The sequence below is a fragment of the Marinomonas spartinae genome, from assembly GCF_900089775.1.
Lineage (GTDB): Bacteria > Pseudomonadota > Gammaproteobacteria > Pseudomonadales > Marinomonadaceae > Marinomonas > Marinomonas spartinae.
Genome location: NZ_FLOB01000003.1, coordinates 1 through 57,671, shown reverse-complemented (window position 1 = coordinate 57,671; position 57,671 = coordinate 1). Strand labels below are relative to the sequence as shown.

At 43.7% G+C, this 57,671-nt stretch carries 53 protein-coding genes and 1 pseudogene (1 of these 54 running past the window's edge); 44 read left to right on the top strand and 10 right to left on the bottom strand.

Annotated elements, in window-relative coordinates; genetic code table 11:
- Both MSP8886_RS08000 and MSP8886_RS07995 read left to right on the top strand, forming a co-directional pair.
- A protein-coding gene (locus MSP8886_RS08000) for an aldo/keto reductase (protein ID WP_067014738.1) crosses the window boundary here: on the top strand, positions 1–509 show its 3' portion. 391 nt of this gene lie to the left of the window's left edge; 509 of the gene's 900 nt are visible here — the last part of the coding sequence; the start codon falls outside the window, past its left edge; it ends in the stop codon at positions 507–509.
- A gap of 211 nt (positions 510–720) precedes the next feature.
- A complete protein-coding gene (locus MSP8886_RS07995; RefSeq protein WP_139063115.1) occupies positions 721–1,230 on the top strand; it encodes a putative pterin-binding protein in 510 nt (169 codons plus the stop codon).
- Positions 1,231–1,240: 10 nt separating this feature from the next.
- Here MSP8886_RS07995 and MSP8886_RS07990 read toward each other — a convergent pair whose 3' ends face one another.
- Positions 1,241–1,753 carry a YchJ family protein gene (locus MSP8886_RS07990; protein ID WP_067014733.1) on the bottom strand — a complete coding sequence of 171 codons (513 nt, stop codon included), beginning with the start codon at positions 1,751–1,753 and terminating at the stop codon, positions 1,241–1,243.
- A gap of 80 nt (positions 1,754–1,833) precedes the next feature.
- Here MSP8886_RS07990 and sbcB point away from each other — a divergent pair, with 80 nt between their 5' ends.
- Together sbcB and MSP8886_RS07980 are read left to right on the top strand one after the other, a co-directional pair.
- Entirely contained in the window at positions 1,834–3,285 is a 1,452-nt protein-coding gene (sbcB, locus tag MSP8886_RS07985; protein WP_067014730.1) for an exodeoxyribonuclease I, read from the top strand.
- A 13-nt stretch (positions 3,286–3,298) separates the two neighbouring features.
- The gene (locus MSP8886_RS07980) at positions 3,299–4,357 is read left to right on the top strand and encodes an AI-2E family transporter (protein ID WP_067014727.1); all 1,059 of its coding nucleotides are present in this window, start codon (positions 3,299–3,301) and stop codon (positions 4,355–4,357) included.
- A gap of 134 nt (positions 4,358–4,491) precedes the next feature.
- On the opposite strand, the gene MSP8886_RS22670 is transcribed toward MSP8886_RS07980, so the two are convergent.
- Positions 4,492–6,252 (bottom strand): methyl-accepting chemotaxis protein, encoded by a 1,761-nt coding sequence (locus tag MSP8886_RS22670; protein WP_067014724.1) that lies wholly within the window; start codon positions 6,250–6,252, stop codon positions 4,492–4,494.
- A 167-nt stretch (positions 6,253–6,419) separates the two neighbouring features.
- On the bottom strand, positions 6,420–7,034 hold the full coding sequence (locus tag MSP8886_RS07970) for a hypothetical protein (protein ID WP_175365289.1): 615 nt from the start codon (positions 7,032–7,034) through the stop codon (positions 6,420–6,422).
- A 370-nt stretch (positions 7,035–7,404) separates the two neighbouring features.
- Between MSP8886_RS07970 and MSP8886_RS07965 the strand changes: the two genes are divergently transcribed.
- Positions 7,405–8,142 carry a response regulator gene (locus MSP8886_RS07965; protein ID WP_067014718.1) on the top strand — a complete coding sequence of 246 codons (738 nt, stop codon included), beginning with the start codon at positions 7,405–7,407 and terminating at the stop codon, positions 8,140–8,142.
- A 179-nt stretch (positions 8,143–8,321) separates the two neighbouring features.
- Complete coding sequence (locus MSP8886_RS07960) at positions 8,322–9,023, top strand: dienelactone hydrolase family protein (RefSeq protein ID WP_067014715.1); 702 nt, start codon at positions 8,322–8,324, stop codon at positions 9,021–9,023.
- A gap of 106 nt (positions 9,024–9,129) precedes the next feature.
- On the opposite strand, the gene MSP8886_RS07955 is transcribed toward MSP8886_RS07960, so the two are convergent.
- Both MSP8886_RS07955 and MSP8886_RS07950 read right to left on the bottom strand, forming a co-directional pair.
- Positions 9,130–10,236 (bottom strand): ABC transporter ATP-binding protein, encoded by a 1,107-nt coding sequence (locus tag MSP8886_RS07955; protein WP_067014711.1) that lies wholly within the window; start codon positions 10,234–10,236, stop codon positions 9,130–9,132.
- Positions 10,237–10,245: 9 nt separating this feature from the next.
- On the bottom strand, positions 10,246–11,034 hold the full coding sequence (locus tag MSP8886_RS07950) for an IclR family transcriptional regulator (RefSeq protein WP_067014708.1): 789 nt from the start codon (positions 11,032–11,034) through the stop codon (positions 10,246–10,248).
- A 250-nt stretch (positions 11,035–11,284) separates the two neighbouring features.
- On the opposite strand from MSP8886_RS07950, the gene MSP8886_RS07945 reads away from it, so the two are divergent.
- From MSP8886_RS07945 to MSP8886_RS07880, 14 genes and pseudogenes are all read left to right on the top strand, one after another.
- Complete coding sequence (locus MSP8886_RS07945) at positions 11,285–12,160, top strand: carbohydrate ABC transporter permease (RefSeq protein ID WP_067014705.1); 876 nt, start codon at positions 11,285–11,287, stop codon at positions 12,158–12,160.
- Entirely contained in the window at positions 12,160–13,011 is an 852-nt protein-coding gene (locus MSP8886_RS07940) for a carbohydrate ABC transporter permease (RefSeq protein ID WP_067014702.1), read from the top strand. Before MSP8886_RS07945 ends, MSP8886_RS07940 begins: the two co-directional genes overlap by 1 nt.
- A gap of 5 nt (positions 13,012–13,016) precedes the next feature.
- Positions 13,017–15,158 carry an alpha-galactosidase gene (locus tag MSP8886_RS07935; RefSeq protein ID WP_067015794.1) on the top strand — a complete coding sequence of 714 codons (2,142 nt, stop codon included), beginning with the start codon at positions 13,017–13,019 and terminating at the stop codon, positions 15,156–15,158.
- Positions 15,159–15,398, top strand: a pseudogene (locus MSP8886_RS07930) (hypothetical protein); the annotation flags it as partial.
- 77 nt (positions 15,399–15,475) lie between these two features.
- Positions 15,476–16,282: an SDR family NAD(P)-dependent oxidoreductase gene (locus MSP8886_RS07925; RefSeq protein WP_067014695.1), complete on the top strand. Its 807-nt coding sequence runs from the start codon at positions 15,476–15,478 to the stop codon at positions 16,280–16,282.
- Entirely contained in the window at positions 16,282–17,268 is a 987-nt protein-coding gene (locus tag MSP8886_RS07920; protein WP_067014692.1) for a 2-dehydro-3-deoxygalactonokinase, read from the top strand. Before MSP8886_RS07925 ends, MSP8886_RS07920 begins: the two co-directional genes overlap by 1 nt.
- Positions 17,268–17,912 (top strand): 2-dehydro-3-deoxy-6-phosphogalactonate aldolase, encoded by a 645-nt coding sequence (locus tag MSP8886_RS07915; protein ID WP_067014689.1) that lies wholly within the window; start codon positions 17,268–17,270, stop codon positions 17,910–17,912. Before MSP8886_RS07920 ends, MSP8886_RS07915 begins: the two co-directional genes overlap by 1 nt.
- 39 nt (positions 17,913–17,951) lie before the next feature.
- Complete coding sequence (locus MSP8886_RS07910; RefSeq protein WP_067014685.1) at positions 17,952–18,812, top strand: SMP-30/gluconolactonase/LRE family protein; 861 nt, start codon at positions 17,952–17,954, stop codon at positions 18,810–18,812.
- Positions 18,813–18,814: 2 nt separating this feature from the next.
- On the top strand, positions 18,815–20,800 hold the full coding sequence (locus MSP8886_RS07905) for a beta-galactosidase (protein ID WP_067014683.1): 1,986 nt from the start codon (positions 18,815–18,817) through the stop codon (positions 20,798–20,800).
- A gap of 41 nt (positions 20,801–20,841) precedes the next feature.
- Positions 20,842–22,074 carry an ABC transporter substrate-binding protein gene (locus MSP8886_RS07900; RefSeq protein ID WP_067014680.1) on the top strand — a complete coding sequence of 411 codons (1,233 nt, stop codon included), beginning with the start codon at positions 20,842–20,844 and terminating at the stop codon, positions 22,072–22,074.
- 361 nt (positions 22,075–22,435) lie between these two features.
- Entirely contained in the window at positions 22,436–23,938 is a 1,503-nt protein-coding gene (locus tag MSP8886_RS07895; RefSeq protein ID WP_139063114.1) for an ABC transporter substrate-binding protein, read from the top strand.
- Positions 23,935–24,870, top strand: coding sequence for an ABC transporter permease (locus MSP8886_RS07890; RefSeq protein WP_067014673.1), 936 nt, complete (start codon positions 23,935–23,937; stop codon positions 24,868–24,870). Before MSP8886_RS07895 ends, MSP8886_RS07890 begins: the two co-directional genes overlap by 4 nt.
- The gene (locus tag MSP8886_RS07885; RefSeq protein WP_245659060.1) at positions 24,867–25,667 is read left to right on the top strand and encodes an ABC transporter permease; all 801 of its coding nucleotides are present in this window, start codon (positions 24,867–24,869) and stop codon (positions 25,665–25,667) included. The genes MSP8886_RS07890 and MSP8886_RS07885 overlap by 4 nt, the downstream gene beginning before the upstream one ends.
- A complete protein-coding gene (locus MSP8886_RS07880; protein WP_067014671.1) occupies positions 25,664–27,058 on the top strand; it encodes an ABC transporter ATP-binding protein in 1,395 nt (464 codons plus the stop codon). The genes MSP8886_RS07885 and MSP8886_RS07880 overlap by 4 nt, the downstream gene beginning before the upstream one ends.
- A 77-nt stretch (positions 27,059–27,135) precedes the next feature.
- Here the strand turns inward: MSP8886_RS07880 and MSP8886_RS07875 are convergent, their stop codons facing one another.
- A complete protein-coding gene (locus tag MSP8886_RS07875; protein WP_067014667.1) occupies positions 27,136–27,933 on the bottom strand; it encodes a nucleoside-specific channel-forming Tsx family protein in 798 nt (265 codons plus the stop codon).
- A gap of 413 nt (positions 27,934–28,346) precedes the next feature.
- On the opposite strand from MSP8886_RS07875, the gene MSP8886_RS07870 reads away from it, so the two are divergent.
- The 3 genes from MSP8886_RS07870 to MSP8886_RS07860 all read left to right on the top strand — a co-directional run bounded on the left by MSP8886_RS07870 (position 28,347) and on the right by MSP8886_RS07860 (position 33,612).
- The gene (locus tag MSP8886_RS07870; RefSeq protein ID WP_067014664.1) at positions 28,347–28,592 is read left to right on the top strand and encodes a hypothetical protein; all 246 of its coding nucleotides are present in this window, start codon (positions 28,347–28,349) and stop codon (positions 28,590–28,592) included.
- An 80-nt stretch (positions 28,593–28,672) separates the two neighbouring features.
- Positions 28,673–33,169 carry a response regulator gene (locus tag MSP8886_RS07865; protein WP_067014662.1) on the top strand — a complete coding sequence of 1,499 codons (4,497 nt, stop codon included), beginning with the start codon at positions 28,673–28,675 and terminating at the stop codon, positions 33,167–33,169.
- Positions 33,169–33,612, top strand: a complete 444-nt coding sequence (locus MSP8886_RS07860; protein ID WP_067014659.1) for a response regulator — start codon at positions 33,169–33,171, stop codon at positions 33,610–33,612. Before MSP8886_RS07865 ends, MSP8886_RS07860 begins: the two co-directional genes overlap by 1 nt.
- Before the next feature lie 91 nt (positions 33,613–33,703).
- Here the strand turns inward: MSP8886_RS07860 and leuA are convergent, their stop codons facing one another.
- Positions 33,704–35,392 (bottom strand): 2-isopropylmalate synthase, encoded by a 1,689-nt coding sequence (gene leuA / locus MSP8886_RS07855; RefSeq protein ID WP_067014656.1) that lies wholly within the window; start codon positions 35,390–35,392, stop codon positions 33,704–33,706.
- A gap of 217 nt (positions 35,393–35,609) precedes the next feature.
- Between leuA and MSP8886_RS07850 the strand changes: the two genes are divergently transcribed.
- Together MSP8886_RS07850 and ribA are read left to right on the top strand one after the other, a co-directional pair.
- Complete coding sequence (locus MSP8886_RS07850) at positions 35,610–36,083, top strand: Lrp/AsnC family transcriptional regulator (protein ID WP_067014653.1); 474 nt, start codon at positions 35,610–35,612, stop codon at positions 36,081–36,083.
- A 97-nt stretch (positions 36,084–36,180) separates the two neighbouring features.
- On the top strand, positions 36,181–36,786 hold the full coding sequence (ribA, locus tag MSP8886_RS07845; RefSeq protein ID WP_083200873.1) for a GTP cyclohydrolase II: 606 nt from the start codon (positions 36,181–36,183) through the stop codon (positions 36,784–36,786).
- A 135-nt stretch (positions 36,787–36,921) separates the two neighbouring features.
- Here ribA and MSP8886_RS07840 read toward each other — a convergent pair whose 3' ends face one another.
- Positions 36,922–38,124 (bottom strand): DEAD/DEAH box helicase, encoded by a 1,203-nt coding sequence (locus MSP8886_RS07840; RefSeq protein WP_067014651.1) that lies wholly within the window; start codon positions 38,122–38,124, stop codon positions 36,922–36,924.
- A gap of 172 nt (positions 38,125–38,296) precedes the next feature.
- Between MSP8886_RS07840 and MSP8886_RS07835 the strand changes: the two genes are divergently transcribed.
- Both MSP8886_RS07835 and MSP8886_RS07830 read left to right on the top strand, forming a co-directional pair.
- Positions 38,297–38,854, top strand: a complete 558-nt coding sequence (locus MSP8886_RS07835) for a DUF1415 domain-containing protein (RefSeq protein WP_067014648.1) — start codon at positions 38,297–38,299, stop codon at positions 38,852–38,854.
- Positions 38,855–38,914: 60 nt separating this feature from the next.
- On the top strand, positions 38,915–39,748 hold the full coding sequence (locus tag MSP8886_RS07830; RefSeq protein ID WP_067014646.1) for a CvfB family protein: 834 nt from the start codon (positions 38,915–38,917) through the stop codon (positions 39,746–39,748).
- Between the two features lie 36 nt (positions 39,749–39,784).
- On the opposite strand, the gene MSP8886_RS07825 is transcribed toward MSP8886_RS07830, so the two are convergent.
- Positions 39,785–40,729: a ketopantoate reductase family protein gene (locus MSP8886_RS07825; protein WP_067014643.1), complete on the bottom strand. Its 945-nt coding sequence runs from the start codon at positions 40,727–40,729 to the stop codon at positions 39,785–39,787.
- An 85-nt stretch (positions 40,730–40,814) separates the two neighbouring features.
- Between MSP8886_RS07825 and MSP8886_RS07820 the strand changes: the two genes are divergently transcribed.
- Positions 40,815–41,300, top strand: a complete 486-nt coding sequence (locus MSP8886_RS07820; protein ID WP_067014640.1) for a YajQ family cyclic di-GMP-binding protein — start codon at positions 40,815–40,817, stop codon at positions 41,298–41,300.
- Positions 41,301–41,376: 76 nt separating this feature from the next.
- Here MSP8886_RS07820 and MSP8886_RS07815 read toward each other — a convergent pair whose 3' ends face one another.
- A complete protein-coding gene (locus tag MSP8886_RS07815; protein ID WP_067014637.1) occupies positions 41,377–41,715 on the bottom strand; it encodes an MGMT family protein in 339 nt (112 codons plus the stop codon).
- Between the two features lie 49 nt (positions 41,716–41,764).
- Between MSP8886_RS07815 and MSP8886_RS07810 the strand changes: the two genes are divergently transcribed.
- The 16 genes from MSP8886_RS07810 (at position 41,765) to MSP8886_RS07745 (ending at position 57,536) form a co-directional block, all read left to right on the top strand.
- Positions 41,765–42,244, top strand: a complete 480-nt coding sequence (locus tag MSP8886_RS07810; protein WP_067014634.1) for an FxsA family protein — start codon at positions 41,765–41,767, stop codon at positions 42,242–42,244.
- 130 nt (positions 42,245–42,374) lie between these two features.
- Positions 42,375–42,665 (top strand): co-chaperone GroES, encoded by a 291-nt coding sequence (locus MSP8886_RS07805; protein WP_067014631.1) that lies wholly within the window; start codon positions 42,375–42,377, stop codon positions 42,663–42,665.
- Positions 42,666–42,722: 57 nt separating this feature from the next.
- Positions 42,723–44,369 (top strand): chaperonin GroEL, encoded by a 1,647-nt coding sequence (gene groL / locus MSP8886_RS07800; RefSeq protein WP_067014628.1) that lies wholly within the window; start codon positions 42,723–42,725, stop codon positions 44,367–44,369.
- Between the two features lie 180 nt (positions 44,370–44,549).
- Positions 44,550–44,648 (top strand): HNH endonuclease, encoded by a 99-nt coding sequence (locus tag MSP8886_RS22790; RefSeq protein WP_245659059.1) that lies wholly within the window; start codon positions 44,550–44,552, stop codon positions 44,646–44,648.
- 31 nt (positions 44,649–44,679) lie between these two features.
- Positions 44,680–44,856: a hypothetical protein gene (locus MSP8886_RS22325; RefSeq protein ID WP_175365287.1), complete on the top strand. Its 177-nt coding sequence runs from the start codon at positions 44,680–44,682 to the stop codon at positions 44,854–44,856.
- Positions 44,857–45,217: 361 nt separating this feature from the next.
- Entirely contained in the window at positions 45,218–47,545 is a 2,328-nt protein-coding gene (locus tag MSP8886_RS07795; RefSeq protein ID WP_067014625.1) for a FimV/HubP family polar landmark protein, read from the top strand.
- Entirely contained in the window at positions 47,538–48,443 is a 906-nt protein-coding gene (gene truA / locus MSP8886_RS07790; RefSeq protein WP_083200872.1) for a tRNA pseudouridine(38-40) synthase TruA, read from the top strand. Before MSP8886_RS07795 ends, truA begins: the two co-directional genes overlap by 8 nt.
- Positions 48,440–49,057 (top strand): phosphoribosylanthranilate isomerase, encoded by a 618-nt coding sequence (locus tag MSP8886_RS07785; RefSeq protein ID WP_067014622.1) that lies wholly within the window; start codon positions 48,440–48,442, stop codon positions 49,055–49,057. The genes truA and MSP8886_RS07785 overlap by 4 nt, the downstream gene beginning before the upstream one ends.
- A complete protein-coding gene (gene trpB / locus MSP8886_RS07780) occupies positions 49,050–50,261 on the top strand; it encodes a tryptophan synthase subunit beta (protein ID WP_067014620.1) in 1,212 nt (403 codons plus the stop codon). Before MSP8886_RS07785 ends, trpB begins: the two co-directional genes overlap by 8 nt.
- Entirely contained in the window at positions 50,258–51,079 is an 822-nt protein-coding gene (trpA, locus tag MSP8886_RS07775) for a tryptophan synthase subunit alpha (protein WP_067014617.1), read from the top strand. Before trpB ends, trpA begins: the two co-directional genes overlap by 4 nt.
- A 23-nt stretch (positions 51,080–51,102) precedes the next feature.
- On the top strand, positions 51,103–51,966 hold the full coding sequence (accD, locus tag MSP8886_RS07770; RefSeq protein WP_067014615.1) for an acetyl-CoA carboxylase, carboxyltransferase subunit beta: 864 nt from the start codon (positions 51,103–51,105) through the stop codon (positions 51,964–51,966).
- A 4-nt stretch (positions 51,967–51,970) separates the two neighbouring features.
- Positions 51,971–53,254, top strand: coding sequence for a bifunctional tetrahydrofolate synthase/dihydrofolate synthase (gene folC / locus MSP8886_RS07765; RefSeq protein WP_067014612.1), 1,284 nt, complete (start codon positions 51,971–51,973; stop codon positions 53,252–53,254).
- Positions 53,248–53,901, top strand: a complete 654-nt coding sequence (locus MSP8886_RS07760) for an SPOR domain-containing protein (RefSeq protein ID WP_067014609.1) — start codon at positions 53,248–53,250, stop codon at positions 53,899–53,901. The genes folC and MSP8886_RS07760 overlap by 7 nt, the downstream gene beginning before the upstream one ends.
- 44 nt (positions 53,902–53,945) lie before the next feature.
- A complete protein-coding gene (locus MSP8886_RS07755) occupies positions 53,946–54,479 on the top strand; it encodes a CvpA family protein (RefSeq protein WP_067014606.1) in 534 nt (177 codons plus the stop codon).
- A gap of 83 nt (positions 54,480–54,562) precedes the next feature.
- Positions 54,563–56,074, top strand: a complete 1,512-nt coding sequence (purF, locus tag MSP8886_RS07750; RefSeq protein WP_067014602.1) for an amidophosphoribosyltransferase — start codon at positions 54,563–54,565, stop codon at positions 56,072–56,074.
- A 289-nt stretch (positions 56,075–56,363) separates the two neighbouring features.
- Positions 56,364–57,536: an O-succinylhomoserine sulfhydrylase gene (locus MSP8886_RS07745; protein ID WP_067014590.1), complete on the top strand. Its 1,173-nt coding sequence runs from the start codon at positions 56,364–56,366 to the stop codon at positions 57,534–57,536.
- Positions 57,537–57,671: the final 135 nt, after the last annotated feature.

Here is a 57,671-nt window from a genome sequence, read left to right as displayed (position 1 = left end):
GTCCATTAATGGATGCGGACGAGGTCGCTCAGGCGTTTGATCTGTTGTTTACGCTTGGCAAGGTCAAGCATTTTGGTGTGTCTAATTTTACGCCTGCGCAATTTGATTTACTGCAATCACGCTTAGATGCTCCTTTGATTGTGAATCAAATTGAGCTGTCGCCTCTTTCTCTAGCACCTTTTGAAGACGGTACTTTGGATCATTTACAGCAGCACGCGGTTACGCCTATGGCTTGGTCTCCTTTAGCGGGAGGCGAATTGTTTCGTGGAAATGGGGATCGCATTGTTCGAGTGAAAGAAGTGGTGTCAGATATCGCAAAATCGATGAAGGTAAACTTTGATCAAGTAGTGATTGCTTGGTTGTTACGTCATCCATCGGGCATTTGCCCTGTAATGGGCTCAGGTAAGATTGAACGTTTGGCGTCGGTTTGCCAAGCCGCTAATATTGTCTTAAGTGATGATGATTGGTTTAAGATTTGGATTACGTCGCAAGGTCATCCTGTTCCATAGCAAAGCCTGATTGTGGAGAGCGGTTGGCTCTTCACTAGCTTGCAGTTCATTGTTGAGTTTACTCCTTTCTGATTTATGCAATAGACTTCTATTAGGTGTTCTATTACATATGCCTAATATAAATAATTAAAATAACCAAAAAAAAAGATTTAACTTGCACATTTTTTGCTACAATAGTCCGTCAGCTATTTTATTTCTGGGGTAAGAGATTGTGCGTAAGGTTTATAGAGCAGTACTCATTGGCTGTATGTTGTTATTTGTATCCGCAACACAAGCGATCACGCTACCCGATCCTCAGGGTAAGGTGATTTTAGTGATTGGCGGCAAGATTACCAATACTGGAAAGGATGGCAAGACCGTTCGGTTAGACCGTCAAATGTTATCGGATATTGGTATTGTGGAAAGCACTACCTCGACGCCATGGGCGAAAAAAGAAGAGAACTATACCGGTCCATTGCTTCGCCAAGTATTAGAATACGTTGGGGCAAAGGGCTCCACTATGCGAGTACAGTGGCGTAAGAAGCACAGTACTATTTTGCCGATTAGCGATGCTTACAATTACAGCTTATTATTGGCAATGGACATGAACGGTAAGCCCGTTGATAGTCGAGAAAAAGGTCCGTTGTTTCTCCTTTACCCAGTTGAGAAAATACCTGGGTTAGATACAACTGTTCTACAAAATCGGTCTCTGTCTCAAGTAGAAAGCATCATTGTTGAATGAACTTTGCTAGCTAGCCGCAGCATTTTTTGAATTTCTTCCCTGATCCGCAGGAACAAGGATCGTTCCGGCCAACATTTTGTTTAGGGATTGTGGTTTTGGTAAGTGGTGCTGTTTTGATGTCATGTTCCCCTCCAATATATAGCCACTGACCCTCTTCTTTTCTAAACCAAGACTTTTCATTTAGTTCACCTTGGTGCATGCCTTCTTTAAAGTAAGCACGAAAGGTTACTGTGCCAGTATTGTCGCTGGTTTGACCTTGTTCCGTTGCTAAAATCTCAAGCCGAGTCCAGTTGGTTAAGGCATTACTGTTATCTAAGGCTTCTACTTCATCCTCATTCACTTGGCCTTTCTCTAGCCGCTGAGTAGCAAGGATATAATCCATTTTATTCATAGCAAATGCAGAGTAACGGGAACGCATAAGAGCTTCTGCGGTGGGAACGCTAGCCGCCCCGCTGTGATAAAGACCACAGCATTCAGAGTAGGGGGTTGTACTGCCACAAGGGCAAAGAGTTGGGAGTGTCATTGATCGATCACCTTACATCGCCAAATAGTCAATAAGATGCGTATAATACCGCTTTATTTAATGGCTAACAGGAATTATTTGTGACCTCATCGGGACCCACTTCATTTTTCTGGTTTGATTTTGAAACCACAGGAACAGACCCCGCACGAGACAGGCCGATGCAATTTGCAGGCATTCGGACGGACTTAAACTTTCAACCCATTGGCGAGCCAATCATGTTGTATTGCCGCCTTTCAGAAGATGTCTTGCCACAGCCAGAAGCCTGTTTACTCACTGGGATTACCCCGCAGGATGCAAACCGTGAAGGTTTGTGCGAAGCCGAATTTATGCAGGCTATTGAAGCAGAGTTGTCTCAACCAGGTACCTGTGCCTTAGGCTATAACACCATTCGATTTGATGATGAAGTGGTGAGGTATGGTTTTTATCGTAACTTTATTGATCCTTATGCTCGTGAATGGCAAAACAACTGCTCACGTTGGGATATTATTGATTTGGTACGCATGGCATATGCAATGCGTCCAGATGGCATTGTTTGGCCTAAAGACGAAGAGGGTCAGGTGTCCATGAAACTGGAAGCTTTAACGAAAGCCAATAACATCGCCCATGACCAGGCCCACGATGCTTTGTCAGATGTATATGGCACGATAGAGATGGCAAAGTTGATACGAGACAAGCAACCGAAATTATTTCATTACTATTTGAAAATGCGCCAGAAACACGAACTGCAGCAGTTCATTGACCCGGTTCGGATGAAACCTTTTTTGCATATTTCTGGAATGTTTGGTCAGGCACGTAAATATGCAGCCTTTGTGGTGCCACTTGCCGCGCATCCAACTAATAAAAATGGTGTGATTGTTTATGATTTAATGTCCGATGCACAGCCGCTGGTGGATTTGTCAGTAGAAGAGATTCGTCACCGAGTGTTCACATCCAAAGAGGCGCTTGGTGAGGTAGAGCGCTTACCGCTTAAAGTGATTCATTACAATAAATCACCAGCGGTGGCACCAGCGACTTTTCTGAAAGACAAAGCAGTTGTTGAACGTTTAGAGTTGGATGGTGATATTTGTCGTCGTAATTTGGCGTTACTCAAACAGCATGCTTATGTGGCGGCAAAAATACGCGATGTATTTATGCAAGAAGAGCGAGCGATACCCAATGACCCAGATTTAATGTTGTATTCAGGGGGCTTTTTCTCGAGGGATGATAAGGCACGAATGGAAACCATACGCTCAACACCGCCTGAGGCGTTGAATGAGTTGGAAATGTCGTTTGATGATCGTCGTTTACCTGAAATGTTAATGCGCTATATTGGTCGCAATTATCCTGAATATTTGAACGAGCAACAGCGTGAACAATGGGAAGAATATCGTATGATTCGTTTAACGGAAAGTGATGGAGGGGGCTCGATTACTATGATGTCCTTTTTTGAGCGTTTGAATAGCCTTGCACAAACTGGTGATCTCGCTCCGGCGAAACAGATTATGTTGCAGGACCTTGCGGACTACGCACAAGGTATCTATCCCATTGGGTAAGTAGGGTTAAATCATGAGTGAACAACGTAGAGGGACGCATTGGCTGGTTGGTTTAGCGGCTTTTGTGATTATTATCGCTGGATTAAAAAGTGCATCGCAGATAGTGGTGCCGTTTATGTTGTCAGTATTTATTGCCATCATTTGTGCGCCTTTTATGGCCACACTGCGACGATATGGTTTACCAACATGGTTGTCAATTTTGATTGTGGTGTTGATAGTATTAGTTGGTATTGGAAGTTTGGCTGCCTTGGTGGGCTCTTCAATGGATAATTTGTCCGATCAATTACCAACCTATAAGCAGAACTTTGCGAAGCAAATGGAGGCGCTTTTTTCTAGCCTCAATGGTATTGGTATTCATATTTCTGATAGTCGTGTGCAAGAGTATCTTGACCCTTCTTCTCTTATGAAGCTCTTCACTAAGGCGTTAACTGGCCTAGGTAGTGCTTTAACCAATATTATTTTGGTGATTATGACCGTTGTTTTTATCCTATTTGAAGTGGTTGAATTACCCAAAAAATTAACTTTAGCCGTGTCCGATGCAGAAAAATCCTTAAGTGGCGTTCGTTCTTTTGTTGAGTCGGTCAATCGTTATTTGGTTATTAAAACTCTTGTTAGTATTCTTACGGGAGTAATGATTGCTATTTGGCTGTGGGTGATAGGGGTGGATTTTCCAATTCTATGGGGTGTGTGTGCCTTTTTGCTGAACTTTGTCCCGAATATTGGTTCTATCATTGCGGCGGTGCCTGCTGTGATGTTGGCTTTTGTTCAGCTAGGAGCATTTTCAGCAGGCTTAACAGCGGCGGGCTTTGCTGTTGTGAATTTAGTGATTGGTAATGTAATTGAGCCTCGTTATATGGGAAAAGGGCTGGGCTTATCCACGCTAGTTGTGTTTCTGTCATTATTACTTTGGGGATGGGTATTTGGTCCTGTTGGTATGTTGTTGTCGATCCCGCTGACCATTATTGTGAAATTAGCTTTTGAGGCGAATCCTCGCATGCACTGGCTAGCGGTGATGATCGACTCAAATACGTCGGCAGCGGATACCAATAAAGATAAAGGTGAAAAAAAATAAGGCAATCGGTCGGCTTATTGTCACAACGACAAGCCCTTTACAAATTATTCCATAGACGAAAAAACCAACTTGAAAGAAAACAAGTTGGTTTTTTTAGTCAAGCAAGCTGATAAACGAACCGAGTTCAGGTTCAATTACAAGTTAGCAATTTTCTTTAAATGACTGTGAGAGTCATTCTCGTTATCATTTAGTTGGTATTCATTCACATCAGAAGCTAATTGATCCGCCTGAGCGAGCAAACTTTCAGAGGCCGCCGCAGCTTCCTCTACCAACGCAGCATTTTGCTGTGTCATTTCATCCATATTGCTAACGGTCTTACTCACTTCATTCAGTGCGATGGATTGTTCCGATGAGGCATCAGCGATTTCGGTCATGATGTCGTTCACTTGTTTGATAGCATTGACAATGTTTTTCATCGTCTCACCTGATTCACTCACTAGCTCATTGCCGCTATCAATGTTATGGGCTGACTCAGAGATTAAATCTTTAATTTCTTTGGCGGCATTGGCAGAACGTTGCGCTAAAGATCTGACTTCTGAGGCAACCACCGCAAATCCACGCCCTTGTTCTCCAGCTCGAGCAGCCTCAACGGCAGCGTTTAACGCCAAAATATTTGTCTGAAATGCTATCCCATCGATCATGCCAATGATATCCGATATTTTTTGTGATGAGTTATTAATTGAAGACATGGTATTCACCACTTGCTCTATTAATTCTCCTCCTTTTGTTGCGATAGAAACCGCGTTTGAAGTTAATTCATTGGCTCGTTTTGCGTTCTTAGCATTCTGTGAAACTGTACTGGTCATTTCTTCCATGGTGGAGGAGGTTTCTTCTAAACTGGCAGCCTGTTGTTCGGTACGAACAGACAAGTCGCTATTACCTGTGGAAATTTCACGAGCACTCACATGAACAGTTTCAGAAGCTTGGCGTATTTGCACAATAATCTGTGTCATGGTATCGAAAAGTGAGTTAACCCCTTGAGATATCGCTAATGTTCCTTCAAATTTACCCTCAGTGGGAATTCTCTTTCTTAAATCCTTGCCTGAAGCGGCTTCAATTGCAGAGTTAACTTCTTTGATGGTTTCTTGCAATTGTTGTTCAGCAAGTACTTCATTTGTGATATCAGTGGCAAACTTAACGACTTTGTATGGTTTGCCGGAAGAGTCACGAATAGGGCTGTAGTTTGCTTGAATCCAAACGACACTGCCATTTTTATGCATCCGAGGAAAACGTCCAACAAAATGCTTGCCTTGAGAGAGATCCTGCCAAAACTTTTTGTATTCGTCGCTTTTTCTGTAGTGAGAGTCCACAAATAAACTGTGATGCTGGCCTCGGATTTCGTTGATCGAGTAGCCTAATGTGTCTAGGAAATTTTTATTTGCATCCAGAATAGTGCCATCCAATTTGAATGCTATGACGGCTTGCGAAGCAGAAATTGCCGCTAACTGACTTTCATAATCGGCATTTTGATTCTTTTTATCAGTGATGTCTGTGGCATACTTAACGACTTTATACGGTTTTCCATTATCGTCAAAAATAGGATTGTAACTTGCTTCAATCCAAATAGGCTTGCCTTCTTTCGTGTAACGACAAAATTCACCTGTTTTGAACTCGCCTTTTCCTATAGTGTCCCAAAAGTGTTTATAGTCTTCACTGGTACGATATTGGGGATCAACAAAAATACCGTGATGCTTACCCTGTATCTCTTCTAATCTATAACCAAGGGTGTTTAAAAAGTTTTCATTAGCAAAGAGGATGTTTCCTTTTAAATCAAACTCTATGATTGCCTGTGAGAGAGATATAGCAGCTAATTGACCTCGTATATTAACTAGCTCCTCCTTATCAACAACGACTTTGTTATCATCTATAGGTGTTGAAAACCAGTTTTTAAACATGATATAAGCATCCTATCCTAATAATGGTTCAGTTGTATTTTTGCAGTCTTTCAAAACAGTGTAAGTTTTTCTTGGTTTTGTCTACGATAAAAAATTGATGCTAAATGCTTTATCCTAAGACTAGTAAAAAAAAATCAAAAAGCCAAAAATCTTGGTAGAAATACGTTTCAATATGTAAACTCTTTTCCAATCAGTGAATTAAGTTCCTTTTTGGCACTTTCAAAATCAATGGATTGCATAGCACTCCTAAGTGCGTCCACTTCGGGAAAATCAAACATTCCTAATTTCTTTTCAAGGTATTGATAGTGGTCTAAAGAGCGTAAGTTGCAGCTCTCAACCAAGTTTAGTAGAAACACCAACTCTTCATCTAAATCCATTTCTTCTGTCTGGGCCAGCTGAGAGAGTGGTGAAGAGGTGTTATCTGACGGCACTTGCGTGGTAAGAGAAATTTTGTTTGCATGGGGGGCTGTTTGAAAAGAAGTGGGCGCTGTTGGGTCATTACTTTCTCCTTCGTTTTGTTCAAAATAGCAAGAAATAGTGTGGTTAAAGGCATAACATATTCGTTTTATTTCAGTAATTTCCTCAATCAAATCAGAAGGTATTGGAGAGGGAAGGCTTTTTAAGCGTGTTTCTAAGTTATTTGCGCGTGTCGACAGCGACATGAAGGCAAATGTGGCGAACCCACCTTTTAAAATATGCAATCCTTTTACTGTCTGATCATTTATTTCTTCAAGATAGGTTACTGCGGTCATGACTTCCTTTTGAAAAGCGAATAAGGCCATTTTATAGGTGTCAAATGAGTCTAAGAACCGAGATAGGGCAAGATCGAATGTTGCGTTGCTAATATCAAATCCATTGTTTTTGAAGTAATTGAGAAAATTCAGTTTTTGTCTGTATTCGGTATCCATTTTATTGCCCCTTTAACTATTTGATAAATCAAGCTTTTCAATGAGTTGTTTGCTAAGTGTAAACAAGAGACATGGTACGATCAGAGGAGTACTATAAACACCTAGAGGCTTATAGCAAAAGAGCTTGTTTAGGGTTCTGATATTTTCATTCATCTTTCTATCCATTATTAATGGCAGCATAGGGATTCTTCACTATACTCATGGTAAAAATAGGTGCTATTTAAGGATTGGACAAGGCCATAGGATGAAATTGATTACTCAAGAATTTGATCATACCCCTACCGTTCTTCTAGTTGATGACCAGCCTTCGGTTGCTTTTATTGTAAAAAAGATTTTAGAAGGCTATTGTGAGTTGCTTTATGCTTCTCATCTTAGTAAGGCTCATGAGCTTTTGATAAAGACTGAAGTCGATCTGGTGTTGTTAGATATTGAGCTACAAGGAGAAACGGGCTGGAATTTCATCGAACAACTTAAGGCTATCTACGAGTTGTCCGATCTACCTCCTATTATGTTTATTACCGGTCATACTGGTAGTGAGATAGAAGAAAAGGCTTTGGAGCTTGGGGCTGCAGACTTTATTATTAAGCCCATCGTCCCTGCTATTTTAAAAATGAGGGTCATGAACTTATTACGAATCAAGTCACTTGATAGGCAAGCCGTATTTTATAAAAATCAATTGGAAGATATGGTAAAGCACTCTGCAATGGTAATTTCCTTTTGGTCATCTGATTGGCAATGTTTGTACTTTCGTGATAGCGATCAGGAAGAGTCTGCACCAAATACAGTGCAATTGGTTGATATTATTCCGGCATCTTTAGCAAGCAAAGTGATGCAAATCGGCACTGAAGAAGGATCTCATCAGGTTCAGGCGAGCAGTGAGATTGATGATGGTATCAGTGGCCTAACGATGACAATGCGGCACTCTAATATCTTTGGTGATTATATCTTTCTGTCATTTACACGTGTGTCAGAGACAGCTTGATGGTTCAGGTCGTTGGCTCAGTTTATCTATTCGTGTCATGTATCAGAAAACGAGTTGGTGAAATGCGTAAATACATCGACATTTATCGAAGTAAGTTTGTGAATTAAAATCGACTAGGTAAACTCTCTAAAACATAATGTAATTAGCATTTAAGCTAAGTCATTGCTTTGGAGGAATTTATGAACGGTTCATTTCAATCCCTTTTTGTTGATAATGTGTCTCGTCAGCATTATCAAGCGGATCCAGCTACAACGGAAAAGTCACATATACAGGTCGTTATATGGCCAACTTTTTCTGGCCTGACACAGTTTGAAAAAGGCATTGCAGACCAAATCGCAGCCTTCGGGTACTCTGCAACGGCTTTGGATCTCTATGGTACGAATACTCCTGAAAGCATGGAAGATAAGCGCTCAATAATGGGGGTCTTACTTTCTGAAGAGTCGCCATTACATGATTTGCAACGTTCACTAGTAGAAGCGGCTTGCCCAAATGCATCCGGTAAAACCATTGTTCATGTTGGGTTTTGCTTAGGGGGGCGTTTGTCTCTGGAAGCTGGGCTTCATTTGACTGGTAGTAAAGGGGCAGTAAGTTTTCATGGGCTGATGAGTTTCTATCGCGCTGCCAAGGAAGATGTCAACCAGGATGTGAAAATTATGGTACTCAATGGTTATGATGATCACTTAGTTAGCGATGAAGATTCACAGTCAGCGAAGCACTACTGGACAGAGCTAGGCATTGATTTCCAATTTATGGATTTTGGTAATACGATGCATTCTTTTATGCTGCCAAGTGCGAACAATCCAGACCATGGTAGTATGTACAACCCAACGGTTGCTAAGCGTGGCTACCATTATCTAGAGTATTTTTTGAGTGAGTTTTAAGCCTAATTAAACGGCTTCTATTCTAAATAATACGATTAAATGCCCTCACTTGAGGGCATTTTTGTATGGTGTTGCTCTTTTATTGTTTTACTTTGCTTCTATTCTGTTAACCACGCACTGGCACTGGCCGATCAATTAGCGCCTCTCCTTTTTGGTTAAAAAGGTAGCAGTCTTGTTTATTGATACCGACCTCAACAGATTCACCATTCTTAGTTAAGTTTTGGCCACTGGCTTCGATAGTTAGTTTGTGGCCCTTATGTTCACCATATAGGAAAGTGGTGCCACCTAAATGCTCTGCAACATCGACTTTAACACTCAACGTAAAGTCCGCGTTTTGTGTGGTTTCACTGACATGTTCAGGTCTCAGACCAAGTTTTACATGGTCGTTTTTCGCGACCTTGATGCCATCCACATCTAATTGAATGATTTGTCCTGCAACATCAATGGTGGCAAGGTCGTTGCCATCGATTTCCAATACTTTTGCATCTAAAAAGTTCATTTTTGGCGAGCCAATAAAACCTGCGATAAAATCATTGGCTGGGTTATGGTAAAGTTCGAGTGGCGAACCAACCTGTTCGACTCTTCCGTCGCGTAGTACGACAATTTTGTCGGCTAAGGTCATGGCTTCGACTTGATCGTGGGTGACGTAAATCATCGATGACTTTAAGCGGTTATGTAGCTTAGCTATTTGAATGCGCATGTCGACGCGAAGCTCTGCATCCAAGTTAGATAAGGGTTCGTCAAAAAGAAACACATCCGGTTGGCGCACAATGGCGCGACCAATGGCAACCCTTTGACGTTGGCCTCCGGACAGCTGCTTGGGTTTGCGTTTAAGAAGTGGCTCCAGTTGCAGTATGCTGGCGGCATTGGCCACTTGCTTTTTGATTTGCTCAGGGTCGCCTCCAGTCATGCGCAAGCCAAAACTCATGTTTTCCTCGACAGTCATATGCGGATACAAGGCATAGGACTGGAATACCATGGCTACACCTCGATCGGCCGGAGCAACATGGTTCATGTTTTGTTCATTGATCTCTAGAGAGCCTTCGGTGATGTCTTCTAAACCAGCAATTAAACGCAGTAGCGTTGATTTACCACAACCAGATGGACCAACAAAGACGACAAATTCGCCATCCTCTAGGTCTAGATTGACTCCATGAATGGTTTCGATGTCATTAAAGCGTTTGATGACGTTTTTTAAAGTTATTGTTGCCATGAAATTACCTTACTGCTTGTCGGAGGCGATGGCCCCCATACGAGAGGAGACCTTCAAACAAGCTTCTTTAACCAGTGTTTGAAAGTTTTGGAAACGCGCGTCATCGACTCGAAATTTCGGGGCGGTGATACTAAGCGCTGCGATGGGTTCGTTTAAATGGTTAAAGATGACCGATGCGGCACATTGAATGCCTTCTTCATGCTCTTCTAAATCCAGTGAAATCTTGCTCTTACGAATGTCGGCCAATCTGGCTTTTAGGTCGTCCGCATTGGTAATAGTGGTTGGTGTATGACGAATAAAGGATTGCGCTTTTATCGCTTCTTCTAGCTGTTCCTCCTTTAGAAATGCCATCATGGCTTTTCCTACGCCAGTACAATAACCGGGGCCTTTTTTACCAACAGCCGAGAATAAGCGTAAGCTTTTTTGGCTTTCCAGTTTGTCAATGTAAATGACATCTCCACGGTCTAACACGGCTAAGTGAATGGTTTCACCGGTTTCCTTCCATAGATGCTTCATTTGATCTGCAGCGATGTCTCTCACATCAATTTTCGACCAAGACTGATGAGCTAACTCTAATAAACCATACCCTGGATGGTAGGTTTGGGCGTCTTCATCGAAGCGTAATAAACCTTTATCGACAAGTGAGAGCAAAATGCGATGGGCTGTTGCTTTAGGTAAATCTGCGCTTTCAACAATCTCGGCGAATCTTAGAGGTATCTCAGACATGCACACCTTCTGGAGCAAGCTTAGCGCTTTATCCAGAGAGGAGCCTCCGCTTTTGGTCTCCGATTTTGTCATGGTAGTTCTCCAAAAAGTAAGCTTAATAATCTTTATATCTATATATGGAACTCGGTTCCATTATTTTTTATTAAGTGTTGCAAAAAATGGAACTTTATTCCATTATTTTTTTTAGGTGAGTTGTCTGTCAAGAATGATGACCCTTTATTTTAATAAAAATAGTTATAACTCTAACAAAAATAGTTATAACTCTAACAAAAATAGTTATAACTCTAACAAAAATAGTAATAAAAATAAGAGGTGGGTTAGCATGCAGAAATTGCATCGCAAACAACAACAATGGATGCCGATTGCCTTTCTTGCGCCGGCCGTCATTTTGTTTTCAGTGTACGTTATCTTCCCCATTGTTCAGAGTGTTTGGTTAAGCTTCTATCAATGGGATGGGCTTGGTGAAAAAACCTTTGTTGGCTTTGGTAATTATATTGAGTTGTTTCAGGATGGTCAGTTCTGGACCGCATTTGTCAATAATATTTACTGGTTGATTTTTTTCATGTTGGCGCCACCTATTGGGTTATTGCTAGCGTTGTTTTTAAACCAAAAAATGATGGGCATTCGCTTTGTTAAAGCCATGTTCTTCTTTCCTTTCGTTATCTCTCAAGTGGTGGTTGGCTTAGTCTTTTCCTGGTTTTACGATCCGAGCTTTGGTCTGTTCAATAAATTCATTGAACTGTTTGGCTTTCAGCCGATTGCGGTCTTGTCGGATCCAAATGTGGTTACCTTTGGCATTATTGCCGCTGGGTTATGGCCGCAAATTGCCTATTGCATGATTTTGTATCTCACAGGGTTAAACAATCTCAACCCGGATCAAATTGAAGCCGCCCGATTAGATGGCGCTTATGGCTGGAAAATGCTGCGTCATGTAATTCTTCCTCAGCTAAAGCCAGCGACGTTTATTGCTATTGTAGTTACTGTCATCGGTGCTTTACGAAGTTTCGATTTAGTGGCGACCATGACCTCTGGTGGACCATTTGGTAGCTCCAGTGTGCTGGCTTACTTCATGTACGAACAGTCGATTTTCAATTATCGCGTGGGCTATGGCGCTGCTATTGCCACGGTCTTGTTCCTGATGATGGATATCTACATTGCCTACTTTCTATGGCGCATGCTGAAGAGTGAGAAAGCCTAATGTTTCCTACCCCAATCGAAAAAAGATCATTACCTTTTAATATTAGTTACCGTGTCGCGGTTTGGATTGCCTTAATTTTATGGCTCTTACCTTTGATTGCGGTGTTATTAACCTCAGCGCGTTCTACGGCGGATTTAAATGCGGGAAATTACTGGGGGATTCCCTCCCAGTGGATGCTTGTTCAGAATTATGAGCAAGTCTTTACGCAAACCCCCATGCTGCGTTATTTATTAAACTCCATCATTATTACAGTGCCAGCTGTTATTGGCGCGGTGTCCTTGTCGACATTAGCTGGATATTCACTGGCAAAGTTTAAATTTCGTGGGCGTATGGGGTTATTTGCAGCTTTTATCGCCGGGAATTTTGTTCCCTTTCAAATTTTAATGATACCCGTACGAGATTTAACCATTCATATGGGCTTATATGATACCGCTAGTGGTTTGATTTTATTCCATATTGCCTTCCAAACAGGGTTTTGTACCTTGTTTATGCGCAACTTCATCGTGGGCTTGCCTGATGAATTGATCGAAGCGGCAAGGGTGGAAGGGGTGAGTGAGTGGAAGATTTTCCGCCATATCGTCTTACCCTTGGTCAGGCCTGCGCTAGCAGCTTTGGCTGTGCTTATTTTTACCTTTGTTTGGAATGATTATTTTTGGGCCTTGGTCTTGGTGCAAAGCGATGATGTACGCCCGATTACCGCCGGTATCGCAGCCTTGAAAGGTCAGTGGATGGCATCCTGGCAGTTAATTTCGGCTGGCTCCATTGTTGCTGCATTGCCTCCGGTGATGTTGTTTTTTGCCATGCAACGGCACTTTATTGCGGGTCTAACGCTCGGTGCAACGAAGGGGTAATGGTGATGAAAAATACACACGATATTGCTCTGTATCGTCAGGATAGACAGAATCAAACGTTGGTGATTGCTTGCCCACAAGATGGCGCGCCAGAATTGCTCTACTTTGGACGAGCTTTACCAAAAGATACTCACTTAAACAGTCTTTATTGGTCTCAGCAGCAAGCAACTCAGCAGGCATCATTGGACGTACCCGCTCCAATGAGTTTGATTCCTGAAGCAGGCCAGGGTTGGTTGCAATCTCCTGGAGTAGAAGCCAGCGCAGTAGATCGGCCTGCTTGGGCAATGTGTTGGTCACTGTCAAACGTTCATCAGCAAGCGGATGGCTTTTTGATTGAGCTGGAAGATACTCGGGCTCAGCTTGCTGTGGCATTGTCTATTGGCTTGCAGCCATCTGGGCTGTTACGGCAACAGCTGACACTGACGAATCAGGGACAAGGAGATATTACCGTTCATCGTCTTGCCTGCACCCTGCCAATGCCGCCACATTTCACTCAGATGCTGAGTTTTTATGGCCGTTGGTGCCAAGAATTTCAACAACAACGGAGTGAGTGGCAAAGTACCTGGTTGCAAGAGAACCGTCATGGTCGTAACTCTCATGCTAATTTTCCGAGTGTGATTCTTGGCGAGCAGGGTTTTAGTGAAGAGCAAGGGGAGCTGATTGGCTCACACTTAGCGTGGAGTGGCAACCATCGGCTTAAAGCAGATTACACCATGGAAGGCCATCGGTATTTGCAAGCGGAGGCTCTCTATTTACCTGATGAGATCGTGCTAAGTTCCAGTCAATCGATCAGTACCCCAGAGTTATTAGCCAGTTACAGTCGAGCGGGACTCAATATGGTGAGTCAAGTATTTCATCAGCATGCTAGAGAGCGACTCGTACTAAGCAAGCCCCGTCCGGTGCATATTAATACGTGGGAAGCTTTTTATTTTGACCATGACATAACGCGTTTAAAGGCCCTCGCCGATACTGCTGCTCATGTTGGTGTTGAGCGCTATATCTTAGACGATGGATGGTTTCGAGGGCGCAGTAATGATCAAGCAGCACTAGGGGATTGGTTTGTTGATCAGGAAAAATACCCTAACGGTCTGACGCCGTTAATCGATCATGTGAAAGGACTGGGCATGGAGTTTGGTTTGTGGTTTGAGCCAGAAATGGTGAATCCCGATTCCGACCTTTATCGCTCCCATCCAGAGTGGGTTTTGCAACTGCCACAATACGATGCGGTTCTCGCTCGCCATCAACTGGTATTGAACTTAGCCAAACCAGAAGTATATGACTACCTACGAGAACGCCTGTTTAGCTTATTAAAGGGCTATCCAATTGATTACATTAAATGGGATATGAACCGAGATTACACCCAGCCTGGTGGTGAGATCTGCCCCCAAGCCTATGAACAGGTTGTTGCTTTGTATCGTCTGCTTGGCGAATTAAATACTGCGTTTCCGGACTTAGAAATTGAAAGTTGCTCATCCGGTGGCGCTCGCGTGGATTTCGGGATTTTGAACTTTACTAAGCGTTTCTGGGCATCTGACTGTAATGATGCTTTTGAGCGCCACAGTATTCAGCGAGGTTTTAGTTATTTTTTCCCGCCTGAAGTGATGGGCTCACATATCGGGCCGGATCAAAGTCATACCACAAATCGCATTCACGACGTAGCGTTTCGTGCAGGTACCGCCATGTTGGGGCATTTAGGCATTGAGTGGAATTTGTTGGATGCTAATGCCGAGCAAAAAGCGATCATTGCCCGTTGGATCTCTCATTATAAAACCTATCGTTCAGTGCTGCATTCAGGTCGTAATTGGCGTTTACCCAGTGCTGATGGTCGAGCACAAGCCCAATGGGCGTTGAGTGAGGATGGTCAAGAGGGGCTGTTGGTTTATAGCCAATTGACGATGCCGAAGCAGGCGCAAACCTTACCCGTTCGTTTACCCGGGCTAGAGGCAGAACAGAACTATCAAATCAGTGTATTGGAACACAGTCCATTACCTGGGCACTTGATGAAAGCTTTACCTGCGTGGTGGAAAAACGACCTTATTTTAAATGGCGCGACGTTAAGTCAATTAGGACTGCAATTACCGATATTGGATCCAGAATCCTTATTAATGCTGTCTATTCGCGCTATATCCCGTTTGGAGGCTCAGTAAATGACCGATTCTACGAAAGACAAAAAGGATAGCCAACCAGTCAATGGCGAGAAAAAACCACTCCGTAGCCAACAATGGTATGGCAAGTTAGATAAGGACGGTTTTATTCATCGCAGCTGGATGAAAAATCAAGGTTTGCCAGACCACAGTTTTGATGGTCGTCCTGTGATTGGCATTTGCAATTCTTGGAGTGAGTTGACGCCTTGTAATGCCCACCTTCGTGAATTAGCTGAGTACGTAATGCAAGCGGATGAAGGTGCTGACTTGGATTTCTTAGTCGGTAATAGTGGCTCAAAAGTGAGTAGGGAGTCGCATTAATGTCAAACAATAAAAATAATAACCAGAACCATCTGAATTCGACTCAAGCTTATCCTCAGTACCCCAGTTTGTCGGGGCGTCATGCTTTGGTGACAGGGGGCGCATCGGGGATAGGTGAGGCATTGGTTCGAGCGTTGGCGCAACAAGGTTGCTTGGTGAGCTTTTTTGATATTGATCAAATCGCAGGCAAAACCTTGTCGGAAGAGCTAAACGGCAAAGGGCTGAAAACACATTTTAGCAGAGTGGATTTAACGGACATTGAGACACTGAAAAGTACGATTATAGAGCGGATAGCCGATTGGGGAGCCATTCGTCTCCTTGTCAACAACGCCGCCAACGATCAGCGCCACAGTCTGCAAGATTTTAGTTCAGAGCAGTTTGATCAATGTATGTCAGTCAATTTAAAGCCTCACTTCTTCACGGCTCAAGTGGTTGCTCCTGCTATGGCTGAAGCTGGGGGCGGTAGCATTATTAATATGAGTTCTAACTCTTGGATGTTGGGCTTGTCTGGTTACCTAGGTTATGTCACGGCCAAAGCTGGGATTTCTGGTTTAACCAAAGGCTTGGCTCGAGAACTTGGCGGGCAAAAAATTCGGGTTAATACGGTCTTGCCGGGGTGGGTGATGACGGAAAAACAAAAGCATCTTTGGCTGACTCCAGAAGCGGAAGCAGAACTGATGATTCAGCAAGCTCTTAAGGAAAAAATTGAGCCAGAAGATGTGGCAGATCTAGTGTTGTTTTTGGGGTCTGACAACAGTCGCATGATTTCAGGACAAAGTCTTGTTGTCGACGGAGGGCGTTTGTGATGACACAGACTCGTCCAGTGTTTGACTCAGATCCTTTTGTGCCTTTGTGTATCGCTGTGGATTGGGGAACGACCAATTTACGTGCTTTTCTAATGGGTCAAACTGGACATATCCGCGCCAAGAGAAGCAGTGATCGAGGCATGCTAACCCTCAATAGCGATGAGTTTGAATCTGTTCTACAGGATTTTTTAGGCGATTGGTTGCACCCTGATGTGCCTATTTATATGGCAGGCATGGTGGGCAGTCGTGGAGGCTGGCAAGAGGTGCCTTACCAAGTTTGTCCGATGCAACTCGACACACTTGCTGAGCACTTGTGTTGGCTTGATAGTCATTTGCCTTGTGAGGTAGCCATTGTACCAGGGCTTCAAGGGATTGGTATCAGTGGGCATTTCGATGTGATGCGCGGTGAGGAAACCCAGCTGTTAGGGGCGATGGATTGGCTGTATGAACAAGGTCAAGCGGATCAAGCTGTGTTGTGTTGTTTACCTGGCACCCATAGTAAATGGGTCCCCCTGTTGAAAGGGGAGGTAACTCAGTTTTCGACCAGTTTTTCGGGGGAAATGTTTGCGCGATTGAGCAATGAATCCAGCTTGGTGAAGGGGCTACCTAAGCAGGATTCCCTGAATAAAGAAGGCTTTCAACAAGGTCTATTAGCCAGTCAGCAAGCGGGTGGCTTATTGCACCATCTGTTTAGTGTTCGCAGTGACTCTGTTTGTGGACGTTTACCGGAAGAGCAGGTGCGAGATTATCTCTCTGGAATTGTTATCGGGCACGATGTGAACGATATGCTGGCTGCGCAACCGCAACCTATCAGCAGCGTGTTGATTGTTGGTAGTGAACATCTCTGCGAACGATATCAAGTCGCCCTGTCGTTTCATCAGGTAGCTTCTCAATGTTTGGACGCCAGTGAAGCGAGTATTCGTGGTTTAACACGCTTGGCTCGCCAGCAAGTGCGTCAGGAGCAACAAATAGGAGAAAAGAAGTAATGAACACATCTTTTAATGAGTTAATGGCTGAGTTTCCTATGGTTGCCATTTTACGAGGTATTAAACCAGAGGAGGTGGTTGAGCATACTCAAGTGTTAATTGATTCTGGTTTTCGATTGATCGAAGTGCCACTGAATTCACCGGATGCCTTTACCAGCATTCGCTTATTGCAACGCACTTTTGGTCAGCAGGCTTTGATTGGTGCGGGTACAGTTTTAACCATGGCGCAATTGACAGAACTGGTGGCTACGGGCGCTAAGTTGATGGTCTGCCCCCATACGGATGTGGAATTGATTAAGGCTGCGAAAGTCGCAGGCATGTACGCCATGCCTGGTTTTTTTACGGCGAGTGAAGCTTTTGCCGCACTTCATGCGGGGGCGGATGCCGTTAAATTATTTCCTGCCGAAGTTTTACCCAACATAAATGTTGTGAAGGCTCTGGGGGCAGTTATTCCACAGGATGTCTGGTTATGTCCTGTTGGCGGTGTGACGCCAGATAACGTGCCGGACTATTTTGCTGTTGGTGCAAAAGGGTTTGGTCTGGGGTCGGCTTTATACAAAAAAGGTCAGTCTGTTGAGGTGACCAAAGTCAATGCCGATGCCTTTGTGGCAGCTTGGAACGATTATAGACAAACATCTGTGTAAGTGACCAGAGAAGAAAAGGTCATAACAAGGAGAATAATAATGAAACAGATTAGTACCCAGCGTCATCAATTGGCAGAAGGGCCTTTTTGGAGTGAAGCGGAGCAAGCTTTGTATTGGGTCGACATTCCTGCCTGCCAAGTATGGTGTTGGCATCAAGAGGATAATCGATACGAGCATTGGACCTTGCCAAAGAAAGTATCTGCGGTTTTCACCACACAAAGTGACCGGCTGTTAGTGGCAATGGCCGATGGTATTGCTTATTTGGATAAAACCACCACAACGCTGGATTACTTGTGTGATTTAGACAGTGATCTCCCTAGCAATCGTAGCAATGATGCTAAGTGCGACCCTGACGGTGTGTTGTGGGTAGGAACGATGGATGATTTAGAGCAACAAATGACAGGGCGGTTATGGAAAATTACGCCTGAAGGCAAAAAAGCGTTAATGCTGGAGAATCTTGGTATCAGTAATACGTTCGCTTGGGATGAGGGGCGTGGGCGCTTTTACTTTGGCGACACAATGACACGTCGAATTCACGCTTATCCTTACCCTGAGTTTTATGATGTTCGCCTACAAAAGCCCTTTGTCGAAGTGAAAGAAGGGGTTGGAAACGATGGTTCTTGTATTGATCTTGAAGGGTGTCTCTGGAATGCAAACTGGAATGGCGCTCGTATTGTGCGCTATAGCCCAGAAGGGGAGATGTTGCAGACCATTGAATTGCCTTTTGCCAAGCCGACCTCGTGTGTGTTTGGTGGGCCAGAAGGAAAAACCTTGTTTATCACATCCGCTAGCGTGGATACCTCCGCTGAGCAATTGGCAAATCAACCACTGTCAGGTCATGTGATAGCGATTGAAATGGATGTGGCGGGTGCGCCCAGTCAGCCATTCGCGGGAGTTTAATCATGAAGTTAGGTGTGTGTTATTACCCAGAACATTGGCCAAAAAGTCGCTGGCAGCAAGATGCTCAAGAGATGCGCGAAATTGGCCTTGAGTATGTGCGTATTGGGGAATTTAGCTGGAGTACTATTGAGCCAGAACCTGGCGAGTTACATTGGGAATGGTTGGATGAGGCATTAGATATTCTTCATGAGCATGGTTTGAAGGTGATTCTAGGGACACCAACGGCAACCCCGCCGAAATGGCTGGTGGATCGCCACCCGTCTATGTTGGCAAAAGACGAGCAAGGCAGGATTCGTCATTTCGGATCGCGTCGTCATTATACCTTTGCCAGCCTTGATTATCGGGACGAATGTCGGCGAATGGTAACCTTAATGGCTGAACGTTACGGCCAACATCCTGCGGTGGTGTCTTGGCAGACGGATAATGAATATGGTTGTCATGATACGGTGCTGAGTTACGCAGAAGCGGATTTAATGGCGTTTCGTCTCTGGTTAAAAGACAAATATGGCACCATCGATCGCTTAAATACTGCTTGGGGAAATGTCTTTTGGAGTATGGATTACCGTTCGTTTGAAGAGGTTGATTTACCAAATTTGACGGTGACAGAAGCCAACCCCTCCCATCGTTTGGATTTTCAGCGTTGTTGTTCTGATCAAGTGGTTGCGTTTAATAAGTTACAGGTAGACATTCTACGTCAGTATTCAAAAGGCCGTGATTTAGTGCATAACTACATGGGCTTTTTTACGGCTTTTGATCATCATAAAGTCGGTCAAGATTTGGATGTGGCCAGTTGGGATACTTATCCATTGGGCTTTCTGGATCAAGAGGCCATCTATAGCCAAGAAGAAAAGCAGACTTACTTACGAGTAGGACACCCAGATTTTGGCGCTTTTCACCATGATCTATATCGTGGCTGTGGCAAAGGGCGTTTATGGATCATGGAGCAGCAACCAGGCCCAGTAAATTGGGCACCTCATAACCCGACCCCAGCGGAAGGCGCAGTGCGGCTATGGACATGGGAAGCGTTTTCTCATGGCGCTGAACTGGTCTCTTATTTTCGTTGGCGACAAGCGCCATTTGGTCAAGAGCAAATGCATGCAGGTTTGCTACGGCCCGATGGTCAAGGGGCAGAAGCAGCCAAAGAAGCGGCTCAAGTAGCGCAAGAGGTGTGTGATTTATCACAGGTGCTAGGGTTGAATGCCGAGGAATTAATGGTGTTACCTAAATCAGGTAATGTTGCCTTGATGTTCGATTATGATGCTTGTTGGTCATTGGATATTCAGCCGCAATCCCGTGCTTATCGTTATCTTTCTTGGTGTTATCGTGTTTATGAAGCGCTACGTGAGTTAGGTTTGTCGGTTGATATTGTTTCTAACCAAGCAGCTTTAGATACCTATCCATTACTCGTACTTCCTGCTCAGGCGCACATTTCTAAAGACCTGCAAGCAAGATTAAATAGCTATCAAGGGGTGTTATTGGCTGGTCCCCGCACAGGTAGCAAAACCGCTACCTATCAAATTCCAGATAACTTAGCGCCAGGTCCACTGGCCAATCTATTGCCGTTGACGGTTGAGCGTGTTGATGCGCTACCAGAGCACACTAAGCCATCAGTCTTTGGTCTTTGGGGGGAGGGCTCGTTGTGTTATTGGCATGAACAAATTTCCACGGATTTACCTTGTCTGTTAAAAGATCATACTGGCCAACCTGTTTTAGTAGGTTGTGATAAGCATTTCTATCTTGGTTCCTGTATAGATAAGTCACTTTTGAAAGCTTGTCTTGTGAAGTTAAGTGAAAAGGCTGGCCTCTCGACAGAGTACTTACCAACAGGGGTCCGTATTCGTGAGCGCGGTCCTTTACTCTTTGCTTTTAACTACGGACAACACTCCGCCCATTATCAACCCGATGATGCACAGATTCTGATTGGCAGTGAATCGTTACCACCTGCAGGGGTCGCTATTTGGCGACGTGACTTAACGGATAATCAATAAGACTGGTTTCCATCAATAACAACAAAAAGAGGATGTATCATATGAAAAAACTATCTTTGTTTTGTATAGGGGCGTTGGCGTCTGTCGCGGCGTCTTTATCCCATGCAGGGACCTTGGTGATTAACTCGGATCAGGCGGATCCTGCGCCGAAAAAAGCCTTTGCGGAAGTGATTAAAAAGTTTGAAGCGGAAAATCCCGATATTAAGGTCCAGTATAATCTCTATGATAAAGAGGGTTATAAAACCGCTATTCGTAACTGGTTGGTGACCAGTCCGCCAGATGTGGTGTTTTGGTATGCTGGTAACCGAATGAAGACCTTTGTGAAGAAGGGTTTGTTTGAAGATGTCAGTGGCATGTGGAAAAAAGAAGGACTTAAAAAATTGATGCCCTCTGCCGTCAGCGCTATGACGGTCAATAATAAACAGTATGGTATTCCTTACACTTATTATCAATGGGGGATTTATTATCGAAAAGATATTTTTGCGAAATTAGGCTTAAAAGTCCCTAAGACTTGGAAAGAATTTTTAGCCGTCAATGCTAAATTGAAAGCCAATGATATTACACCAATTACTATAGGAACCAAGTACTTGTGGCCTGCAGCTGGTTGGTTTGACTATCTCGATTTGCGTATTAATGGCTTGAAATTTCATATGGATTTGATGGATGGCAAAATTGCCTATACAGATCCGCGCGTGAGAAAAGTATTTGAGTACTGGGATCAGTTAGTAAAACCGGGTTACTTCTTGAAGAATAATGCTGCTTACTCATGGCAAGAGGCACAGCCGTTCTTGTATAACGGTAAAGCGGCAATGTATTTGATTGGGAATTTTATTACGCCCAACTTCCCAAAAAATCTTGAAAATAAAATGGGCTTCTTCCCGTTCCCAACCATTAATCCTAAAGTACCTGACGCGGAAGAAGCGCCAATGGATACTGTTAATATACCGAGTAAAGCGAAAAACAAAAAAGACGCTCGGAAATTTTTAGAGTTTATGGCGCGTGCCAGCACACAGACACTGGTTAATGCTGCGTTACTACAGATTCCTACCAATAAAGATGCCCATGCACCTAATGATGTATTCTTAAATGAAGGGGAGAAAATGCTCAAAGCGGCTTCTGGCACCTCACAGTTTTATGACCGTGATACCGATCCGGCGATGGCTCGAGAAGGTATGAAAGGGTTTCAAGAGTTTATGATGGAGCCAAATCGTCTTGATTCGATTTTGAAACGTTTGGAGCGAGTCAGAGAGCGTGTGTTTAAAGTGCAAAATTAGTTCTTGTCTGATGTGTAAAACAAAAAACCACTAGGTATTCTGAAGAGATCCCCAGTCATTGGACCATCCAATGACTGGGGATCTTTTTATATCATCATTTACGTGCGGTTTGATGAACAACACGTTTCTCTAAGGTATAGTTTTTATAAATATTGTGTAATTAGATTGCATTGAATGGTTGATGCATATTTTAGTTATGATATATCATAACGTTTTTAAAATACTTCTAAAGGACTCATTGCCTGCTCCGGGCGATGTAATACCTATATTTATAGTAAGGATGATAAATAATGCAAAGTTTTCTGCGTCTTTTTTTGGGCGACCGACAAGGTTTTTTTTACTGTTAAATCTCCTCATCACAATGACCGCTTCTGCGGTAGCCGCCGACAACCCAAAACCAACCTCACAAAATACTCTTTCTATCAGTGGCCCATTTGAGTTTACGAGTCTAGATCCCTCCAAAAATGGCTACATCTACACTCGTATGCAAGTGTTAGAAACCTTGTTAGGTGTCGATAATCAAGGTCATTTGATTCCGGAATTAGCTACCCAATGGCAGGTGAGTGATGATGGCCTAGCGTGGCGTTTTAAGCTAAGAAAGGGAGTGGTTTTTCATGGTGGGCAGCCTCTAGATGCGAATGCCGTCGTGAAGAGTTTATCGATCGCCATGGGGAAGCATGGCACTCTAGCAAAGGCACCTATAAGTAACATTCATGCTTTGAGCGAGGACGAAGTTGAGATACAGCTTACTCGACCTTACACCTTATTAGGGGCTGTGTTAGCAAATTACGCTAATAGCATTCTGTTGCCAGATAGTTATGGGAAGAAGGGTAATGTCTTAGCTATGTCAGGTACTGGGCCTTATGAGCTTTTCCAATACGCGCCGCCCCATAAGCTGGTGGTGAAACAGTTTGCTGGTTATTGGGGGAAGAAGGCGAGCATTCCTTTTGCGAGCTATTTGACGGGGCATCGCGCAGAAAGCCGTGTGCTGCAAGCTCGAAGTGGTCAGGCAGACATTGTGTTTGGTGTCGATCCGGCAAGTATTCCTATGCTGCAGCGTTTTCCTAATGTGTCTGTATTTGATGACGCTCTGCCACGGACAATTGTTTTAAAGCTGAATAGTGGCTATCCATCTCTTAATGATGTTCGTGCTCGACAAGCTCTGAGTTTGGCTATTAATCGTCGCGGCATTGCGAATGCAGTGCTTCGTTCTCCTGGATCACAAACCGAACAATTATTACCCGCCTCATTTGCCGACTGGCATTTACCCAATGTCAAAGTACCTGAACAGCCAGTAGTGAAAGCGCAAAAGCTGTTGGCATCATTAGGCTGGCATCTTAATCAAGATGGTGTTTTAGAGCGCGATGGTAAGCCTTTTGAGTTGACGTTAATTACTTATGCGGATCGCCCAGAGTTGATCACTGTTGCCACCGCCATTCAAGCTCAGTGGGCGAAAATTGGCGTCAAGTTAAAGGTGAATATGAGTAACTCTAGTGCGATCCCTGCTGGTCATCAAGATGGATCTTTGCAAGTCGCCTTGATGGCGCGTAACTATGGTTTTGTTCCTGATCCGTTAGGGGTGATGTTAAGTGATTATGGCCGCACTGGCAGCGATTGGGGCGCGATGAATTGGAATGACGAATCGGTTGATCGAGACCTTGCAACATTGCAATCAGTAACGGATAAGAAAGTCCGCCACCAATTAGCACAGCATGTTGCTCAGGTCATTTACCAAGATCGGCCAGTGATTCCTGTGACATTTTATAAGCAACATACAGCGGTAAATAGTCGGGTAAAAGGTTTTCACTTTGATCCTTTCGAGCGTACTTTTTACTTAAATGACATGGTGTTTGTTGCACGATGAAAAAAATATTCTTTCCTCGACTGTTTCAATTATTGTCCGTGATTTGGGGGGTAGGAACGCTGACTTTTATCTTGATGCGGGCTTTACCAGGTGATATGGCCTACCGGATCGCCGCTAGTCGCTATGGGCAAGATAATGTGAGCAGTGACGCTGCTGATTTGGTTCGTCAGGAACTAAATTTGGATCAAGGAGCCTTTGTTGCCTATTTTTCTTGGCTGAAAGAATTACTGCAAGGTAATTTGGGGAGCTCTTTAGTCAGTGATGAGCCGGTGTGGCAAATATTGCAGCATATGCTAGGACACTCTTTGATGTTGGCTTCAGTGTCGCTGCTCTTGTCCTTCTTTATTGCCATTCCCTTAGGCTTGCTGGGGGCGGCTTTTGGTAAAAAGGTCGATCAGGGTATCGTGGTATTTTCGACGACAATAAGGGCTATGCCAGTGTTTGTGGTGGGGTTAATTTTTATTCTGGTGTTTTCTATTCATTGGAATTGGTTGCCTGTGGCAGGGTTTGGCTCACCAGAACATATCGTATTGCCTGCGTTAAGTCTGGCTTTTACCTTGGCCGCTATCTCTAATCGTGTTGTGAGAAACGCAGCCATTAAGGCTTTTCATGCGCCTTTTTATCGCTTTGCTCAGATCAAAGGTTTGTCGTCAGGCCGGACCTTTTTGCGTCATGGTACGCGTCATATTGCCTTGCCTGTGGTGGCCTTTTTAGGCATCCAACTGGTGGGGATGATCGAAGGGATTGTGATGATTGAGTCCTTGTTTTCTTGGCCCGGAATTGGTCACGGTTTGGCTCATGCGATTTTTGCCCGTGATATTCCGGTAATCCAAGGTGCCGCTTTGTTAATGGGGATTTTGTTTGTGGTGTTGAATACCCTTGTTGATCTTGTTTGTTATCGATTAGATCCGCGAGCGAGGGGGAAAGCATGATGGTGTCATTGTTAAAACATGCCACACTAGGTCAAAAATGTGGTGGGCTTCTCTTACTTGTGCTGTTGGTTTTTGCTCTATTTGGGAATGCTCTAGCGCCCAACGATGGTGCTTATCAAGATCTGGATGCCATTCTAGCGCCTCCTAGCGGGACTCATTGGTTAGGAACAGATCACTTTGGTCGCAGCATGGTCGCGCGAATGGCGGATGCGATTCGTTTATCCTTTATGCTAGGGGTACTGTGTGTCGCAACGTCTTCGATTATTGGCGTATCTCTTGGTGTCTGGGCTGCCTGGTCTGGGAAAAAAGTTGATGCGGTGCTTAATGTTTTTGTGAATATTATACTGGCCTTGCCTGGGCTTGTGATTGTCTTGCTGCTTGCTGCGATTGTCCCTGGGTCGTTTTTTGTCCTGTATTTGGCTATTTCACTGGTTCAATGGGTTGAGTATTTGCGTGTCGTGCGAGCCATTACGAAAATGACTGTAGATTCACCTGCTATGCAATCGTCACAGATGATGGGCTTTGGTCGTTGGTATCTGTTTAAACGACACATTTGGCCTGCTATCGCCCCTTCTGTATTCACGCTAGCGACCTTTGGTTGTGCCACGGCCATTTTAACCATGGCGTCTCTGGGTTTTGTGTATGTTGGTATGCAGCCGCCTTTAGCGGAGTTGGGATTGATGATGGTGGAGTTGTTCCCTTATTACTCTGATGCACCTTGGTTGCTCGCTGAACCGCTTATTGCTATCGCTTTGTTGGTGCTGGGTTTTCATTTGTTAGGAAGGAAATCATCATGAATCCTCTTATTTCAGTGGATCAATTAAGTGTCTACTCAAAGGCGAGCTGTTTAGTTTCTCCGTTAACTTTTAACTTACACCAAGACCGCCCTTTGACGATTCTTGGACAAACGGGGTCTGGAAAAAGTTTGCTGGCTCAGGCAATCATGGGGCTTTTGCCGGATTCACTCACACTTAAAGGTACAGTGAGTATTTTTGCAAAGGCCCTGACGAAACAAGAATGCCGTGCTATGTGGGGAAAAGAATTAGTGATGCTACCCCAAGAACCATGGCATGCCCTTGATCCATTAATGACCAGTCAGAAACAGGTCTGTGATGTATATCACTGGGTTGTGGGACAATCAAAACACATCGCAAATAGCAGTGCGATGGAGGCTTTGACTTCTCTTGGTTTAGAAAAGAGCGCGGATAAACTGCCAGGTGAATTATCGGGTGGTATGGCTCAGCGCCTAGCGATTGTTGCTGCGACAGCGGGTGGTGCTTCATTGATCCTAGCAGACGAACCGACTAAAGGGTTGGACGTTAGTCGCCGGGAAGAGGTCATTCGTCTTCTACAGGATAAATCACAAGGGGGCGGTTTATTAACAATCACCCATGATGTTCATGTTGCTAAGCAACTGGGTGGTGACATCATGGTGATCAAAGAAGGGCAGCTGGTGGAGTCGGGTACCGTCGAGCAGGTGCTTTCTCATCCACAAGCTGAATACACAAAATTGTTGTTGCAGGCTCAGCCGAGTGAGTGGCCTATAGTAGATCGTGACCCGAGTTATTTTGCTAAGTCCGATAGGGTAATGCAGGCAGAGGCGCTTCGCCTAGCACGTGGCGGTAAGACGATTATTGAGGGTTTGTCGTTTACAATCTCAAAAGGTGAAGTGGTGGGCGTGGTAGGGGACAGTGGCTGCGGTAAGAGCTCATTAGGTGATGCGTTGCTTGGGCTGCTGCCATTAGAGGCTGGATCTATTGAGCGTTTTGACAAAAAAGCAAAGCCACATCAATGGTTGAAGTTGTATCAAGATCCTCCATCAGCCTTTTCAGGAAGTGTTTCGTTGGCGACGTTATTAGATGACTTGATTGGTTTGCATGGGGTAGACCGATCTCGTATAGGACCGCTCATGGCTCGACTGAGCCTGTCGCAAGAAATACTAGAACGTACTTGTCTTGAGGTATCAGGAGGGGAGTTACAGCGCTTTGCGATTCTACGAGCTTTGTTGCTAGACCCTGTCTTTTTATTTGCGGATGAGCCAACGTCACGACTGGATCCGATTACCGCAAAAGAAGTGACCATGTTGTTAGTGGAATTAGCAAGGGAGCAAGACTGTAGTGTGCTATTAGTGAGTCATGATCCTGATATGATTCGACACACTTGTGATCAGGTAATTGCCTTGTCTTAGTGAATGGGCTGACTTCGTTGCAAAAAAATCCCCGCATAAGGCGGGGATTTTTATGTGTAAACTAATAAAACGGCGTCTTAGAATTTATAAGATACGTCTATATATTGACCAAAACCGGTAGACTTAAGGGCATCAGAGTTTTTAATGCCATAAACGTTATTGAAGTATTTCAAGCCGTAGCCCACTGCATAACGTTTAGAATGCCAGTAAATACCGTTGAAGTTATCAAACCCTGTACTAGAGGTTGCATAGCCTTTATCTGTTTTCATACCGAATTGGTAATCAAAGTAACCTTGGTAAGCGATGAAAGAGTCGTTATCAAACGTCATTAGGGGTTTGAACCAGTTAGCCGACAATTGGTAACCATTCCAGTCTTGGCGATGGTCCGTGCTGTCGTATAGGGCATATAGATTGACTCCTGTCTTACCTAGCCATGGAATGTCGATATCGGACCCTAAACCAATGAAGTTGTTATTCGTGGCAAACTTGCCAGTACCACCATCCATACTGAATAGAGTGGCTATATAAAGCTCTTTTACAGGGCCAAAAGATAGGTCTTTGCCTGTAATGGCATCCAAAGAGAAGCGTGGCGCAATTTTCAAAAAGATTTTATCTTTACCGTATTTGTCGCTGCTTGTGCTATTAGTTAGGTTGAATACATCAATATACCCGTAAAGGTCAACAATGCCTGAACGTCCACCAAATTCCATTTCCATGTAGTCATGGCTGTTTTTGCCTGGTAGCTCTTTTGATGCATACATCAGGTTGAACTGCTTCCAAGAGTAGTCATTTTTATGAATATTATCAGAGTAATCGGCGGCAAGAGTTGTAGTAGCTGCGGCAGCTAACCCTAATCCTAAAAGTAATTTACGCATTAGCGTCTCCGTGGATGCAATAAGTAAGCGGTGTTTAAAATATGACCAATTAGTCAGTATTATGACTGAAATGCGAATATTACATGATTTTTTTTTGATTACAATGGATTTTTAATGAAGGAAATGTGTGCACCTAAATGGGTCATTATGATGTTTCTTTGCACCAAGCTAGTGTCGAAGAAGGTTTTTAAATTCTTTTTATTTTCAATAGGTTAAGTGTATTTATGGACATAAAGATTTACTCTGAATCGTTCTTGTGCAAAGGGAAAATAGAAAGCCCCACTGGTTGGTAAGTTTTGGAATCAATAGATACTGCTCTTTGCAATAGCTAAAAAAGACGTATGTGTTTTCTTTATAGGTAGGGGTATGGTCTAATTTTAGTATATTTTATTATCTTTGACTAAGCAGGAATTATGTCTTTGAAATTACCTCTTATTGTAGTGGCTACAACCCTTGTTTTTTCCTCTTCCAGTGTGTTTGCCTCGAAAGATTACTGCACCCCGAAATTAAACCTATACTTGAAAGGTATTCACGACACAGTGAATTCTCAATATGTATCTGAAAGGCAAAAAGAGGTTGCTAAGAAAATTTTAGATAAGGTGAAAGCGAATCGTGACAAGATGGGGGATTGTGCCTTGTTGGATAAGCTACTGCCCTAATGAGCAGGTTGTTAAGGGACAGTGAGCTTACTCTATACTGATTTGTTGTAAGGCCACATTATGAGAAGGGAATTTTATTTATGTTAGGTTCTTTGACTGCATTACAGCAAATGGATAGTGTCAAACAACCTTTGATAGCAACACTTTCTGTTATTGATAGGTTGTACTCTTACTCTTCTGCTGGATTAATTTTTCAGGATGATTGCCTACTGTCGAATGAGCAAAACAAAGAGGACTTTTTGTTGCTCGCTCAGCAAATTCGTCATCACTTCATGGTGGATCGTTTAGCCATCGAAAAAATCGTTGAAAAAGAGAGCTTGCCTGATTTTCTACAAAAAGCATCGTTAATACATTTTTTAACCCATAGCTCTTTGCTGATAGAGCGGGTTTGTGTAGACAATCAGGTAGACGCGCTATTATGTATTGTGAGTCTGGATGCTTCTCTTTCATTCGATCAAACGTTTTTCGATTCTCTTTCTCCTATTCTGAGTATTTTAACAGGCTTGCTGAACAATAAACCTGTAGACAAGCCTACCCCTTTGCTCGAAAAAAAAGATCAAGGCGATATTTCTCTGGCTCATAATGAGCATGACTATATCACTTTATGCAATATGTCTCCTGATTTCCTCGCTGCTTATGATAACGATCTAAAGTGTGTATATGCTAATAAAGCCCATGAAAGAGTTTTTAAAAAACGAAGTTTTGATGTTGTCGGTCTAACTGTTAAAGAGTTGATGGGGGAGGGTTGTTACCAGTTTATTGAAGGGAGAATATCGGATGTTATGGAGGGTAATGAATCGAATTTTGAATATAGTTCCTATCATGGTTTTAATAAAGAAAAGGTCACTATTAAAGTTAAAATAGTGCCTCGCTATATAAAAAATAAACAGGATGGTTTTTATTTATTCTCTCAAAATATTACAGTATTAAGGCGCACACAGACAACACTTAGGGCATTGCACAGTGTTACGAATAATGAGTCGTTGTCTACGGACGAAAAAATACAGAAAATGCTGGCTATAGGAGGTGAGCAGTATAATTTGCCTCTTGGTATTGTGAGTCATGTAGAAGGGGATAAGTATACTATACAGTATTGCCAATCTCCTAATAACGAGCTGTCGACAGGTATGGTGTTTGACTTACAAGAAACCTATTGCGCATATACACTCTATAGTGAGGAACCAACATACTTTCATAATGCTGATGAAAGCCATATTAAATCCCCCTCATGTTATCGATATTTCGCTTTAGAATCCTATATAGGTATTGTTATTAAGGTAGGTGGCGAGGTATGGGGGACGTTAAGCTTTTCTAGTTCCTACCCCAAAGATGCACCCTATGAAGAGGATGAGATCGAACTCATTAAATTATTAGGCCAATGGATAGGCTATGAAATCTACAGAAGTCGAGCGCTTGAAAGTCTAAAAGACTCAGAATGCCGCAATCGTCTATTGTTGGATTCTCTCCAAGAAGGGGTGCTGGGGTTAGACTCTGATGGTCATATCTCTTTTGCTAATGCTGCAGCCTGCCGCTTAACTCAGTATAGTCAACATGAGTTGTTGGGCCAACACCACCATGCCTTTTTGCATCATACCGCTCCCGATGGGACGCCCAATTTAGTAGAAGATTGTTCCGTTCGAAATACCTTAGAAACAGGGGTAAGCTCCCATTCAGACAATGAATTTATTTGGGGTAAGCAGGGGGCTTTTGCTGTTGAGTTCAGCTGTGTTTCCTTAAAAAGAAATGATCATGAAGTTGACGGTGCGGTGATTACTTTCCAAGACAAGACAAAGCAAATAGAGTCGGAAATTGTTATTTTAGAACAGAAGCTACTTTTTGAGTCTTTATTTATGGATGCTCCAACGGCGATTGCATTCTACGATAATACAAGAACCATTAGGATGGTAAATCCTGCCTTTTTACGCTTGTTTGGCTACTCCGAAGAAGAAGTTGTTGGTTGTTCAACACGGTTGCTTTATGCAAAAGAAGAGGATTTTGTTCGTCTTGCACAATACTATATAAGAACTTATGAACTATCTAAAGTTTACTTGGATTATAAAGATAAATATGGTCGTATTTTTTCCTCTGAAACCTTTGGAAGCTTTCTTGAAAATACAGACGGTAGTTTAAAAGGTTATATTGTTCATATTAACGATATTACTGAAAGGCTTCAGGTTGAGAAAGAGATATTGACGGTAAATCAAAGGTTTTCTCTGGCCGCTAATTCTGCAGGTATTGGTGTTTGGTCTTGGGACACACGTACTAATGAAGTGATCTGGGATGATTGGATGTGGAAAATATTTGGTTTTAATAAAAACGATGATATTGATCCCTTTCTAGGTTGGCTGAATTCAATGCATCCAGATGATGCACCGTTACTTTATCAATCAATTGGTGAGTCCTATAGAAAAAAAGAAAATTTAGATGCGGATTTTCGTATTATTCGGCCCGATGGCCAAGTCCGCTATATTAAGGCGACTGGCATCATTGAATGTGATAAAAAGGGTATTATTTCTCGAATAACAGGTGTGAACTTTGATATTACTTCTCGAAAAGAGGCAGAAGAAGTATTAAAGAAAGCGAGCCGGCAAGCACAAATGGCTAATCAGGCGAAAAGTGATTTTCTTGCGACAATGAGCCATGAGATCAGGACCCCATTAAATGGCATTCTTGGTGTTGCAGAACTATTGAAGTCCTCCTATTTAACAGATGAACAACGTATGCAAGTGGATATTCTTCGGGAGTCTGGGGAAAGTTTGCTAAGGCTTATCAATGACATATTGGATTTCTCTAAAATAGAATCCGGCCAGCTGACCATGGAGAAGGTAGAATTTGATTTAGAGAAGAAAATTTTTAGTGTCATTAGTTTGTTGCTGATCAAAGCGGAAGAAAAGGGGGTTGACCTTCTGGTTGAGTACCCGGTACAGATGCCAAGGCATTTTATTGGTGACTCATTTCGCATGCGTCAAATCCTAATAAACTTGATTAGTAATGCGGTGAAATTTACCCATGAAGGCCAGGTGGTGGTGCGTGTTTCTTGCGAGTCGAGTCAGCAGGGCAATGTGAACGTCTCTATTGAGGTGCGAGATACAGGGATTGGTATTCCAGATAGAGCTCAAGCCTCTTTATTTAAGGCGTTCACTCAAGCGGATACCTCAACAACGCGCCGTTTTGGTGGAACTGGCTTAGGGTTGGCTATCACCAAGCAACTGGTTGAGCTGATGGATGGGGCGATAGAGTTGGAGAGCAGTGAAGGGGTTGGCTCTACTTTTGTGGTGCATGTACCTTTGCAGGAAAATTACGCTCTATATAAAGTAGAAGAAGGAGGGCTTCCTTTGTCTTTGATGGGGCAGAGCAGGATATTGCTTGTTGACGATAGTGCTTCCAATTTAACCATTTTATCTAATCAGCTAAGAGAATTAGGTATGATGTGCGATGTGGAGCAAAATGCCAGTTTGGCATTTGATAAATGGCTCGACGCTTATGAAGGGGCGCGGCCTTACGATGTCATTATTTTAGATTATCAAATGCCCGATTTGGATGGACTGGACTTATGTCGATTGATCAGAAAGCGTACCAATCAATTGCATTCTCCTGCGATATTAATATCTACTTCAGCGGGTCGGTTTAGTCAGAATGACTTGACTGAAGCGGGGGTGAATGTGTGCTTGGCAAAACCGCTCAATGCTAGAGTGTTATGTGAAGGGCTTAACTTAGCGCTAAACAGTACGGTTTTAGGGAGGCAATTTTCCTATTGGGATTTTTCTAGTAACAAAGCATTGATGTCAGCAGCCTCAAACGAGTATGTCGGTCGAATATTAATTGTGGAAGATATGGCGGCCAATAGAGTTGTTGCGAGAAGTATGCTCAAGAAGTTGGGTGTCGAGATCATCGAGGCAGAAAATGGGGAATTGGGTGTTCAAAAATGGGACTCTGAGCAGCCGGACTTAATTTTGATGGATTTGCATATGCCCGTAATGGATGGTCTATCGGCTATGCGAGCGATTCGACAAGCTGAAAAAGGGTTGATGGTTAAGCGCGTACCTATATACGCTTTGACAGCGGATGCGATGACGGAAAGGGTCAGTGAAGTGAATCGGGCCGGTGGTGATGGTTTAATTGCGAAGCCTTTCAAGCAAGCCGATTTAGAAGTTGTTTTGTTAAAGCATTTATTGGCTAAACCTATATCAGTTGTGTCAGCAGAGGCGGAGAAAGAACCGCTCGATCATTTAATTTTAGCACCGCGTATTGATGTGGATATGCTCATGGAACTAAAGAGTGCTTTGGGGGAAGATTTGCAAATTCTAATTGATACCTTTTACGAGGACTCTCTTTCCATTGTCAATGTACTAAAGAAGCACCGTCTATCACCAGATTTGGATACTATTTATTCCGCCAGTCATAGCATGAAATCCATTGCCATGAATGTGGGGGCAAAGCGGTTGTCAGGCCTAGCCGCTCGCTTAGAAGTAGATTCGAAGCGAGGGGGGAGTGATAAGACTAGTGAGCTAATGGACCTTATAGAAACAGAGTACAATGCGTTTTGTTCTGAGTTAAAAAAGCTGGTTGGTGTGTGATGAAAGTATTGATAGCGGATGATACCAATACAGATCGATTGCTGCTCAAGCTGTATTTATCGAAATTGGGTCATCATAGCATTGAAGCCTCCAATGGCATGGAAGCGATAGAGCAATATGTCCTTCATGAAAATGATATTGATTTGATATTAATGGATGCGCAGATGCCACAATTAAATGGCTTTGAAGCTGTGAAGAGAATTCGCCAAATTGAGCAAGAGCGAGTTCTCGAATGGGTACCTGTCATTTTTCTGAGTGCGAGTGCCGAAATGGAAGATATGGAAAAAAGCATTTCGGTGGGAGGTGATGATTATTTAATCAAACCTATTCAGCAGAAAGTCTTATTGGCCAAAACGCTTACCATGCAGCGTATTGCCGATATACGTCGAAGGCTAATAGCGCTAGATGCTAAATTGTCAGAGCAAACTGCTATAGATTCTTGACGAGCGATGCTCTCAAGAGAATAAAAAAACCGAAAGTAACAGACGTGGCTTTCGGTTTTTTTATCAAAGAAGAAAGGGTTAACTGGGTAAGTTAAGCCACGGCTTCTTGCTTGCTTTGAGTCGACTTTTGGTTGACTGTCGCAATTAATGCTTGGATAGAAGCGGATACAATGTCGTTATCGATGGCAACACCATTAAAGCGATCTCCATCAATATTGGTTTGTACGTAGGCAATGGCCTGTGAGTCACTGCCGACTGTCAAGGCATGCTCTTGATATTGGATAATATCAACTCGAACATTAAAGTGTTTACTCAAGGCTTCGGCGAAGGCTGATAGTGCACCATTGCCTTTACCTGATATGTTTATTTTACTTCCAGCACCGATAAGTTCGGCATGGATGGTGTCCACTTCGTCTTTGCTATGATCATACTTGCCTAGCTTATACGGCGTTGTCCCTGTCATAAAGTGTGTTTCGAACAAGCTTTTCATGGATTCAGCATCTACTACGCCGCCATCTTGCTCTGCATATTGTTGAATAATTGGGCTGAACTCTACCTGTAACCAGCGCGGCAAAGCTAGGCCATATTCTTGTTCTAAGGTATAAGCCACACCACCTTTACCTGATTGGCTATTTACGCGAATAACTTCTTGGTAGCTACGGCCCACATCACGAGGATCAATAGGTAGATAAGCCACATCCCAAGGTTTGTTATCAGTTTGGTTAGCCAAGCATTTTTTGATGGCATCTTGGTGAGAGCCAGAAAACGCGGTGAACACTAATTCGCCTGCATAAGGGTGACGAGGGTGTACCTGTAGTAAGGTGCAGGCTTGAACCACACTGATGATGCGATCCATGTCGCCAAGTGCTAACTCAGGGTCAACCCCTTGGCTGTAGATGTTCATCGCCATGGTGACGATATCCATATTACCCGTACGCTCGCCATTGCCTAGCAAGGTGCCTTCTATACGATCTGCCCCTGCCATGACACCAAGCTCGGCAGCGGCCACGCCACAGCCTCGGTCATTGTGTGTGTGTAGACTAACGATCATGCAGTCACGTTTTTTCACGTGACGACAGAAGTACTCAATTTGATCGGCGTAACGATTTGGTGTGGATACCTCTACTGTCGCAGGAAGGTTGATGATAATTTTACGCTCTGGCGTGGGTTGCCATACTTCGGTAACCGCATCAACGACTTCTACCGCATAGTCAATTTCTGTGCCTGTGAAACTCTCAGGGGAATATTGAAACACCCACTCTGTTTCAGGGTATTTTTCGGCGTGTTCCTTAACACATTTCGCTCCATTGACAGCGATTTGCTTAATGCCTTCCATATCCATGCGGAATACTTGTTCACGTTGTGTTGTGGACGTCGAGTTGTATACATGAACAATGGCTTTTTTGGCCCCTTTTAGAGATTCGTAGGTGCGAGCAATTAGCTCTGGGCGGGCCTGTGTTAGCACTTGAATGTAGACATCATCTGGCACTTGATCCTCTTCGATCAACCAACGAACGAAGTCAAAATCCAGTTGAGAGGCTGCTGGAAAGCCTACTTCAATTTCTTTAAAACCCACATCAACAAGTAGGGCAAAGAACTGTTTCTTTTGTTCCACCGTCATAGGTTCAACCAACGCTTGGTTGCCATCACGCAGGTCCACGCTCGACCAAATTGGGGCCTTGGTAATCACTTGATCCGGCCAAGTGCGGTTTTCAATGGCAACCGGTGCAAACGGTTTGTATTTTCTGTGGTTAAACGTTGAATGGTCAAAAGACGACATGATCTTGTCCTTATTAATGGGAGGTCGGTAAACCTCGTTTATTATTAATGCGTCTTGTATAGGCGCTTGCTTTGTGGTGTTCGTATTTGTTTTCTCAGTATGGCTATATCATAACGAAAAAACTTGAGTAAAAGATTGCGTTTTTCACTAGGAAAAATAATAATTTTAGCATTATATTGCTAAAATTAACGAAAACGAAGCAAAAGGTGGGTATAGAATGCGATTTGATAAAATTGATTTGAGTATTTTGCGAGAGTTACAGCAAGATTCTAGCTTAACCAACCAAGAGTTGGCAGACCGTGTTGGCTTATCAGCTTCTCCGTGCTTGCGGCGAGTAAAGGCACTTGAAGAGAGTGGCGTCATAGATCGCAAAGTGACTTTGTTAAAACGATCAAGTCTAGGCTTAAAATTAACGGCTTTTCTACAGATTAGCATGGATCGACATACGCCAGATCGATTCAGTGTATTTGAAGAGCAGGTGGATCTTTTTTCAGAAGTAAAAAATTGCAATTTGGTGACTGGGCAAAATTGTGATTACTTGTTAGAGGTCGTGGTGGAAGACATGGAAAAGTACCATGATTTTTTATTAGGCAAGCTAACACGCATTCCAGGTGTGACGGGTGTGCAGTCAAGTTTTTTATTGCGTAGTGTAAAAGAGAGCACGGCCTTGCCATTGAATCATATCATTTAGCAGGGTATTTCCTTATTTAGTGTTGATATTTATGCTTTTGACCAAATTAATGGACGTTATAATTAATGAAGTTAAAAATCCCTAGTAGAGAAAGATTATGAGTAAATTGACGGAGAAGAGGCGAGTTGTCATTCCTGTCCGTGCAGGTGATGTGATGGCTGAGTTCATCTCATTTGATGGTGATGACTCTGGTAAAGAGCATATAGGGATTTTCTTTGAAGGAACAAACAGTGAAAAGAACGACATTCCATTAGTGCGCTTACATTCCGAGTGTTTGACAGGGGATGTGTTTGGGTCGGGCCGTTGTGATTGTGGTGAGCAGCTTGATGAAGCCATTGATCGCATCAATCAGGAAGGGGGCTACATTTTATATTTACGCCAAGAAGGGCGCGGTATTGGGCTTTATTCAAAGCTTGATGCATATGCGTTGCAGGATCAAGGTTATGACACCTATCAAGCCAACGAAATGCTTCACCTCCCCGAGGATGGTCGAGACTTCGGTATTGCGGCGGAGATGTTGAAAGCGGTTGGCGTGACTCAATTGCGCTTATTAACAAATAACCCAGATAAAGCAAAGCAATTGATGGAGCACGGTATTGACGTGGCTGAGTTGGTTCCGACAAAAGTGCATATGAATCAACATAATCGCCAGTATTTAGAAACGAAAGCAAAGCGCAAACATCATACCCTTAAGTTTGATTGATGAGTGTTGGCCTAGGGCCTAGGTTGGCATTTAGTGAAAAGGGGGAGAGAACGTTTGACGTGTCAGTTAGCTAGTCGGGTGTTCCGCCTAGCTACACTATATATGAAGGGCTGATTGTTGATAAGGTTGGTAGCTTTACTTTTTCGCAGTCGTTTTTTTCTTTTTCTTCTTGTTGCTAAGTGAGCGGGTTTTAGTTTTGGGTTCTAAACCTTCAATGCGGCCAAATTTAATGTTGGCTTGCATAAAACGCTGAATTTTTTCAATCATCGGAAGATCGTTTATGTCGATCAGGGAGTAGCATTCTCCAGGGGCACCTTCCCGTGATGCTCGTCCAGCGCGATGAATATAGGAATCCGCTTTGCGCGCTAATCTTAAATTAATGACTGTGTTGATTTCTGGAAGGTCTATCCCCCGTGAGGCCACGTCGGTTGCAACCAAGATCTGTAATCGGCCACGTTTCATCTGCTTTAAGTGTTCACTACGATCCCCTTGTTTCATCTCGCCATGTAAACCATCACACATGAAGCCCATGTTGCGAATGCGTTGTACCCAAACATCAACATGTTCGCGGTTGGCAACAAAGACAACTGCTTGTTTTACACGCTCTTGGGTTAACAAATGTTTTAGAACCGCTTCTTTGTGGGTGTCATCATCGACACGATAAGCAATTTGACGAATTTGCGTGGGGACGGTGCGAGCGGACTCCCCCAAACGCAACTGTTGAGTGTCATCGTCGAGTAGGGCGCTGGCAAAGCGTCCCATTTTTTCGCCTTCTAATGTGGCGGAAAACATTAAGGTCTGATGTTCTTTTGGTAGCTCTTTCGCAATGCGGTTAATAGCATCAACAAACCCCATGTCTAACATTCGATCTGCTTCGTCGATGACAAAATAAGAGACGTCGCTTAAATCAAGCCATTGCTTTTCGTCTAATTCAACCAGTCGACCTGGTGTTGCTACTAAAACGTCACAAGTTTCACTTAGTTGCTGCTGCTGCATGCCATAAGGGGTGCCGCCAATAATTAATTGTGAGGTTATGCGAGTGTGTTGTGTTAGTTGTTGAACAACATTGAAAATTTGTCGAGCCAGTTCTCGGCTTGGTGCGAGAATTAGCACCTTTGGTGCGGTGGTTGATTGTTCATCACGGTCAAGGATGTGTTGAACGGCAGGGGCGCAAAACGCAATGGTTTTTCCTGTTCCCGTTGGTGCCGTTGCTAATAGATCGGATCCATCTAACGCAATGGGTATGGCTTGTTCTTGTATTGGAGTGGGGGACTCGAACCCCAAGTCGCTAATGGCTTGCTCTATGGTGAAATCAAGATCTAATTCAGCAAATGACATGTAAATTCTCTGTTGCGAGGAAAAAAGGTGCGCAGCTCATTCTATTTGCACACAATCACTCAATCATACCTTGTTTTATAGGCTTTCGAAATCGAAACATGTTGGGATTGTCTATACCCTCTGGAGTGTTTGCTCTAGAATGAAGAAAACATTAGAAAGAAATAAGAGTGGTATGCAGCTGTCTGATGAATTGGTCACTACCCAGACCATGAAGTGGGTAAAAGATTTCATTGTTGGTTTTAATATTTGCCCTTTCGCCAAACGAGAAGTGGAACGAGAGTCCGTTCGTGTTGTGGTGCTACGTTCCAAGAAAATGCAAGTAGCTCTCGAGGAGCTGATGGCTGAAGTGCAATGGTTGGATGAACATCCTGAAACGGAAACCACTTTGCTGGTATTTCCTACACTGTTCAGTGATTTTTATCGTTACCTAGACTTTGTCGATATGGCTGAAAACCTAATGTTTGAGCAGGAATGTGAAGGGGTGTATCAATTAGCGACTTTTCATCCTGATTATTGTTTTTCCGGCACAGAACCAAACGATGTGTCGAACTATACAAATCGCTCCCCCTATCCAATGCTTCACTTGTTACGTGAGGCGAGTGTTGATAAGGCCATCGCCTTTTATGGGGATACGGATGTGATCCCTGAACAGAATATAGAAAAGATGGACGAGCTTGGTAAAGACAGGCTGGAAGCTATTTTATCCGCTAGCATGACTGCTGGCGATTAGCCCTGCCCTTTGTTGATAGATAATCAATGGTAGTGTGCAAAATGAATGATAGGAAAAAATATGACGACACAAGTAGGGCGTTTAAATACGTTAAAAGTGATTAAAGAAAAAGAGTTTGGAATGTATTTAGACGCCGATCAGTTGGGGGAAATCTTATTGCCCAAGCGTTATATTCCCAAAGGGTTGAAAGTGGGCGAAGAGGTTGAGGTATTGGTTTACCTTGACTCTGACGATGAGCTTATTGCGACGACTGAAACGCCTAAGGTTCAAGTGGGTGAGTTTGCCGCGCTAACCTGTGTTGCAGTCAATCAGGTGGGTGCCTTCTTTGATTGGGGGTTGCCAAAAGATTTATTGGTGCCATTTAGCCAACAAAAAAATCGTGTGGAAGAAGGCGAAACGCACCTATTGTTTGTTTATCTAGATCAATTGACAAATCGTATTGTTGCGACCACCAAAGTAGATGCTTTATTAAATCGTGAAGAAGCGCCTTATCGTGCAGGTGATCAGGTGTCTATTATTATTGGTGATAAAACCAATATCGGTTTTAAGTGCATTATTGATAACCGCTTTTGGGGGGTCTTGTTTTTTCAAGATGCTTTTCGCCAATTGCGTAAAGGTGAGAAAACCATGGCCTTTATCAAGCGTGTTCGTGAAGATGGCAAAATCGATTTGAGCTTGCAAGAAGTGGGCTATAAGAAAGTCCGTAATATCTTAGACGATATTATGGACTACTTGGAGTCGCAAGGTGGTGAGATGGCCTTAACAGATAAAGCCTCTCCAGAAGCCATCTATGCTGTTTTTAAAGTGAGTAAAGCCACTTATAAAAAAGCACTTGGTGCGCTTTATAAAGATCAGAAAATTCTGCTCAGTAAAGAAAAGGTCACCAAAAAATAGTCGGTTGAAATGAGGTATAGGCCCATTGAAAAGCTCCTAAGTAATGCTTAGGAGCTTTTTTTTCGTCTCTTCCCGTTGTTCTGGATTGTTAATCGCTTGATAAAGCATTTCCTGGATAGGAAGGGAATGGTTACTTGTTGTGGCGAGATAGCCAGAAATATAATCGTTTTCTGTTGGTCGATTTAGTCGAATGTCCTCGTGCATAGAAGAGCGATTTAAATGAGTGAGTTTGGCGACCGTGGTGACACGATTCGTCATATTGGTATGAGTGAGGTGTTGACTGTGTTGGTAATATTCGAATTTTGGGTCGGTGAAAAAATCAGAAAGCTCTTTGATTGTTGCTTTTAAAAGTGGTGAATATTCGTCGTTTAAAACATCACCATTTTGGATGGAAAATAAGGCGGTAATAGGGTTGATCACCGCATTGATTGCCAGCTTCTCCAGTAATCTTTGATGAATGTTGGCCGCGCTAAGTTCTTCAAGATGGAAGCTTTTTTTATCAGTTTGTTGATCCCATAAACCAAAAAAGGTATCGCCTTTTCCTGTGTGCTTCACTTTATTGCTGCTGAGTTTTAGTGCTCCCTCGCTGGTTGTGCCTGCCCATAATGTTTGCGTGCTTTTTATTTGCGCAGCCAGTTCTTGTTGGGCTCCCATGCCATTGCATAAGCAGCAAATATCCGCGTCGTCAGTTAAATGGTCTTGTACCTGTTGATAGGCCGAAACAAGGTCAAAGGCTTTGGTGCAAAAAATAACTTTGTCATATTGTTTGGTAAGGTTGTCAGGAGAAAAAGATTTTATTTTGTAGTCGACAATTTTGCCATTTGGGTGCTCTGGATCCACCTGATCATCAAGGGTAATGGCATTACCCGTTTTTTCAGATCGGTAAACTAAATGGACTGTCTGATCTAAGCGTTTTAGTTTGCATGTCACTAGCATACCAATGGCGCCAGCGCCAACTACAAGCCAAGGAGTCGTTTTCATAGTCATCGTTCCATTAGGTGTTTTATTTCAATCCCTGTTATTATCGCGCCAAAGTTTATCATTGAAAATGCTAAGGAGCATAAAAATGCCATCATTTGATGTTGTTTCCGAGCTGGATTGGCACGAAGTGACCAATGCCGTTGACCAAGCAAACAGAGAGATAACCACACGCTATGATTTTAAAGGCGTAAAAGCAAGCTATGAGATAAAAGATAAAAGCAGTGTTGTGATGGAGACTGAAGCTGAGCCTCAGCTCCGTCAAATGGCGGATATTTTGAATCAAAAGCTGGTTAATCGTGGTATTGATTTGAAAAGCTTGGAAAAAGAGGACGTAGTCAAAGGGAATTTACGTGTGTCTCAAGCTGTTAAAATGAAAGAAGGCTTGGAAACCGACGAAGCGAAGAAAATTGTTAAAATGATCAAAGAGAGCAAAATCAAAGTTCAAGCACAGATTCAAGGTGATCAATTACGTGTGACGGGTAAAAAACGTGATGACCTACAGCAGGTGATGGCGCTATTGCGTGGTGCGGATTTGAATCAACCCGTGCAGTTTACTAACTTCCGTGACTAGTTTGAGCTGGTCTATTGTAGACAAGCTGAATCGTCGGCAAGTACCTAAAAATCGGGGCTTGCTGACACTCTTTTCTTTACTGGCTTTGTTCGGGCTTTTGTCTTGATGGGGGGGTGTGATTGGTTAGCCTTGTGCCGACTATAAGCCAGCCCTCTTGTTCTAACCTCTCTTTTTGTCTTAGATAGCCGTCGGTGTTTTCTGCAAAACTGATGCGACGCTGAGCATTAACCACTCTGTGCCAAGGCAGCTTAGTATCCTTGGGTAAGTTTTTCATTAACTGGCCAACTTGTCGTGCATAGCCTGGGAAGCCAGCAAGTTTTGCTAATTCTCCGTAAGCAATGCATTCCCCCTTGGGAATTTCGCTTAATATAAGCAAGACTTGAGATTTAAATCTATCTATTGGTTGATTCGTCACGTTTAGTCCTTAGATATGAGGTATAGCAATAATATTTAAGAAGGTAGATATGAGATTTGCACTTTTGCTCTTTATTCTCGTGCCCATTATTGAAATGACTGTTTTAATCAAAGTGGGTAGTCACATCGGTGCGTTAGCAACCATTGGTTTGGTGCTTCTAACGGCTATTTTAGGTGTGACCATTATCCGTAATCAAGGCCTTGAAACTGCTCTTAAAGCACAGGAAAAAATGGCGCGTGGTGAATTGCCCGCTTCTGAGGTTGCAGAGGGTATTATGCTGATCTTCGCTGGTCTTTGTTTGATGATGCCAGGGTTTATTACAGATGCTATTGGTGGTTTGTTGTTGATTCCGCCACTGCGCCGCCTGTTTGCAGCGGGGTTGGTCGTCAACTTTATTGCTTCTATGGTAAAAAAAGGGTCCAGATGGACCTCTTACAGTCGTTATGAGTACCACGGTCAAGGAGAGACAATTGACGGTGAGTATTCGAAAGAATCCAAAGATGACAAGGACTTAATTGATAAAAAATAATTTACTGTAAGGGTTGAAATCGGTTTGCATAGCCGTATATAGGACTTTGTTAAAGATTCCTACTCGGTGTGCGGTAGGGTTATCCAGCCAGGGGAGTCCTGGTATTGTTTTTAATTGGAGAGATTGATCAATGAATATTCGTCCTTTGCACGATCGTGTCGTTGTTCGACGTAAAGAAGAAGAAACAACAACTGCATCTGGTATCGTTCTACCTGGATCTGCGACAGAAAAGCCTACTCAAGGCGAGGTTTTGGCTGTTGGCACTGGCCGTATTCAATCAAATGGTGATGTGCGCGCTCTGGCTGTTAAAGTCGGTGATACTGTTTTGTTTGGCCAATACTCAGGTCAAACGGTTAAGATCGAGGGCGAAGAACTGCTTATCATGAAGGAAGACGAAATCTACGGCATTATTGAAGCCTAAGTCGTCCTGCAGTTTTATTACGATTCATAGCATTTACAACAGTTAAGGTATAAAAAAATGGCAGCTAAAGAAGTTAAATTTGGAGATGGCGCTCGTCAGCAAATGCTGAAAGGTGTGAACGTTCTTGCAGATGCAGTGAAAGTAACCTTAGGGCCTAAGGGTCGTAACGTTGTTATTGAGAAATCTTTTGGTGCGCCTCTTGTTACAAAAGATGGTGTAACAGTGGCCAAAGAAATTGAACTGGATAACAAGTTCGAAAATATGGGCGCTCAAATGGTTAAGGAAGTTGCTTCCCAAGCCAATGACGTGGCAGGTGACGGTACAACAACCGCAACCGTTCTTGCGCAAGCGATTGTTGCTGAAGGTCTTAAAGCCGTTGCCGCTGGTCGTAACCCAATGGATCTTAAGCGTGGTATTGACCAAGCTGCGGGTGCAGTAGTAAAAGAAATTGCAGCACTTTCTACGCCTTGCAAAGACAATCGTGCTGTTGAGCAAGTAGGTACTATCTCTGCTAACTCTGATGCATCTGTCGGTAAGATCATTGCTGAAGCAATGGATCGTGTCGGTAAAGAAGGTGTGATCACTGTAGAAGAAGGCTCTGGTTTTGAAGATGAGCTTGCAGTGGTTGAAGGTATGCAGTTTGACCGCGGTTATTTGTCGCCTTACTTCATCAACAATCAAGATACTATGAGTGCGGAACTTGAAAACCCATTCATCCTTCTTGTTGATAAGAAAATTTCCAACATTCGCGATTTGCTACCAGTATTGGAAGGCGTAGCCAAAGCGTCTCGTCCACTATTGATCATCGCAGAAGATGTGGAAGGTGAAGCGTTAGCGACTTTGGTTGTAAACACTATGCGCGGTATTGTTAAAGTTGCTGCTGCTAAAGCGCCAGGCTTTGGTGATCGTCGTAAAGCGATGTTAGAAGATATCGCTATCCTAACGGGTGCGACAGTGATTTCTGAAGAAGTTGGCATGACGCTAGAAGGCGCTACTTTAGAGCAGCTAGGTACGGCTAAACGCGTTACTTTGACGAAAGAAAGCACAACGATTGTCGATGGTGCTGGTCAAGCGGCTAATATTACAAGCCGCGTTGAGCAAATTCGTGCAGAAATCGCGAATTCTTCTTCTGACTATGATAAAGAAAAACTTCAAGAGCGTGTTGCGAAATTGGCCGGCGGTGTCGCTGTGATCAAGATTGGTGCAGCAACTGAAGTGGCAATGAAAGAGAAGAAAGCTCGTGTAGATGATGCTCTTCATGCGACTCGCGCAGCGGTTGAAGAGGGTGTTGTTGCTGGTGGTGGTGTTGCTCTTGTTCGCGCGCTAACTAAAGTAGTTGACCTTAAAGGTGACAACGAAGATCAAAACGTAGGTATTACACTTGCTCTTCGTGCGATGGAAGCGCCAATGCGTCAAATCGTTACCAATGCTGGTGCTGAAGCCTCTGTTGTTGTTGATAAAGTGAAGCAAGGCGAAGGTAACTACGGTTACAATGCTGCAACGGGTGAATACGGTGATATGCTGGAAATGGGTATCCTTGACCCAGCAAAAGTAACTCGTTCTGCACTACAAGCAGCCGCTTCTGTTGCAGGTCTAATGATTACCACTGAAGCGATGATTGCTGATCTTCCTAAGGACGATGCTCCTGCTATGCCTGATATGGGTGGCATGGGCGGAATGGGTGGCATGGGCGGCATGATGTAATATCATCCCCTAAGCTACTTAGCTTAATAGAAAGCCTCGCTGTTTAGCGGGGCTTTTTTGTTTGTGTAGTTAGCGGGTAGGGGGGGGAGAAAGCCTTTACATTGTGGAAACGACAACAGCGCCGTTGTCCGAGTTGCAACCAACTGATAACGCCCGAAACAGGATGGGAACACTCATCATGTGGTAGAGCGTCATAAGGGCGGAAGTGACAAGTTGGATAACTTGGTGTTGTTACATCCCAATTGTCATCGGAAACTTCACCTTAAGGGTGTATTATAATTTGGTTTAAAGCTGATTTGAGGAAAGTATCATGGAAAAAGATTACCAAAGAATTAAATTCTTTATCGAGAATGGATCCTTAATGGACGAGGTTGAAGTGTCGAGAAGAGGTGAAAACGAAATTCTTGTCGGCAATAGATCTTATAAACTTGAACCAGTTAAAGGTGACGCAGGACTTGGCTACAGTGTTGTACCATCTCCAAAGTAGCTGTTGGTCTAGCTCGCTAGACTTCTAAAGGCTTGAGCTGTATGCGGGGAAACTCGCACGTACAGTTCTTAGGGGAGGGAGGCTCAGTAATGAGCTTCTCTTACCCGACATATCATCCCCTAGGCTACTTAGCTTAATAGAAAGCCTCGCTGTTTAGCGGGGCTTTTTTTTGAAATAGACTTTTCCGTTTAAAGGGCGAGTTTTGTTGTTTTTTATAGATTAAAATGGTGAGACATTGATCATTGTTCTATTCTTAAGCCGATAGTCCAAACCATTGATTCTAAAGCTATTGATAAATAGCGACCTGTGTAAGATACTTGGTACGTAATAAAAGCCATTTTTTGAATAGAAAGGGAAGCTTATGCTCAGGAAAACCCTCGTTAGTTTAGCCATTGCTGGTGCGGTGTATTCGGTAAGCGGTTATGCGCTGGAACTGGGTGAATTGACTTTAAAATCGAGCATAGATGAACCTTTTCGAGGGCAAATTGAGTTATCAGATGTTGGCTCATTGACCCCTCAAGATATATTAGTGCGGTTGGGGAGTAGTGGTGAGTTCCGTCAAGCGGGTTTTTCGCCTTCTCCTGAGTTAGATGACTTATCCTTTGATGTTGCGCGAGGTAGCAATGGCAAAGGCTTAATCATTGATGTGGTGTCGAAAAAAGTTCTCAAATCCAAAGATCTGCATTTTGTACTGGCAGCGCGCTGGCCCAGTGGACAAGTTGTAAGAGAGTACGATGTTCCGTTGACTCAGTCGGCTTTGGTCGATAAATCTCAAAAAGAGGTGATTCAGTCACCAACGGTTACCTCACGAGCCTCAAAGCAGAAAGTCGCTACTAATTCGGCCACCAATAATGGTCGTAGTGTTTTTCAAAAAGAATCTCAAGCGGCAAACAAGTTACCAGTAAAAGGCAATGCGTTCACCCAAGCGGGTAATACCTTGTGGCGTATTGCTGAAAAGAATCGACCATCAAGTAAGTTTACTATCTATCAAACGATGATCGCGATTCAAGCATTAAATAAAGATGCATTTTACTCGAATAATATCAACCTTCTTAAGCAAAACGTCGTACTGCGTATTCCGACAGAGCAGCAGATTGCGTTGTTCAATCGTTCTATGTCGAAAGAAGAGTTTGAGCGACAAGTTCGAATCTGGCAAACCATTAAATCCGCGTCCTCTAAACATTCCCCTATTGCCCGTGAGCAGCTAAATACACAAGCAAAGGGCAAAGGCGCGTCTAAGCAGCCCATTTCTGATTCCGACCGATTAACGTTAGCGTCGGGTCAAAGCGCGCTTTCTCAGAAGAATGCCAGCTCTAATGAGGGTAGTGGTAATGAGTCCTCTCAGTTAGAAAGTAAGCTTTCCGCGACTGAGGAGATGTTAGACAAAGAGAAGCGTGAAAAACAGGATCTCTCTAATCAGTTAGGTGATCTAAACAAGCAGCTTCAAACGTTACAAAAATTGATCAGCTTAAAAGATCAGCAAATGGCAGAGCTTCAAAAACAGCTTGCCAGTGCGAAACAGTCCATGCAAGAACAAAAAAATACCGTGGATCAGCTGTTAGAGACCATTCAGCAGCGTACTGATAAGGAGAAAGCGGAAGCTAACTCTTGGCAGCATAAGATCTTTGGCAACCCTATTATTGTGTCTGTGGGAGCCGTTGTTCTACTCATGCTGGGCTTCTTGATCGGTTTGTTGATGCGTCGTATGGGCAAGAAAAAACCTGATAAAACGAAAAACGATGGTGATGAGTTTGATTTAGCTGCTGCTACGCCATTAGCTGCCACTGCTGGTGCAGCTGCCGCGACAGGTGCCGCCGTAGCTGCTGTGGCAACAGAAGAAGCTAAGCCAGAGGAAGAAATCGAAGAAGAAGATCCTTTCGCTTTTGATTTTGGCGAATCAGAAGAGGGCGAGGATGAATTTAGCGAATTCGATAATTTAGAAGAGCCAGCTCAACCAGAAGATGAAACGGCTGAGGAGAGTTTTGAGTTACCTGATGACTTAGCCTTTGCGGATGAGTCAGTAGTTGATGAGGAAGAGGATGATGATCCATTTGCTTCTTTAGACTCTCAGATGGACGATCTGAATGAATTGGATGAGTTAGATGGCGCTACTGAAGAATTTGACTCTCTTGATGATGAGTTGGAGGCGATTCCAGAAGATGAGACGGCAGAGGAAGATACTCCAGAAGAGGATATTCCAACCGTTGAGCCTGTCGATGAGGAAGTGGTTGATGAGGAAGCGAGGGCTGAGCAGCCATCAGACTCAGAAGCTGATTTTTCTGAGGAAGAATCATTTGTCTCCAATCTTCTTGAGGATAGTGATGGAGCGGATGAAGAAGGCCCTGATGAGTCAGCAATATTTGATCAAGAGCCGAATGAGTCGTTAGCGTCGAGCATTGAGGATACCTTAGCTGAAGCGCAAGAAGACGAGGCCGATATTGAAGTGCCATCATTTGGTGAGGCCGAGGCAGCTGATGGTGAAGCGGTTGATGATGAAGAAGAAGAGTTTGATTTCTTCGATGCCAGTGGTGATGAAGCGGCAACGAAATTGGATCTTGCAAGAGCTTACATGGATATGGGCGACGATGAAGGTGCTCGTGTTATACTTGAGGACGTAGTTTCATCCGGCAATGAACAACAAATTGCCGAAGCAAAAAGTATGATAGAGCGAATGTTCCCAAGTGACTAAAAAGAAAGTAGTTCTTGTCGTTGAGTATAACGGCACTGCCTATAAGGGCTGGCAGGCGCAAAAATACGATGTGCCGACGGTTCAAGAAGAGGTAGAAAAAGCAGTCAGTATTATTGCAAACCATCCTGTCAGTATTATTTGTGCTGGTAGGACGGACACGGGTGTTCATGCCAGCGCACAAGTCGTTCATTTTGAGACAGAGGCTGTCCGAAATGAGCGATCTTGGACGTTGGGGGTAAACACACATCTCCCTCCTGATATATCTATTGTTGCGGCTCGTTATGTGGATATGGATTTTCATGCACGTTTTAGTGCTTTGAGCCGTCGTTACCGCTATGTTATTTACCAATCTGAGTTACGTCCTGCCATTTTAATAGGCGGTGTGACTTGGACGTATAAGAAGCTTAATGTTCAAGCTATGCAAGAAGCGGCTAATTCGTTTGTTGGTGAGCACGACTTCTCTTCTTTTCGTGCTGTAGGTTGTCAGGCGAAAAGTCCAATACGTACTATTTTAAATTTTTCCGTTCAGCAACTTGGTCAATATGTTGTACTTGACGTCAGGGCTAATGCATTTTTACATCATATGATTCGTAATTTTGCAGGGGTATTGATTGCCATTGGGGCAGGTGAACAACCAGTTGAATGGGCGAAGCATATACTTGAGGCAAAAGACAGAACGAAAGGGGGGGTGACCGCATCACCTTCTGGTTTGTATTTTGTTGATGCAGAATACCCAGAGCATTTCAATATACCCAAGCCTACTTTAGGTCCGCATTTTCTTCCCGTTGTTGATGAGTCGGCTTGTACTTCTAAGCCATACCACAGGACGGACGAGGCGGCTTGTTCTGCTTCGTCTGATCAAAAAATACTTTCGACTGATAATCGAGTTGTCTTATGAGCTGTCGAGTTAAAATTTGTGGCATAACGAACCTTGAAGATGCATTGATTGCTTGTCGTCATGGGGCGGATGCGCTGGGATTTGTTTTTTATGAAAAAAGCTCTCGGTATATTGACCCTCAAGCAGCCAATGAGATAGTGGCTCAGTTGCCTCCTTTTGTGGTGCCTGTGGCGTTATTTGTTAATGCAGAATCCGCTTTGATTAAGCGTGTAATCACGGGAAGTGCTCGTTGGACGATTCAGTTTCATGGTGATGAAACTGAATCAACTTGTTTGCAGTATAATCGTCCCTATATAAAGGCCCTAAGGGTAAGAGAAGGGGGCGATATTTTAGCGCTTGGGCAAGCTTATTCCTCGGCTAGTGCCATTCTGCTAGATGCCTATAAAGAAGGGGTTCCGGGAGGCACTGGCGAATCATTTGACTGGCAGTTGATTCCGAAGGACGCACCTTTTAGCGTGATATTGGCGGGGGGGTTAACGCCTCAAAATGTTCGTGCGGCGGTTGAGCAAGTGGCTCCTTATGCAGTGGATGTGAGTGGTGGTGTTGAACGATCCAAAGGGCTCAAAAGTGAGTCGCGTATTCAAGAATTTATTATTGGAGCGAAATGTGAGTGATAGTCCAATTGATTTAAACCTACCCGATGCGCAAGGGCGTTTTGGGCAGTTTGGTGGAACATTTGTATCTGAAACCTTGATGTCTGCACTTGATGATTTGACCAAAATGTACGAAGAGTTATCTCAAAGTGCAGAGTTCCAGGCGGCGTTTGATAAAGACCTAGCGCATTATGTCGGGCGTCCGTCGCCTTTGTATTTTGCCGAGCGTTTAACTGCAAAAGCAGGTGGGGCGAAAATTTATCTGAAGCGTGAAGACCTAAATCATACGGGGGCCCATAAAATCAATAACACCATTGGACAGGCCTTGCTTGCCAAACATATGGGCAAACCAAACATCATCGCTGAAACGGGAGCGGGCCAACATGGCGTGGCGTCTGCGACTGTGGCAGCTCGCTTGGGGCTGAAATGTAAGGTTTTCATGGGCGCAGAAGATATCAAGCGTCAGTCCTTAAATGTGTACCGTATGAAGCTGTTGGGGGCGGAAGTTGTTCCTGTTGAGTCTGGTACAAAGACGTTAAAAGACGCTTTGAATGAAGCTATGCGTTACTGGGTGAGCAACGTCGATGATACTTTTTACATTATCGGGACGGCAGCGGGTCCACATCCTTATCCTAAATTAGTGCGTGATTTTCAAGCTGTGATTGGCCGTGAGACGAAAGTTCAGTGTATGGAACAGGAGGGTCGTTTACCCGATGCGCTTGTTGCTTGTGTTGGTGGCGGCTCTAACGCGATTGGCTTGTTTCATCCGTTTATCGGCGATAAAGGTGTGGCGATGTATGGCGTTGAAGCAGGTGGTGATGGCGTCGAAACGGGCCGTCATGCGGCGCCTTTATCGGCAGGTCGTCCAGGTGTGTTACACGGTAATCGTACCTATGTAATGGCCGACGAAGATGGTCAAATTATCGGTACTCATTCTATATCTGCTGGTTTAGATTATCCCGGCGTAGGGCCTGAACACTCTTGGTTGAAAGATATTGGGCGCGCAAAATATGTGGCCATCAATGACGATGAGGCAATGGAAGGGTTCCGTGACCTTACTCGTCTTGAGGGGATTATGCCAGCCTTGGAGTCCAGTCATGCAGTTGCCTATGGTATGAAGCTTGCCGCTACTATGAGCAAAGATCAAATTATTGTAATCAATTTATCGGGTCGTGGTGATAAAGATATTTTAACCGTTGCAGAATTGGATGGGATTGAGGTATGAGCCGTATAAATGCATGTTTTGACAATTTAGCGGCTTCAGGTAAAAAAGCCCTGATTCCTTATATTACAGCAGGCGACCCAACACCAGAGCACACGGTAACCATTATGAATGGTTTGGTTGCGGCGGGAGCGGATGTTATTGAGGTTGGTATGCCTTTTTCTGATCCTATGGCTGATGGCCCGGTTATCCAACTGGCGTGTGAACGGAGTCTGGCCGCTGGGACAAGTGTACGTAAAGTATTAGATATTATCCGTCAGTTCCGAGAGCAGAATACTGACACGCCTGTTGTTCTTATGGGATATTTAAACCCCATTGAGTTTTTTGGCTACCAAGAATTTGCCCATTCCGCTAAAGAAGCGGGGGTAGATGGCATTTTATTAGTGGATCTGACTCCAGAAGAGGCGACAGATGTAGTAGAATGCTTCCGCGAAAATGATATTGATCTCATTTATCTATTATCGCCTACGACAACACCTGCTCGAGCGAAGAAAATTTGTGCGCTTGCTTCCGGTTATGTTTATTACGTATCTGTGAAAGGCGTGACGGGTTCGACAGCGTTAGATGTTGATAGTGTGAAGCAACACGTTGATTCATTGCGGGAAGTTACCCGCTTACCAATAGGGGTAGGTTTTGGTATTCGAGATGCCAAAACAGCAGCAGCGGTGAGTCAGTGTGCGGATGGCGTGATTGTTGGCAGTGTATTGGTTGATGCCATCGCAGAGAATCAAAATCAAACAAAAGAATATATCGCTGACGCTTTACAGTCTATTCTTGCACCAATGCGTGCACAGATGGATGCTGAGCAAAGCGGCAGTTAGTAAATAAGGATTTGGAGAAACAAATGAGTAGCTGGTTAGATAAATTTTTACCTTCAATTGTGCGCAGTGAATCAAAGCGTGGTTCGGGTTCTGTGCCTGAGGGGCTTTGGAAAAAGTGCCCGAAATGCGACAGTGTATTATACCGCCCTGAGTTAGACAAAAATCTCGATGTTTGTCCAAAATGTCAGCATCATTTGCGTGTTAGTGCGCGTCGTCGTCTAGATATCTTTTTGGATCATGAGGGGCGTTACGAGATTGGTGAGCACTTAGAGCCTGAGGATAAATTGAAGTTTAAAGATTCTAAGCGCTACAAAGATCGATTGGTAGCAGCGCAAAAAACCACTGGTGAGAAAGATGCCTTAGTCGCAATGGAAGGGGCATTAAATGGTATGCCTGTGGTTGCCGTAGCGTTTGAGTTTAGCTTCCTCGGAGGCTCTATGGGAGCAATCGTCGGGGAACGTTTTATTCAAGCAGTGAATGTATGTCTTGAAAAACGTATTCCTTTGATTTGCTTCTCTGCCTCTGGTGGGGCACGTATGCAAGAGGCGTTGATTTCTTTAATGCAAATGGCGAAAACCAGTGCAGGTCTTGAACGCATGAAACAAGAAGGCATTCCATACATTTCGGTGATGACGGATCCTGTATTTGGTGGGGTATCTGCTTCATTGGCCATGTTAGGGGATTTAAACGTTGCAGAGCCAAATGCGCTGATCGGTTTTGCGGGCCCTCGTGTTATTGAACAAACGGTTCGTGAGAAATTGCCTGAAGGTTTTCAGCGCAGTGAATTCCTGATGGAAAAGGGCGCATTGGATATGATTATCAAGCGTAACGAGATGCGTGATCGCCTCTACAATATTTTATCGATGTTGACGAATAGAGCGGCTTAATTGAATGACATCCAAGTCGTCGACTGTGTGTAAGTCTCTGGATGACTGGCTTTCGTATATCGAGAGCCAGCATCCTTCTGAAATTGAATTAGGCCTAGAACGAGGGGCGTCGGTTTTAGCTAAGCTTAATATCGTCAGGCCTAACGCAAAAATCATTACAGTAGCGGGCACCAACGGTAAAGGTTCGACTTGCGCCATGTTGACCCAGTATCTGTGTTCACAAGGCTATTCTGTTGGTACCTATACTTCCCCCCATTTTATCGATTTCAATGAGCGCATCGCAATCAATGATCAGCCATGTGAAGACGATCTAATCTGTCAGGCTTTTAAGGCGATTGAGTTGGCTCGTGGTGACATACCACTGACTTATTTTGAATTTAGCACCTTGGCAGCCTTATGGGTTTTCTCTGAAGCGAATTTGGATTATTGGGTGTTGGAAGTGGGTCTTGGTGGTCGACTGGATTCTGTGAATATGGTCGATACTGATGTGGCTGTGGTGACGTCTATTGCGCTGGATCATACCGATTGGCTCGGTGACTCTCTCGAGGTGATTGCTCAGGAAAAGACGGGCATTGCCCGAGTAGGAAAGCTGCTTGTCAGTGGGGTTGTGAATCCCCCTGCATCGTTAGCGAATACAGCTAATGCTATTGGAGCCATATTGCGTCAAAAAGGCACGGATTTTTCCTACTTCAGGTCAGGAAACGTGTGGTCTTGGTCTGGTAACGGGCTTCTCTTTGATGGCTTGCCTATCCCCAACTTGCCAATTGAGAATGCGGCTACAGTTGTCGCTGTGTTGAGTTATATGGGATTGTCTCCAACAAAAGAGGCTTTGGTATCCTTATTTCGTCATGCTCAACTAACCGGGCGTTTTCAAAAAGTGTCTAGTGAGCCGTTGGTGTACATTGATGTTGCCCATAACCCTGAGGCGGCGACCGAATTAGCCAAGCGGATTGCTGATTTTGAGTCAGCTCCCATTGCTGTTTGTGGTATGTTAAAAGATAAAGACATTGATAATGTCATGGCTATTTTAGCTTCGCGATTCTCGTCATGGTATTTTGCGGATTTAGAGGGAGTGCGAGGAGCAAAGGCTGATGAGCTTTATATAAAGCTGGATCATTCGCATAAACAGTCTTTCCCATCGGTAGCACAAGCATATGATACAGCAGTCTCCAAGGCCGTTGAGGAGTCAAAGGCCGTGGTTGTATTTGGCTCTTTTGTAACGGTTACAGACTATTTAGAACATGCTCGCCATTTGCAGCATGATCGAGAAAAAGGTGTTCCATGTTAGATAAAACTTTGACTCATAGATTAATCGGTGCGGGCATTATGATTGTCGCTGCGGCGATTATTCTACCGCAAGTTTTAGATGGTCAGCGTCCCCCTGAGCTGGGGGTTCAGGTAGAGGTGAGTAAAGCGCCCGTTTTTCCAGAAGCAAAAATAGCCGCGACACAGCCCGTAAGCAGTTTGCCGGATAGGTCGTCTAAAAATGATGTCACCCATGTCTCTGTTACGAACAAACATTCCACTTCAGCCATTCCACTAAAACAGCCTCAAGATATTACGCTTGTACCTACAGATAAGACTTCTGTTAACAAAGAAGACTCTTCATCAAAGCAATCAGCGCAAAACGATTCGTCTTCGTCTCGTACCGCAAAAGCATCAACAGACAAGCAAACTAGCGAAAACCGACCTAAACCACAAATGGCTGTTCGTTGGACGGTACAAATTGCCACCTTTGCGAATGAAGCGAATGCAAAACGTTTGGTGGCTAAGTTGAAAAAGGCAAATTACTCGGCATACAGCATCACCAGTAGTTCTCTTAACAAAGTCTATGTTGGACCGGAGTTTGAAAGAAGTGCCTCTGAGAAAACCATGAATGACATTAAAAAGAAATTTGGTCTAAAAGGAATTGTGACGAAGTTTTCGGAGAATTAGCGATTCGCTTCTGTTAGAATCCTCGCGATTTTATGGAGACCATTATGAACACAGTAAACTCTATTACTACAATAGATTGGCTTATTATTGCCGTTGTTCTTGTATCGACTTTGTTGAGCTTGAAGAGAGGCTTTGTTAAAGAAGTATTGTCTCTGGTGACTTGGGTTGTAGCGTTTGTTGTGGCTGTTAAGTTTTCAGATAATATGCAGACTTTATTGGTTCAGCAAATTCAGAGTGATCAAGTTCGTTATATAGTGGCCTTTATCGCTTTATTTGTTGCCACTTTAATAATCTGTGCATTGGTGAGTTACTTAATAGGCTCATTAATACAAGTCACGGGGCTGTCGAGTACCGACCGTGTATTAGGTATGGTGTTTGGCTTTGCTCGAGGCGCTTTAGTGGTCGTGGCATTTGTATCTTTACTAAGTTTAAGCCCATCAATTGAAAAAACTCAGATGTGGAAAAACTCGACTCTGATCCCTCAATTGGTGTTATTAAAAGACTGGACGCGAGATATGTTAGGCAAGAGCTCGGATGAAATCAATCCGTCTCTCATAAATCGTGTTCTTAGCAGTTAACGGGTTGCTTATATTGAGTAACCACCCAAAGAAGAACCTTTTTGCGTATTTTACGTAATTTCCCCAAAACGAGGATCTAATACATGTGTGGTATCGTTGGTGTCGTTGGCACGTCCATGGTTAACCAAACTATTTTTGATGCTTTGACTGTCCTGCAACATCGAGGTCAAGATGCAGCCGGGATGGTGACAAGTCATAATGGACTATTATGCTTACGCAAAGACAATGGACCTGTGAGCGAAGTATTTCGTACACGTCATATGAAAAAACTACATGGTAACATTGGCATTGGGCATGCTCGTTACCCCACCGCAGGCACTTCTAGTTCTGCAGAAGCGCAGCCTTTTTACGTTAACTCACCTTACGGTATTTCACTGGCTCATAACGGTAATTTAACCAACACCGCTAAGCTTAAACAAGAAGTATTTGAGTCCGACTTGCGCCACATCAATACAACGTCTGATTCAGAGGTTCTATTGAATGTCTTGGCCCATGAAATGAGTTCAGAAAACAAGTTGATTCCAACACCTGATGATATCTTTAATGCGTTAGAGCGTGTTTATAAGCGCATCGAGGGTGGATACGCGGTTGTGGCTCTTATTACGGGCTACGGGATTTTAGCTTTTCGTGATCCTGATGGTATTCGCCCACTGATTTACGGCTCAAAAATGAGTGAAAGCGGTGGCATTGAGTATATGGTGGCCTCTGAAAGTGTCGCCTTAGATGCCGCAGGTTTTACTATTGAGCGAGATATTCAGCCAGGCGAGGCGATTTTCTTCGATGTGAACCATAAGGTTCATGTTCGTCAGTGCACACCGAAGAAGGTGCCTCGTCCTTGTTTGTTTGAATATGTATATTTTGCACGCCCTGATACGGTGATTGACAACATTTCTGTATATAAGGCGCGTATCAATATGGGTGATCGCTTAGCGGCGAAAATTCAGCGAGAGTGGCAAGATCATGATATCGACGTGGTTATCCCCATTCCGGACACGAGTCGTACGGCAGCATTGCAAATTGCACAGACATTAAATATTCCATTTCGTGAAGGCTTGGTAAAAAATCGCTATATTGGCCGTACGTTTATCATGCCAGGTCAGGCTGTTCGTAAAAAGTCGGTACGTCAAAAACTTAACCCTGTGCCTTTTGAGTTCAAAGACAAAACGGTTTTATTGGTTGATGACTCTATTGTACGTGGCACCACCAGTAAAGAAATTATCGAGATGGCTCGCGAAGCGGGTGCAAAAAAAGTTTACATTGCCTCTGCTGCTCCAGAAGTACGTTATCCGAACGTTTATGGTATCGATATGCCAGCGGTAACGGAATTGATTGCACATGGTCGTAATGTTGATGAAATTTGTGAGTTGATTGGAGCGGATAAGCTAATCTTCCAAGATTTGGACGATTTGATTGAGGCTTGTATCGATGAAAAACACTCCGAAGTCCGTGAATTTGATACCTCGGTCTTTGATGGTCAATATATTACAGGCGATATCGATGACGCGTATTTGGAGCGTTTGCAAGAAGCCCGCAATGATTCTAAAAAAACGTCTAGTGCAGTGAGTTCTAGCAGTGACATGATGTATCCCATGTAGCAAAATAAGCTATCTATGGTAAATGTAGAGTTGGGAAGGTGAGCGCTAGTTTTCATTAGCGACATGTTCTTTCGCAATCATAAAGCCAGGTCATAGCCTGGCTTTATTGTTTTTAGCTTGTAACTTTTTAGCCTCTAGCTTTTGAATCAGTCTCCATACATTTTAGGTTGTGTGGGAGTTATGGGGTTAATGCCGACGAGCTGGAAAACGTCTTTATAAAAGGTCATAGACCTTTTATAAAATTATTATGTGTAGGGTTATAAGTAGTAACCAAGTTGGAGAGACAGGAATGCCTGATTATAAAGATGCGACGAATGCCATTCACTCTGGTGTTCGTCAGACGCAGGAGCAAGAAAATAGTGAAGCGATTTTTGCAACCTCTAGCTTCGCTTACTCCAGTGCTGAAGAAGCAGCGAGTAAGTTTTCTGGAGAAGAGAATGGTAATGTGTATTCTCGTTTTACTAATCCGACCGTCGAATTGTTTGAAAAGCGTTTAGCCACACTAGAAAAAGGTGAAGCGGCGATTGCAACCAGTTCTGGTATGGCGGCCTTGATGACCATGGCGTACAGCCTATTGAGTGCTGGCGATAAGGTTGTATGCTCTCGTAACATCTTTGGTTCTACGGTTAAATTTTTTAGTACCTACACAACCAAATTTGGTGTGGAAGTGGTGTATGTAGATGCGACGGATTATCAAGCTTGGGAGGATGCCATCGATGAAAAGACCAAGCTTTGTTATTTTGAAACGCCGTCTAACCCATTGTATGAAGTAGTGGATGTACAACGAGTGGCAGACCTTGCACATGAGAAAGGGGCATTACTGTGTGTCGATACAGTATTAGCAACACCAGCCCTTCAGAACCCTTTAACGCAGGGGGCGGATATCGTGATGCAATCGGCGACGAAGTTCATTGATGGACAAGGCCGTACTCTGGGTGGGGCGCTGATCTCTAGCAAAGAAATAGTGGAAGTGTTTACGGCCTTTATGCGTAGTGCGGGGCCATGCATGAGCCCATTTAACGCATGGGTCTTAGTTAATGGTTTAGAAACCTTGGCGCTACGGATGACCGCACATTCAGCGAATGCGCTTAAATTGGCACAGTTTTTAGAGGCTCACCCGAAGGTCAAAAAAGTGAACTATGGTGGTTTACCAAGCCATAAATATCACGAGCTTGCCAAGAGGCAGCAAAAAGATTTTGGTGGGCTGTTGTCGTTCGAAGTGGAAGGAGGTCGTGAGGCGGCATGGCAAGTAATTAATAGTGCCAATCTGGTGTCTATCACGGGTAATTTAGGTGATACCAAAACCTTGGTGACGCATCCTGCTACCACTACACACGGTCGGTTAACCGATGAGGAAAAAGCCAAAGCGGGCATTGTGGAAGGTTTGATTCGCGTATCGGTAGGTTTGGAAGACATCGAAGATATTATCACGGATTTTGATGGGGCTTTGTCTCAGATCTAACTGAAAAGGTAAGCGTTCATTCTACGCCGTTATTTCATCCCATCTTTTCGCACTCTAAACTGGACTCCGTTTTCATCTCATCACCGATAACGGAGTCCAACCCATGACCAAACCCTATACCCGTCGTTCTTCTTC

Excerpts from the sequence above, each read along its gene's own strand:
- MSP8886_RS07795 (WP_067014625.1), top strand. The coding sequence starts at position 45,218 with ATGCTCAGGAAAACCCTCGTTAGTTTAGCCATTGCTGGTGCGGTGTAT.
- MSP8886_RS07830 (WP_067014646.1), top strand. The coding sequence starts at position 38,915 with ATGACGACACAAGTAGGGCGTTTAAATACGTTAAAAGTGATTAAAGAA.
- MSP8886_RS07820 (WP_067014640.1), top strand. The coding sequence starts at position 40,815 with ATGCCATCATTTGATGTTGTTTCCGAGCTGGATTGGCACGAAGTGACC.
- MSP8886_RS07925 (WP_067014695.1), top strand. The coding sequence starts at position 15,476 with ATGTCAAACAATAAAAATAATAACCAGAACCATCTGAATTCGACTCAA.
- MSP8886_RS07785 (WP_067014622.1), top strand. The coding sequence starts at position 48,440 with ATGAGCTGTCGAGTTAAAATTTGTGGCATAACGAACCTTGAAGATGCA.
- trpA (WP_067014617.1), top strand. The coding sequence starts at position 50,258 with ATGAGCCGTATAAATGCATGTTTTGACAATTTAGCGGCTTCAGGTAAA.
- MSP8886_RS07915 (WP_067014689.1), top strand. The coding sequence starts at position 17,268 with ATGAACACATCTTTTAATGAGTTAATGGCTGAGTTTCCTATGGTTGCC.
- MSP8886_RS07760 (WP_067014609.1), top strand. The coding sequence starts at position 53,248 with ATGTTAGATAAAACTTTGACTCATAGATTAATCGGTGCGGGCATTATG.
- folC (WP_067014612.1), top strand. The coding sequence starts at position 51,971 with ATGACATCCAAGTCGTCGACTGTGTGTAAGTCTCTGGATGACTGGCTT.
- MSP8886_RS07890 (WP_067014673.1), top strand. The coding sequence starts at position 23,935 with ATGAAAAAAATATTCTTTCCTCGACTGTTTCAATTATTGTCCGTGATT.
- MSP8886_RS07965 (WP_067014718.1), top strand. The coding sequence starts at position 7,405 with ATGAAATTGATTACTCAAGAATTTGATCATACCCCTACCGTTCTTCTA.
- groL (WP_067014628.1), top strand. The coding sequence starts at position 42,723 with ATGGCAGCTAAAGAAGTTAAATTTGGAGATGGCGCTCGTCAGCAAATG.
- MSP8886_RS07880 (WP_067014671.1), top strand. The coding sequence starts at position 25,664 with ATGAATCCTCTTATTTCAGTGGATCAATTAAGTGTCTACTCAAAGGCG.
- MSP8886_RS07850 (WP_067014653.1), top strand. The coding sequence starts at position 35,610 with ATGCGATTTGATAAAATTGATTTGAGTATTTTGCGAGAGTTACAGCAA.
- MSP8886_RS07835 (WP_067014648.1), top strand. The coding sequence starts at position 38,297 with ATGCAGCTGTCTGATGAATTGGTCACTACCCAGACCATGAAGTGGGTA.
- purF (WP_067014602.1), top strand. The coding sequence starts at position 54,563 with ATGTGTGGTATCGTTGGTGTCGTTGGCACGTCCATGGTTAACCAAACT.
- MSP8886_RS22670 (WP_067014724.1), bottom strand. The coding sequence starts at position 6,252 with ATGTTTAAAAACTGGTTTTCAACACCTATAGATGATAACAAAGTCGTT.
- MSP8886_RS07885 (WP_245659060.1), top strand. The coding sequence starts at position 24,867 with ATGATGGTGTCATTGTTAAAACATGCCACACTAGGTCAAAAATGTGGT.
- MSP8886_RS07900 (WP_067014680.1), top strand. The coding sequence starts at position 20,842 with ATGAAAAAACTATCTTTGTTTTGTATAGGGGCGTTGGCGTCTGTCGCG.
- MSP8886_RS07825 (WP_067014643.1), bottom strand. The coding sequence starts at position 40,729 with ATGAAAACGACTCCTTGGCTTGTAGTTGGCGCTGGCGCCATTGGTATG.
- MSP8886_RS07905 (WP_067014683.1), top strand. The coding sequence starts at position 18,815 with ATGAAGTTAGGTGTGTGTTATTACCCAGAACATTGGCCAAAAAGTCGC.
- MSP8886_RS07910 (WP_067014685.1), top strand. The coding sequence starts at position 17,952 with ATGAAACAGATTAGTACCCAGCGTCATCAATTGGCAGAAGGGCCTTTT.
- MSP8886_RS07860 (WP_067014659.1), top strand. The coding sequence starts at position 33,169 with ATGAAAGTATTGATAGCGGATGATACCAATACAGATCGATTGCTGCTC.
- MSP8886_RS07865 (WP_067014662.1), top strand. The coding sequence starts at position 28,673 with ATGTTAGGTTCTTTGACTGCATTACAGCAAATGGATAGTGTCAAACAA.
- MSP8886_RS07895 (WP_139063114.1), top strand. The coding sequence starts at position 22,436 with ATGACCGCTTCTGCGGTAGCCGCCGACAACCCAAAACCAACCTCACAA.
- MSP8886_RS22325 (WP_175365287.1), top strand. The coding sequence starts at position 44,680 with ATGGAAAAAGATTACCAAAGAATTAAATTCTTTATCGAGAATGGATCC.
- MSP8886_RS07960 (WP_067014715.1), top strand. The coding sequence starts at position 8,322 with ATGAACGGTTCATTTCAATCCCTTTTTGTTGATAATGTGTCTCGTCAG.
- MSP8886_RS07970 (WP_175365289.1), bottom strand. The coding sequence starts at position 7,034 with ATGGCCTTATTCGCTTTTCAAAAGGAAGTCATGACCGCAGTAACCTAT.
- accD (WP_067014615.1), top strand. The coding sequence starts at position 51,103 with ATGAGTAGCTGGTTAGATAAATTTTTACCTTCAATTGTGCGCAGTGAA.
- MSP8886_RS07945 (WP_067014705.1), top strand. The coding sequence starts at position 11,285 with ATGCAGAAATTGCATCGCAAACAACAACAATGGATGCCGATTGCCTTT.
- MSP8886_RS07990 (WP_067014733.1), bottom strand. The coding sequence starts at position 1,753 with ATGACACTCCCAACTCTTTGCCCTTGTGGCAGTACAACCCCCTACTCT.
- MSP8886_RS07980 (WP_067014727.1), top strand. The coding sequence starts at position 3,299 with ATGAGTGAACAACGTAGAGGGACGCATTGGCTGGTTGGTTTAGCGGCT.
- MSP8886_RS07810 (WP_067014634.1), top strand. The coding sequence starts at position 41,765 with ATGAGATTTGCACTTTTGCTCTTTATTCTCGTGCCCATTATTGAAATG.
- MSP8886_RS07955 (WP_067014711.1), bottom strand. The coding sequence starts at position 10,236 with ATGGCAACAATAACTTTAAAAAACGTCATCAAACGCTTTAATGACATC.
- MSP8886_RS07755 (WP_067014606.1), top strand. The coding sequence starts at position 53,946 with ATGAACACAGTAAACTCTATTACTACAATAGATTGGCTTATTATTGCC.
- MSP8886_RS07950 (WP_067014708.1), bottom strand. The coding sequence starts at position 11,034 with ATGACAAAATCGGAGACCAAAAGCGGAGGCTCCTCTCTGGATAAAGCG.
- ribA (WP_083200873.1), top strand. The coding sequence starts at position 36,181 with ATGAGTAAATTGACGGAGAAGAGGCGAGTTGTCATTCCTGTCCGTGCA.
- MSP8886_RS07875 (WP_067014667.1), bottom strand. The coding sequence starts at position 27,933 with ATGCGTAAATTACTTTTAGGATTAGGGTTAGCTGCCGCAGCTACTACA.
- MSP8886_RS07745 (WP_067014590.1), top strand. The coding sequence starts at position 56,364 with ATGCCTGATTATAAAGATGCGACGAATGCCATTCACTCTGGTGTTCGT.
- MSP8886_RS07870 (WP_067014664.1), top strand. The coding sequence starts at position 28,347 with ATGTCTTTGAAATTACCTCTTATTGTAGTGGCTACAACCCTTGTTTTT.
- MSP8886_RS07840 (WP_067014651.1), bottom strand. The coding sequence starts at position 38,124 with ATGTCATTTGCTGAATTAGATCTTGATTTCACCATAGAGCAAGCCATT.
- MSP8886_RS07920 (WP_067014692.1), top strand. The coding sequence starts at position 16,282 with ATGACACAGACTCGTCCAGTGTTTGACTCAGATCCTTTTGTGCCTTTG.
- leuA (WP_067014656.1), bottom strand. The coding sequence starts at position 35,392 with ATGTCGTCTTTTGACCATTCAACGTTTAACCACAGAAAATACAAACCG.
- MSP8886_RS07940 (WP_067014702.1), top strand. The coding sequence starts at position 12,160 with ATGTTTCCTACCCCAATCGAAAAAAGATCATTACCTTTTAATATTAGT.
- MSP8886_RS07935 (WP_067015794.1), top strand. The coding sequence starts at position 13,017 with ATGAAAAATACACACGATATTGCTCTGTATCGTCAGGATAGACAGAAT.
- MSP8886_RS07805 (WP_067014631.1), top strand. The coding sequence starts at position 42,375 with ATGAATATTCGTCCTTTGCACGATCGTGTCGTTGTTCGACGTAAAGAA.